Source organism: Pedococcus sp. P2_A3, from assembly GCF_056405035.1.
Window position 1 is genome coordinate 1 of the sequence record NZ_JBFUCW010000009.1, and the last position, 57,097, is coordinate 57,097.

Sequence of the window (57,097 nt, forward strand, 5' to 3'; positions counted from 1 at the left end):
GGATGCGGACCGGGCCGGGGACCCGCCGGCTGGGACCTGCCAGCCCGCCGGCGGGTGGCTCAGCCGACCCCGGTGACGGTCGTGGTGACCGTCGGGGTGGTGGAGGTGGCGGTCAGCGTGATGGTGCTGCTGCCGTTCGACATCGGGATGGAGAAGGTGCCGGAGGTCGCGCTCCCTGTGGCGATCGACACTGGCCTGGTCTGGCCGTTGCTGGCGGTGACGGTGATCGCGATGGCGGCGCCGGGGTTGACCTGTGGGTTGCCCCACTTGTCGACGAGCGTGAACCGGCCGGTCCAGGAGCGGCTGTTGCCGGTGTCGGCGGCCGAGGTCTGGCTGCAGCTGTGGCTCGCCGCGTTGAGGTCCGCGCCGTCCGAGCAGGTGACGGTCACCGCTCCGGCGGTGTTGGCCGGGTTGGTCAGGATGATCGTCCAGGCCGGGGCCGCGGCGACGCCCACCGTGAGGGAGGCGGTCGCTCCGGTCAGGGCGCCCGCCGTGGCGGTGATCGCCGTGGTCTCCGCGCGGTAGAGGGTCACGGAGGCCACGCCCACGCCGTTGGTGAACGTCACGGTGGCGGGGTAGACCGGAGTCTTGCCCGACGTCGAGGTGGAGGGGCCGCTGAAGGTGACGGCCTGGCTGCCGGCGTAGGTGGTGTCGGTCGCCCCCGAGCAGTTCGTGGCCGTGAGGGTCACGGTGAACGCGGTGCCCACGGTCGGTGTCGTGGTCGAGGGGGCCGCGGTGTACTTCGGCGTGACCGGGCACGTGGTGGTGCCGGTCTTGGCCGCGGAGGTGGACCGCCAGGCTCCGAGGGCTGCGACGACGGTGTAGGAGTAGGTCGTCGCGCCGGTCAGCCCCGTGTCGGTGCAGCTGTAGGTGCCGGAGCTCGGCAGCGAACAGCCGAGGGTGGTGGCATCACGCTTGACCGTGTAGGTCACGCCGGGCACCTGGCTGACCGCCGTCGGCAGCGTGCCGCTCACGACGAGGGAGCTGACGGTGGCCGAACCCACCGTGGTCGGGGCCGCAGGGGTGGCGATCGAGCGGGCCGTGCCGCCGGCGCTCGCGGTGGTCGAGGTGGACCAGTACGCCCAGACCGGCGCGGCCCCGAGGGCGGCGACCAGGCCGAGCGAGCCGGCGGTCAGCGCGACCCGGCGCAGCCGTCGGGGCGAGAGGCGGCGGGCGGAAAGGCGGCGGGCGCTCATGCGCTGTGTCCCGTCGCGGACAGGGGGACGGTGAAGGTCGCGCCCTGGCAGTCGGAGGTCGACGAGGTCGACATCGACACGGCGTTGGTCAGCGTGACCGGGGCGCTGCCGCCGGCCGGCACGGTCACCGACACGGCGCCGGGGAGGGTGACGCTGAGGCCGGAGGTCGTGCACCCTGCGCTGGCCGTGACAGCGCCGGTCAGGTTGATGGACGTCACCGTGACGGGCCGGGGGTTCGGGTTGGTCACGGTGACGGTGAGCGACGCCGAGCCACCCGGGTAGAGGCTTGAGCCGAGGGAGGCCACGGCGCCCAGCGGCGCGATGGTGCCCGCGGCGGCGGTGCCGCTGCCCGCGCCGGTCTGGGACCACGCGGCATACGCGATGCCGCCGGCCATGAGCAGGGCGAGGGTGCCGGTGCCCGCGGTGACGAGGCGGCGCGTCCAGCGCCCGCGACTGGTCACGAGTTGCCGCTGCCCTGGCCCTGGGTGGCGAGGCCACCGAAGGCGAGCGGGAAGGACACGTTCTTGCAGGCGTCCTGCGACGTGGCCGTGTTGAGCATCATGACCGTCAGCGGGATGGTGATGCTGGAGTTGCGGGGCACGACATAGGTGACGGCGCCGGGCTTGGTCGCCTCGTAGGCGCTGACCACCAGGTTCGTGGTTCCCGAGCAGGACGGGTTCGCGTCCTTGGGGGTCGCCTTGAGCTCGAGGATCCGGTAGGCGACCTGGTCGGGGTTGGTGATCCTGACCGAGAGGGTCCGCATCTGACCGGGCCGCAGCTGGTCGACGGCGCCCACGGCAGCGAACGGGGCGTGGCCCTCGGCATTCGCCGCGACGGTGGTGCCGTTGCCCAGCACCAGCGTCAGCGCGCCGGCCTGGCGGGGAGCCGGTTCGTCACGGGTCAGCCAGAGGCCGCCCCCGCCCAGGAGGGCGAGGATCACGACGAGGCCGATCCCTGCGGCGAGGATGTGGCGCTGACGTGGCGTGGTGGCCATGGGTCATCTCCCTGGTCGGTCATGCGGTGGTACATGGCAGGTCGTGCGGTGGTGCGGTGCGGTCTATTCGTGCGGTGTCCTTCTGCTGCCTGCCGCCCGGTGGCGTCGGGGGAGGGATGACGCCACCGGGCGGGGATCAGGCTGCCGTGCTCATGCTCAGCTGGAAGACTCAGGTGCTGGTGAAGCCTCAGTTGCTGGTGAAGACGAGGGGAACCGTGACGCCCTTGCAGTTGTCCTGGTTGGTGCCGAGGTTCTTGAGCTGGATGGTCGCGCCGCTCCAGGTGTCGCCGGTGACGATCTGCTTGGCGGTCGCGGTCGGCTGGGTGACGGCGAAGTCGTCGGCGGTGCACGGGAGGGTCGCGCCGACGCTCCAGGCCGGGTCGACCGCGACGGTGACCTGCTGGACGAAGACCGGGCCGACGTTCGGGTTGGTGAAGGTGCCCGAGACGGCGGTCGGGGTGGCGCCCGGGTAGAGACCCGAGACGGCGGTCGAGCTGATGCTGATCGGGCTGGTGTTGCCCGTCGCAGCCGAACCGGTACCCGAACCCGTGGTGGTCCAGTAACCGAAGGCGACGCCGCCCACGAGAAGGGTGAGGGCCGCGCCGGTGGCGACGGCTGCTGCGCGCTTGCGGTTGAACGTCATGGGATGTTTCCTCTTTCGTGGGCTGGTGGACCGGTCTGATGCCGTGCCTCCCTGTGGGACTGCCCAAATACTTGCGGTCGTCACGGGGTCGCCACATCACCTGTCAAGTCACCCAAGAAGGTCATTAGTAGGGCAAGAAACCCCCCGGTTGGTTCTAGATTTGGTAAAAACCCTGCGGTTACAGGCGTGAATGGTGTAAGCGTTCTGTCCGATTTAGAGCGTTAAGGGAGGATTTCCCGAAGACCCTCCCGGTGCCGCGGTTCGTCGCTCCTTGCACGGCTCCCGGGCACGACGAAGCCCGCTCGCCGGGGTGGCGAGCGGGCTTCGAGTGACCTGCGGGGCCCCATCTCCGGGGCGCGGATGGACTAGCTGAGGTCCTTGAGGGGCATGGAGGCCGTGTTGACGCAGCCGGCCGCCTTGCCCACCCTGTTCAGGCCGGTCAGGTCCCCGGTGTAGAAGTACTTGGGCGACGAAGTCCGCAGGACTGGGTACATCTGCTGCCTGGTGTCCGCGACGTGCTGGAGGCCCATCGCGTGGCCGAGCTCGTGGGCGAGGAGGTTGGTGCGGCGCAGCCCGTAACCGGTGCCGCCGACCAGCTGGCTGAGCATCTGGGGGGTGTCGATGACGACGAACCCGCGCTGGGCCGCGACGGTGTACGTCGTCACGCCGTTTACGGTCCGCCCCACCCAGCCGTAGTACATGCCACCCTGGCCGAGAGTCGAGCCGGAGAGGTAGTAGTTCGTCTTCGTCGGCGTCGTGAACGCGATGATCAGCTCGGCCGTCTGCGTGGGCATCGAGCCGACGCGCGGGACCTCTGTGGTGCCGCCCTTGAAGCTGAAGGTGAACTTGGTGGTGAGCGACACCTGCGCGAGCGCGGCCTTCGTCTCGGTCAGGACGGTGGCGCGCAAGGCGGTGGGCACGGCGGAGAGGTTGACCTTGTAGGTGATCGCGGTCTGGCAGCCGTTCCAGCGGACCACCTGCTTGGTGCCGTTGGGGAGCGAGGCGTAGGTCAGCGCGTAGGTCGCGGTGGCGCCGTCGGCAGTCTGCGGCGCCGCGGTGAGCGTGGCCGCCGTCAGTGCTACGGGGACCAGCGCCGCGCCGAGGGCAACGAGGGGCTTGGGCATGGTGGTTCCTCTGGCTGGGGGTGAGCCGGATCGGATTTGGAGGGTATGCCGCGCGTGCGCGCCGTCGTCGCGGGTTTGGCGCGGGACTCATCCCTTCGGGTGATCCGAGGCTGGCCGGGTGGACCTATGGCTGTTTGCCTCCACTTGTGCGTCCTTGGGGCTTCGACCGCAAGACGCCCCGGATCGGGGTCTGCTTACGCCGTGGCCCGCGGGGCAGCGATCGGCTCCCGGGCGCACCGCTCCCCGGGAGCCGATCGGTCGGCTCGGCTCGGCCGACTGTGAGTCCTGGCTAGCCGACCGCGGTCACCACGAAGCTCACGAAGTGGTTGTCGCTGCCGTCTGCACTGCGCACATCGAGCCGCACGCTGCCGTCACCGGTCAGCGGCCCACAGAGGTTCTGGTCGATGATCATCGCGCCACCCGGCACGAGGGCCTGGACCATGGGGATCGGGCAGCCGTTGCCGACGCCAGAACCGGTCGGGAACGTGCCCGCCGGGATGTGGATCTGCCACGACCCGGTGGCCGGGTGCGTCACCGTGAAGGCGGCGGTCCCCGACCAGATGGCGAGGCTCGCGCCCTGGAACTCCCCGGCGAAGGTCTTGGGAGCGTCCTGACCTGCGGGGCCCTGTGGTCCTGCGGGTCCGGCTGGGCCGGTGGCGCCCTGGGGGCCCTGCGGCCCGACCGGTCCGGTCTGGTTCCAGACGAGGGCCTTCTCGTGGGTGCGGCACTTGGTGCCGGCGGCGACCACCCGGGTGTTGCCGTTGGTCGTGTTGTAGCAGGCGTGGATGGTGCCGTCGGCGCTCGGGATGAGGCCGGCGGCATACGCCGTGCCTCCCGAGACTCCGAGACCGATGACGGCGGCGACAGCGATGATGGTGGTGCGTTTGGTAAGGCGCATGGTGAACCCTCTCCGTGACACGACGACAGAAGAAATGACAGGAGTGAGTAAGGGCCCCCTGGACTGGCACCCCCGGCCAGCCAGCCCCGCTCAGAAGGGGGATCGGAGGCGGCGTCCCGCGCGATCCGTCGACGAGGCCCAGCATGATCCCAAGGCTGCGAGTGCGTGGATCATTTGTCGTTTCTTGACGTTCGGGGCCGTCAGCGTGGGCAGTTCGTGTGGAACGTACGATTTGTCAGCGGCTTCGTGGCTCTGGTGCGACCATCCCCGAGGGGCGCGAGGTGGTGAGGGTTTGCGCCGGACGTCGCCCAGCGTCCTGCGCTGAGCACCGCGCGGCATCGAGGACCTGGCCCGCGCTGGTGAACAGTTCGGCCGCCTCGGCGAACAGCGCCGCGGCCCCGTCGGGGTCACCGAGCGCTCTGGCCCGGTGCGCCTTCGCCTCGAGCACGGCGGCCGGCCACGCCGTCCCCTCCCACTTGGCGGCCGAGAGCTCGGCGGCCGCCAGGTGGCGTTCGGCGGCGTCGAGGTCACCCGCGTCCGCGCAGGCGATGCTGGCGGGAACCTCGAAGGTCACGGCGCAGAAGGGGCAGAAGTCGGAGTCACCCATGCTGGCCTCGGCGCGCTCGACCACGATCCGAGCCGCGATGGGGTCTGGGGCAGCGATCACCATCGACCCGTGGATCCGTTGCAGCAGGTGCCTCCCGATCACCGACCACCGCGCCAAGGGCAGTGCCTGGTCGAGGAGCCTGGTGGCCTCGGCGCGGTCGCCCTGGGCGAGGCGGACCTCGGCGAGGCGTTGGAGGGCGTGTGACTCCCCGGCCGGCGCGTCGGCGTCGTGGTGGAGGTCGACTGCCTCCTGCAGCTCGCGTTCGGCGAGGTCGAGGTCGCCCATCAGCAGAGCCGCTTCCCCGATCAGCGCCGTGGAGAAGGCCACCCCGCGCAGGGCGCCGAACTCCTGCGACCGACGGCGCAGCCCGCTGGCCAGCTCGATGACCTCCGCGTAGGGGATGCCGCCGTAGAGGAGGTACTCGGCGACGCACAGGTGGGCGTCGAAGAGCGCCGTGGTGAGGCCGGCGTCGGAGAGCGTGCGCCGCAGCTCGATGCGAAAGCGCTCGAACCACTCGCCCCGCTGGTGGGCGATCAGGCCCTGCAACGCGATCAGGTCGACATAGCGCCACGGGTCCTTGGCCGTGAGGAGCGACTCGCGGGCACCCACGGCCAGGTCCCAGGCGGCGTCGATGTCGCCGGAGAAGTAGGCCAGGTTGCCACGGGCGAGCAGGATCGGCCCGTCTGCGTCGTCATCGAGCAGCTCGAGCCCGGCCAGAGCCTCGCGGGCCGTGTCGAAGTCGCTCGCGAAGCAGGCCGAGCGCGCCAGCCTGGCCCGCACCAGCCGGTGCTCCACCCCGGTCGTCAGGGGCACCGCGGCGCGATAGCTCGCCACCGAGGCGGGGTCGCCCAGCGCCGTGAGCAGGTCACCGCGCCGTGCCATCAGGTGACCGAGTGTCTCGCCGGTCGCAGACTCGCGGACTCCTTCGACCAGGTTGAGCGCATCGCGGTAGGCACCAAGGGCGCCTGCGGTCTCGACGGCCGGGAGCACGTAGGGGATGGCCTGGCGCGGCTGGCCCGCGGCGAGGTACTGGTGGGCGATGCGGGCCGGCGGGGCACCGAGACGGGCCAGCTCGCGGGCGACGTCGACCCGGGCCGCGCTCTGCGCGGCGGGAGTCATGCTGTCGAGCACTGCCTCGCGCACCAACGCGTGCCGGAACTGGTAGCCGGTCTCGGACCACTCGATGACCAGGCTGGCCTGGGCGGTCTCGAGGTGCTGGTAGGCCTCGACCTCGTCGACGCCTGCCACCGCAAGGAACTCGTCGGTGGTGAACGACAGACCCAGCAGGGCAGCACGCTGCAGTGCACGGAGCGCGCCGGGAGGGACGCTGGAGATCGTCGCCGGTTCGCGACCACTCGCCGCGGCTGCGCCGAGCTCGAGGGCCGTGAAGGGGAGACCGCCACTGACGGCCCAGATGTGTTGTTGGGTCGCCTCGTCGAGATCGGGGAAGCGGTCAGCGAGCAGGCGCAGGGTGGCCGACTCGGTGAGGGGGGCGACGTCGATCCGGAACCCTATGCCCCGCGCGACGAGGCTGGTGTGGACCTCCTCCAGGGCGGCGTTGTGGGCGGTCCGGTGCGCCAGCACCAGCAGCACCTGGTCGGCAGCGGCGCACCGCGCGAGGTAGTGGAGCAGTCGCAGCGACGCCTCGTCCGCCTCGTGGATGTCGTCGATGACGAGCAGCAGCCCACGACCCGCAGCACCGAGCCGCAACAGCTCTGCCGCAGCGACGAAGAGCCGCTGGTGGGCGCTCTCCCCGGACCAGCTCACCTGGCGTTCGGACAGGGCGCGGTCGAGCTCCTCGCGGTAACGGTCGTCGAGCCCGTCCAGCAGGGCGGGGTGCCGACGGCAGAGGTCGCCCAGCGCCTCCAGCACCGGGGCGTAGGGCCACGGCCCCTCGACCGCCGACGCCGTGCCGCGACCGGTGCGCCAGCCGGCCCGCGTGGCCAGCACCTCCGCGAGGTCGAGCACGCTGGACTTGCCGACTCCTGGTGGTCCGGCGACCAGGAGGGCTCCCCCGCGCCCCTGTTGGGCCGTGGCCAGCCGTTCGCGGAGCGTGTCCCCCACCGCGCGCCGGCCGACCAGCCGGCGCTGCTCGCCCCGCGCGGCCTCGACAGGGACGACCTCGGCGATGGGCAGGGAGGTCGCGGCGGCGGCCTGCGACGCCATCAGCTCGATGCGCAGCGCCTCGGCCTCGGTGCCCGGCGCGGTGCCGAGCTCGCGACGCAGGGTCAGCTCGAGCCGCTCGAGCTGACGCAGGGCCGCCCTGACGTCGCCCCGGGCCGCGTGCGATCGAGCGAGGGCGAGGTTGGCCTCTTCGTCCGCAGGGTCTGCCGCCACCAGCTCGTCCCAGCGCCCGGTCCGGCGCAGGAGCTCACGACGGAGCTGCTCCAGCGACTCCCGGTGAGCCTCGGCCCACGGCTCGTAGAGGTCGTCGGGGAGCAGCACCCCGGCATACAGGTCGAGGGCCGTCGCGGCAGCCGCGGGCGCGGACTCGGCCAGGGCGGCCTCGGCCGCGGCGCGGAACTCGACGGCGTCGACGGTGACGTCACACCTCGGCAGGAGCTCGACGAAATCGTGGCGGAGGACGACGCCCTGCCCCGGAGCGTCCTTGAGCGCCCGCCGTGCGTAGTGCGCCGCCTGGTGGAGGCGGGGACCGGCGAGGTCGGCCGACAGGTCCGGCCAGAGGAGGTCGATCAGCTGCTCGCGGTGCAGCCGACGTCCCTTGGCCAGCGCCAGCACCTTGACGAGCGCGCTGGCATTGCGGCGGCTCCACTGCTGGTCGGTGACCACGGAGCTGCCGACTGATACCGAGAAACCCCCGAGGAGGCTGATGCGCGCATCCATGGTCGGTGCCGATCTTCGCCGTTCTCCAGAAAGAGTCTTCAACGCTAGCGACCGGCGTTGGGCATGTCAGCCGAGACAAGCCCGCCCATAACCGTTGCAACCGGGCGAAGGGGTCGCGGCGGCAGCGACTGCAGCAGGCTGACCTCGTCGCTCATCGCGGAGCTGACCTGGCGCAGCAGCTGGTGGATCTCGGTGTCCTCCCAGTCGTAGGCGGCGATGCGGTCGCTCACCTCGAACAGCTGTGAGGACAACGCATCCCGCTTGGCCTGGTAGGTGGCGAGCGCGATCTTCTCCGGCTGGTCCCCGGCCCAGGTCGCGAGGAGGGCGTCGGCGAGCAGCTCGGCGTCTCGCAGGGCATCGGTCATGCCGTGGGTGGTGATCGGGTCGCGGAAGTAGCCCGCGTCACCGACCAGGGCCCACCCGGGGCCGTGCGACCGTCGGATGTGCCCGCGTTGCCCCGACCAGCCGCGCAGCCGCCCCACCCTGGAAGCAGACTCCAGTCGACGCCTCAGTCGCGGGGCGGCGGTGGCGAACAGCGCGGCGAAGGCGGCGTCGGCATCGCCGCCGTTGCGCCTCGCCCGCCGCAGGCGCGCGGGGGTGGTCCCGACGAAGACGCAGGTCTGCTCGCCGTTCGTGGGGATGAGCCCGGCTGCGGTGGCGGAGCCGTAGGCCCATTCGTATCCCTCGGTCGGGAAGTCGTCGAAGTAGCCGTAGAGCACGGCACCGCTGGCGGCGGAGGACCGCTCGACCCGCGCGTCCACCGCGGCCGCGACGGTGGACCGGATGCCGTCCGCGCCGATCGTGATCCTCCCGTATGCCGTGAACGGGCCCGTGGTCGCGTCGACGCCGCGCACGCCGGTGACCCGCCCCGCTGGGTCGGTGAGCAGGTCGGTCACGGTGACCCCGTGCCGGACCTCGGCTCCTGCGGCCGCGGCCGCGTCGACGAGGATCCGGTCGAGGACGTGCCGGCGCGGTGCGAACAGCGCCGGCACGCCGTGGCTGGCCCGGATGGAGATGCGGACCGGGCTGGAGCCCGGGTAGTGGAACAGGGTCTTCGTCACTGGCGGCGTGCCGGCTGCGGCGACCTGGTCGAGCAGGCCCCAGCGCGACAGCTGCAACACCCCGGCGCGCATGAGGCCGTGGGTCGACAGCGTGTCGGAGCCGTAGTGCGACCGCTCGAGGAGCAGCACCTTGGCGCCGGCCCGGGCCAGGAGCATCGCGGTCGACGCGCCCGCCACCCGGCCGCCGACGACTACGGCGTCGTAGGTGGTCATGACGCCCTCCCCTCGAGCCGCTCGTCGAGCGGCTGATCGAGGCGCCCGTCGAGGCGCTCGTCGGGGGCCGTGGACTGCTCGTCCTGTCCTGCCGCGCGGGTCGCACCCACCAGGTCGGACACCACCATGGCGGCGTCGTGCCTGGCGCCGTCGACCATCCCCGAGTCGCGACGGTGCTGGAAGCGCTGGCCGACGACGTAGACGCCGGGGGCGTCGGTGCGGCCGCGACGCTGGCGGATCGATCCGTCGGCGGCGGTGATGGGCAGCTTGAGCCACGGATGGCTCGGGCTGTAGCCGGTCGCGAGCAGGACCGTCCTGATCCCCTCGGCCGCGAGGTCGAGGGTCACGCTGCGCTCGCCCAGCACCACCGGGCGCGGACGCTCCGCCGGCCAGACCTCAGACGTCAGCCCGCTCTCCTCGATGTGCCGGTCGACGACGTCGAGGAACCGGTGCATGCGGTGGTCGGCGCTGCCGACCGACACGCCGAGGTCGTCGGCGAAGCTCACCCGCTGCCCGTCGGTTGCCACGACGTGGCCGGTCAGCCGGACACCCCGCGACTGCAGCGTGCCGAGGTCGAGCTCGCGCGCCTGGCCGTGGTGGCTCCGTCGCCCGATCAGCTGCAGCGACGGCTCGCGTCGGGCCGCCGCCGGGTCGGGCACCTCGTCGATGGTGCGGGCCGTGCGCCCGGTGCGCTCCATCCACCAGTAGATGTCCATGCCCCGGTACTCGCGCGGCATGCGGTGGTGACGACCCACGGCCACCACGACCTCACGCCCGGCCGCAGCCAGCTCGTCGGCGATCTGGACGCCGGAGGCCGACGCCCCCACGACGAGCACTCCACCCTCGGCGAGCTGCCGGGGGTTGCGGTAGTCGGCCGAGGTCGTGAGGTGCACATCAGGGGCGAGTCCCTGCACTGCAGCCGGGATGCGCGGTTGCCCGCCCGGTCCGGTCGCCACGACGACGTGACGAGTCAGCCAGGTCGCGCAGTCGGTGACGACGCGGTACTTCTCGCCGACGGCGGTCACCTCCTCCACGCGCACGCCGGACAGGACCGGCGCACCGAAGCTCGCGGCATACCTCTCGAGGTAGTGGACGAACTGGGAGGCGCTCATGAAGCCGTCGGGGTCGGGGCCGGTGTGGCCCCACTCGGGGAGGCGAGCCATCCAGTTCGGGGTGAGCAGGTGCAGGGAGTCCCAGCGGGCGGTGCGCCAGCTCTCGGCGACGCGGCCGCGGTCGAGGACCACGTGGTCGCGTCCTTCGAGGGTGAGCAGCCTGCTGACGGCGAGGCCTGCGTGGCCGGCACCGATGACGACGGTGTCGATGGCGGGCATGGTGGTGCTCCTTCTGGCACGCCCCCGGCCGGGATCGCCGGACGGGGGTCGTGCCGGGTCGTTCGCTCAGCCGGTCACGACGGAGACGGAGACGGGTGTGGGGTTGGTGAGGACGTCGTAGACGGCGGAGCGGCGGCGCGACTGCTCGACGATGCCGCGCAGGGTCTCGTCGTCGGCGTCGCCCTCGATGTGGAACGTGACGCGGATGCCCTCGTAGCCGTTGCGGACCGAGCCGTCGGACAGGCCGAGGATGCCGAGCAGGTCGATGTCGCCCTCCACGGTCGAGGTGACCTTGGTGAGGGCCACTCCCCTGGCGGCGGCAATGTTGCCGATGCCGGCCGTGAGGCAGGCGGCGAGGGCGTGGAGGAGGTACTCGACCGGGGTCGGCGCGTTGTCGGCGCCGGTGAGGACGGCCGGGTGGTCGGCGTCGAGGACCGTCTCATGGGTGTGGGTCAGCTCCTGGCCGGCGCCGTAGAAGCCGTGGATGCGTGACTGGCTGTGGGTGCCGGTCTGCCAGGTGTTCTCGGCGCGGAACTGGAACTTGGCGATCTCGTTCTGGCCCTTGACCGCGTCGAGGGTGGCGAACAGCGTTGCCACGTCGACACCGTTCAGTGGTGCGGGTGCTGCGTATGCCGTGTTGCTCATGGTGGTGCTCCTCCGGATGTGCCGGGTGGTGCCGGCGGGTTTGGTTGATGGGGAGGACCGTAGGAACGGGACCTTCCGTCGACCTTTCGCCGCCGGTGGACCGGGTGGACGGACGGGAAGGTTTCGCTGCCGCGCCCTGACGCGGCGCAAGGTCTCGCGCGTCCGCGCGAAAGGTCTGCGGAAGGTCGGCGTAGCAACCTCCTGGGCACCCAAGGAGGTCGGCTCCTTGGACCCGACCCAGGAGATCGACATGAGTGAGCTCACGACGATGGTGATGGCCGAGCACCGACAGGTGGCGCTCGACTCCCAGCACCCGGCCCGCGCGACGGCCTACGACCTCGCGCTCGAGAAACGGCGCGCGCGCCGGGCCTGGTTGGCGCAGCGCCGACTGTGGCTCCGCGTCTCGGCGCGGCGGCAAGCCGCCATCAGCTCTGGTTGTTGAGATGCGCGCTTTTGGCGGGCGCTTCGTCTGGGGGGACCCGGGCGACGCGCCCGCCTTTGCTATGCCGTGCCCCTCACCGTGGGGCACGCTGGCTTGGGCTCGCGCTGGGCACGCGGGCTGGCGCTGGGGTGCGGCAGCCGTGGGGGCGCAGCGAGGGGCACGCATCTTCACACCGGGGTGGGCGAATGCGGAGGCGGGGCTGGCGGTCGGATACCCTGCCTGACGCAGGATTGGACCACTCAGGGATGTGCCACGGCGTCCCGGCGTCGGCCCGTCAGCCCCCGCCCTCGTAGCTCAGGGGATAGAGCACCGCTCTCCTAAAGCGGGTGTCGGCAGTTCGAATCTGCCCGAGGGCACCACACGTTTTCGCAGGTCAGAGGCTGTTTTCAGCGTCATCGGCCTTCGCTCCCAAGGGGTTCCACCCCTCGATGTGGCACATTTGTGGCACAAGGGCGTCGAGTCGTGATCCCACCTCGGCCAGGTCGTCTGGGAACAGACCGGCGTAGATGTCCAGAGTCATCGCGGCAGAAGCGTGGCCCAACATCCGCTGCACAGCTTTCACGTTCGCACCCACCGACACCGCCAGCGAGGCGGCCGTGTGCCGTAGATCGTGGGGTGTGAAGCCGACGAGCACGGCATCGGCGCAGGCCTTCTCGAAGACTCGTCGCCGCCAGTTGTTCAATCGGATCGGGCCCCCTTGGGCGTCTGGAAACAGCAGATCGTCCGGCTGCTTGCCTTCGCACGCCGCCGCCAGCAGTGGAAGCAGCGACTTCGGAACCGGCACGTATCGACGCGCGTGCGACTTGGGCGTCGACCAGACCATCTGGGAGCGGACCACCGACACGCCCTCGGCAACATAGAGCCGACTCCGAGGGACGTCCACGCGTGAGACCCGTAGCGCGGCAAACTCCCCGAATCGAAGACCCGTCAGGGAGAGCGTGAGGATGGCCAGTCCGTGCGGACCGGCAGCCTCAACCAGGCGTCCCACCTGGTCCGGAGACATGAACCGAGGCTCGCGAGACACCTGTCTCGGAAGCCTCACACCTTTGGCCGGATTGCGCCCGAGCCGCCCGTCGTCCACTGCCGCATCGAGAATCATGGAAGCCACAAGGTGGTACTTCCGCACGGTGCCCGGAGCCAGCCCCTGGTCGCTCAGGTCCCCGATCCAGGAAGCGATGTCCGAGCGCGCGATGCTGGCCAAGGGCCAGTCCCCCCACTTCGGCACAACTATGCCGCGGACGATGTCCCGGTACCGCTCGGCTGTCGACGCCTTCAAGTGTCCAAGGCCGGATAGCCATCGATCCGCGTAGTGACTGAACCGCAGCTTGCCCGCCGACGGATCGATGTACCGACCACGATTCATCTCAGCCTGCAGTTCGATAAGGAACCGCTCGGCGTCCACCCGGCGAGGGAATGACTTCTTGCGCTGCCTGCCAGAGGGGTCCCGCCATCGGGCCAACCAGCGACCATCGCGGGCGTCGCGCGCCACCTTGGCCACGTCAGGCCACCTTGCTCGCTACCCAAGCACGCACCTGGGCAGGGTCGAACCGCAGATGCTTGCCCAGCCGGACACACGGCGGGCCCTCACTGCGATGTCGCCATTGATAGAGCGTCTGGACTGGCACACCGAGGAAGTCTGAGACGTCATCGATGGTCCACAGCCGGTCGCACGTAGACAGCGGTAACGGTTCCAACGTCTGCTTCTCAGTCTTCATGTCGGTTCCCCTCTCGTTTTGCTGAATGACCGTCCACAGCCGTGTCGGGTGGCGACCCGCGTTGGGCAGGAATGGTTTTGGCGTGCTCGTACTGGGTCCGCCATTGCTTGGCTTGGCGGAGAGAGGCGGCGATCATCGCGGGGTAGTCGCGCTGGCCGGGTTGGGTGTCTTCCCAGACGAACCGGGGTTTGCCGTCCTCATGCAGCACGTCGGCGGCGAGCCGGTCCGCGTCCGGTGCGTCGATCCCGGCAGCTTGGAGGACTTGGCGGACGACTTCGGCGCGGTCGGCCTTGTGCTGGGTGAGGGTCTTGCCGGTCCAGTACCGGCTAACGAGGGCACGGCGGCCACCGAGGCCGAGGCATTCACGGTCGTGCGCCTTCGAGGGGCAGTGCCCGGGGTGCAGCCCGGGGCCGGGGTCCTTCGGCTGGATGCCGTACCGGAGCCAGTTCGCGCAGGCCGGGGAGCAAGGCAGCACGCGCACCTGTGCGTGCAGCCGGTCGATGTGGTCCTCATACCGGCGCGCCTTCGCCAAAGCCTCGCGATCGTCGGGGTCGATGAGATCCGGGTCGGGTGCGTAGGTCTCGGCGACAGCCTTGGTGAGGTACTTGCACAGGTAGCGCACGGCACGGTCGGAGTCCTCGGTCCCGCCGAGCAGGCCTTTGATGTCGGTCTGGGGTCCCCACCGGAGCACGTGCATTGGCTTCGCGTCCTCGTCGTGGTCGAGCTGGTCGAGAGCCTGCTCCCACGTCGGCAAGGCCTCTCCCGTGGAGGGGTCGACGTACCCGACCTCCTCGCCTGCCCAGATGGGCCAGTGCTGCGGCTGGTCCTCGGAGAAGACGACCCGGTCGATAGGTGGCCACCAGATCGACACGTAGCTCCCTGCCCAGACCCCTTTGATGACGTGCCGGGGGATGGCGCCACGGGCGGCGAGGTGGAGGTGGGGGGCGAGGCGTTTCTGGGCTTCGACGGCTCCGAAGTACTGGACTTGGTAGCCCGCGCAGCGGCGCAGGTTGCCGATGGTGCGGTCGACAAGCTTGGGGAAGAGGAGCGCGTCGAGGGCGGCGCGGCGGTAGTCGTACCGGGCTGGGTTCCTCGGGACGCCTTCGCCGCGGATTATGAGTCCGTAGGAGGGCAGGGTGCCGGTGATGAACATCGAAGGCCGGAACTCTCGCCCGGTCTTGGGGTCGGTGAAGGTGCGCCCGATGGTGCGGTGTTCGACCGGGATGGTGGGCAGGTCGGGCATCTCGTCGCGACGGCGGGTGGACCGCGTCCGCCGAGGCGGCTCCTCGGACCCCTCGTCCTCGACGTCCGGCTCGTCGTCGTCCTGGTCGAGGTCGTCGGCAGTGCTCACGTCGGCGGGGCGTGGGTCGGTGGCGAGGTGCCAGCCTTCGCGGCACTGGTGCATCCGCAACCGTCGTGCCTTGTCCGCACAGGGCGGACACCTGCTGGAGCGGGTGGATCCACAGGGGATCGGCACCGCCGTGGTGTGTCCGGTGGCGCGGTCGGTCACGGTCCGCAGGATCGGGCGCACGCAGACACCGGCGGATTCGGCGACGGCGACAGCCATGTCCGTGGTGACACCTTCGACGGTCGGACGCAGGGCAGCGACAGCGCGGAGCGGTGACGGGTGTGTCAGGGCGGCGGTCATGCGGCACCCCCGAGCGGCAACACACCCTGCTCGACGTCGTGGAGGACTTCGCGGCCGTGCTTGACGGGGACCCAGGCGGGCTCGGGTGGTTCGGTGTGGTCGGGGTCCCGGTCGCGTCCTGCCCACCATCCGGCGCACACGTCGGTCTGGTCGACGTAGGCCGCGCACTCGGTCAGGACCGGGCACGCGCAGCAGATGGCGCGCATGGTCTCGGCGTCCCACGTGCTCAACTCGTCGGCGGTCCACGGCAGGTCGGCGCGGGCACCGCAGGCCGCGAGGGTCTGCCACGCCAGTGCGCCGAGTGCGTGCCGGGCGGCGGTGTCGGGTGCCTCGTTGAACACTTCGGCCAGGCGGGCGGAACGGTTGAGTGTCATGCCGATTCGCCTGCCTTGGTCGAGGCACGCGGAGCCCGGGGCTTGCGTGGCTTCCGAGCCCGCGACGGCTCAACTTCCAGGGATGGTCCAGCGCCCGGGCGTGGCGGCTCGGGTCGAGCGTTCGGCACCGCGTGCAGGCCGAGGCCGTACGGGTCGGGTGCGGGGGCGAGCGACACGGCAGGGAGGACGTGGCGGGCGGGATAGACCTGGTTGATGTGGTGGATGAGGTCGTCATTGGCGTAGTGGGCCCGGACCTTGGACACCGACCCGTCCTCCGCGACGGCGTACCCGGTGCCGGGGTGGCGCGGGTCGATGCGGTGACACGGCGCGGTTTTGGTCGCGGCCTCGCCGAGGACCATCTCGGCCTCGAATGAGTCCTTGAGCCGGAGGCCGACCATCTGGGGGAACAGGTTCCGCATCGGGACGGTGTCCTTGCGCGGGTCCTGCACCCACGCCCACACGCTCCATCCGGGCGCACGTCCTTGGGTGAGCAGGATCCGCAGGGCAGTGTCGGCGCGCCGGCGCAGCTGCGCGTCGCTGATGTAGGCCGTCAACGCGGCCAGCTCGTCCACCACCACAAGGACGTGCGGGTCCGCCGGGGTCGGCTGGTGGGCCCGGGCCTGCCCGGCCATCCGGTCCGCGCGCTTGGTGAGCAGGTCGGCTTCGCGCTCGAGGACCGCGACGGCCTGCTCCGGGGTGGTGGCGACGGCGGAGAACAAGCCCGGGGCGTGGGTCAGTTCCATACCGGCCTTGAGGTCGACTCCGACGAGCCGCACCGTTCCCGCCTTCACTGCGGGTGCGAGGGCGACGAGCAGTGACCACATCACCGAGCCCTTCCCGGCACCGGTCATCCCCGCCACCAGGGTGTGGATCCGGGCGTCCGCGGTCCAAGGGTTCCCGGAGAGGGCGCGGCCGAGCTCGACCCGCTCCAACGGGTGCCCCGCCCCTGGTTCGGTGGTGGCCTCAGTGGGGAGCGGGGTGGCGGTGGGGTGGGCCAGCAGGTCCCGCAGCGCCACCGTGAGCAGCGCGCCGGAGGGTCCGTCGGGGGTGACCCGGACCGCGTGCGCACCCCACGCCGCCGCCAGTGCGGGTGCGGCCCGGTCGACGTCGTCCAAGGTCTGACCGGACGCGAACCGAAGGCGGATTGTCTCGACCCCGTCTCGGCAGCGGTTCTTCCGCAACCGCGGCACGAGCCGACGAGGACCGCCAGTCGCGGTGTCCGGGCCGGGCACGGATAGCCCGACCGCGACACAGGTGCGGATCCACCGGTCCCGGTGGGAGCGTTGGGTGGCGCGATCGGCCACGTCCAGCCACGAGGACCAGTGCAACTGCGGCCACGCGAACAGCAGCCCCAGGCCGAGCCCAGACCCGACCGCGGGCAGGTGGTGGCCGGCGACCCACAGCCCGACCGTCCCCGTGAGCAGGAGCAGGGCGAGGCGTGGCAGGCACCGGGCCACCCACCACACCTCACGCCCCAGCTCCACGATTCCGGTCAGGAGCCGGATCGCGGGTTTCATCAGCCCCGTCCCCGCAGGTGCGACTCCGCTGCCTGAACAACCGGCAGCAGATACAACAGCGCGTCGGACAGGTGACCGACCGCGACAGCCAGGGCTTGGTCGGCGTTCGGCACCGACCCCTCCAGGTCGAACTTCACCTTCCACACCGCGGCGATGATCCGGTCCAGCTGCTGCTCGATCGGGTGCAACGCCTCCACCACCCCGGCATCGGTCGACACGCCCAACGCGGCCGCGACCACGTCCAAGTCAACCATCGCCGCACTCATCACGCCGCCTTACCCGACGAACCCGACGACGAGCTCGACGACGCCGGTGAGCCGGTACTGGTCGACGCGCTGCCAGCCTTGTCGTCCAGTTCCTCGGCCCGCCACGACTCGGTCAGCCCGCCGGCCTTGTTCACCCGCACCTCCACCGTCAAGCCGCGGAACGACACCGGCTCGAACTCACCCAGCACCGGCTGCACCCCGGACCCGACCCGCACGAAGGCCGTGGTGGACGACTCCCGCCCGAACGCCTGCTGCCGATAGGTCACCTCGACCTCCCACAAGGGCATCCCCGTGTCCTCGTCCCGAGCCTGGGTCTCGGCCGGGCGACGCTTCCCATCCGGGCCGTCGACCCAGTCCCGGACCTCGTTCACGATCCCCGTCGACCGCATCAACTGGCGCTTGCTCTCCACCGCATAGAACGTCATTTCCACTCCTTCACTCGACTAGAGCAGTGTCGCTCTGAAGGAAAGTGAAGCACTTATCTAGATGAGTTGCAAGTGGTGCGTCACCCTGCGGGGAAGCGGTACTCCAGGAGATAGCTGGGGGCGGCCTTCACTGTGTCCGTCATCTCGACTGGAGATCCGTTCGTATCGAACGCGATTCGGCGCACGGTTAGGACGGGAGTTCCGTCGGAAAGTCGAAGTCTGCGGCGCTCCTCTGGCGTGGGCATCCGAGCGCCGACCTCTTCCGTGAACTCAGCCAACGTGTGGCCAAGCCCTTCCAGCCGCGCGTAGATCCCGCCCGGCCCGGTGTGCCGCTCCTCGATTGGCGTTCCCTTCGCAATGGCCGACGGCACATAGGACACGGCCAGCTCCACTGGCTGGCCGTCGATCAAATACCGCCGACGTCGAGCCAGCACCTTTGCCCGGCCAGCAAGGCGCAGACCTTCTCGCACCTCTGGAGTCGCCACTTCATGGCCGACTTCGAGCTCGTCAACGCTCGGCGCCCCAACCCCCTCCGCCTCAGCAATAAAGGCCGCCTGACCAGATTCACGATGGCGACGCGCAAATCGATCGGAGGCGACGCGACGAACAACCGGACGTCCTCTCACGAAAACCCCGCGGCCATGCTCAGCGATGATCAAGCCCTCAGCCTTGAGGCCCGAAAGGGACTGACGTACCGTCATGCGGGCGACGCCATACCGCTCCATCAGTTGGCTCTCAGAGGGCAGCCGATCCCCAGGGGCGAGCGTCCCGGCATCGATCTGTGAGCGGAGGTCGTCTGCGATCTGCTTGAAGACTGGACGATCCGCCGTCTTGTCGACGGTAACTGATTCCACGGCATGCAGCCGGCGCTCTGCGGCGGCATCACTTCGTCCGCTCATGACTCCTCCACACATCTGTACTACCTACACTGTGTCAGAAGGAGGCCTCCACATGGGACAGACACCACGCCATTCGGTCAGCGTCGCAGCTGTGATCCTCGACGACGACGCCAGTCAGGTACTGCTTATCCAGCGCCGCGATAACGGTCGCTGGGAGCCTCCCGGAGGCGTGCTCGAACTAGACGAGTCAATCGAGGACGGCCTACGGCGCGAAGTGCGCGAAGAGACCGGCGTCGAGATTCACATCGAAGCCCTGGGCGGCGTCTACAAGAACATGACTCGTGGCATCGTCGCACTGGTCTATCGATGCAGCGCAGCTTCTGCCCCAGTCACCGAATCCGAGGAAGCCATCGCGGTTGCTTGGCACCCGGTGGCCAGCGTGAACAACCTCATGCCTTCTGCCTACGCCGTCCGCATTCACGATGTGCTTGGGCATGGCCCGGCAACTACCCGCTCTCACGATGGGACAAAACCTCTCGACTGACGGCAGCCCGCGCCCAGCGAGACCATCTGCTTCACCTCTACCTCAAACGAGCTCCGCGGACCCAACACGCTGATGGCGTCAGTTCAGCGCGAGGCGAACCGAAGTTTGCCGTCAAGATCCGGCGGTTCGGGGGCCAGGTCAGGACGAAGTTGATGCGCCAGCCACCACGTGTTCGCTACCAGGATCAAGCCGTCACGCGCCATGGCACACCCGGCTTGGCGGATCTCTGGATCCCCTAGCGCGTCGAGGATGTCGGCCTCATCGTCCGCGTGAACCAAGTCGCTGTACAGCCACTTACGGGCGATTTCGCTGTCCCAGATCGGCTTCAAGGTCATCTCGCCGGTCACTTGGTTGCCAGCCATGATCTGCCACCTTGCGGCCGGGTAGCCCCGCCAGTCTTTGTCGAGGTTGTCCAGGTGCGCCGCGATTCGTGGGTCAGCTGCCCCCGGAAATGACCGCAGCGCTGCTCGCACCTTCGAGTGTGCGAGCGTGTCCTTGGCCAAAGTGAACGGTCGTAAGAGCACCACGACGTGCGCGATCGTCTCCTCGTCGGGGAGGTCGCCGAACGACATCTGAGCTCCGGGCCAACCCTCCGTGATCCGCACCTTGATCTGCGTACCGAGCGCCAAAGCGTCGGGGCGCTTGGCGAATCCCGAGTCGAATATCCGTGCGGCTCGACGGATGAAGAGCTGCGTCGTCTTGTCGTGCTGATCGATACCCACGAGCGGAGTCTGTCGCACGTCCCCATGCGCGCGGTCGCCGCCATGGCCATGGAAGCCGCTTGCAGGCCCTGGGAGCCCCAGACCCGGCGCCGCGTCGTTTGGGTCAAAGGGTTGTCGGCGGTAGATCGAAGCCGTACCCTGTACAGAAGAAATACGGCACTCTTGACAACTCGATACGGAAGAACTATTGACATTAGGTATGCTCGATACGGGATAGTGTCATACACGGCCCCGCAGGATCCGCCACTTGCGCAAGGCCGGCAGGCATACCGGTTACGAGAGAGAGAGGCCGACGATGGCTGTAAAACTAACCGTCAACTTGTCCGAAGAAGTGGTGGACGCGTTGAAGGAGATGGCTGATGAGGACGGAACATCAGTCACAGAACAACTGCGTCGAGCCATCTCGACTCAGAAGTGGCTTCACGACGTCCAGAACAGAGACGCTCGGATCCTCGTCGAGGATCCCAAGCGCGGCACGCGCGAGGTGGAGTTCATCCGCTGAGCGCTGACAGGAGGCAAGCATGCCGCCCCAGCGACAAGAGATCGTTGACCTGGTAGGGGAAGACCCTGCCGCCACCGTCAGCGATGCCTCGGCTCCCCCATGCCTGTGCACCGGGGAGCACAAGAGCCGCCACAAGGTGGAGGGCCGTCACCGGGCCACCACCCAGCTGGACCTGTCCGATGAGGACGAGAGCTCGACGCTCAAGGGCGTCGAGCTCTCGTCGTGTTTGTGTGCTGCGGGATTTGCGTACATGGCCACATGCGGACCGGGGCGCCACCGGCCGAACTCTGGGGCTTACCGGTGCATCACGTCCGCAGAGCTAGCCCACTGCACCTGCGGCGAGTGGCTCCAGCGCATCGCGAACTGTTCAGGCTGCCCGTTGGCCGCGGGCCGCTGTCCCGACGATGGCATCGAGTCCGATGATGAGTGAGCCGCAGGCGGACACGGGGGCGGAGCTAGGTGCCGAGACGGTCCCGCCCGACCCAGAGGCCTCTCAGCGCGGCCTTTCCGCGCCGCGCGACAAGAAGTGGGATCCGATCAGGGCACATGACGAGACCGCGGCAACCATCGCGACCCGACTTGTCCTCCTGTTCTTCATCACCCTGTACCTAATCATCTGTGTCGCCGCAGTCACGGCGTGGTGGCACCCGGGATCATTGAAGGACCTCGTGGCCTTCTTCGCCGTCATCGTCTCAGCGCTCGGCACGTTGCTCGGTGGGATCACGGGGTACTACTACGGCAAGAGTCGGGGACACGGCTAGACACCGGGCCCAGGTGGCCACGTCGATTCTCAGCCTGACCAACCGCCAACGCGGCGATGCATTCACCCAGCGAGTTACCTCAATCGAAGGTCCCAGGCGTCCCTCTCACCCGACCGGCGCATCAGCCACGGAAGCGACACGCCTCGCTGTCATGGCGGTTGCGGCATTGACCTCTAAGTGATCAAGGGCGGCGCTTCGCGCCGCTCGGTCCGGGACCCGCGATGGGGCCCCGCGCTTCGGGCGCTTCGCGCCCTACGCGCACCCCACCGCACCCGGACTAGTCAAGCCAAACGCGATCACACCGACCAACGAATCGGGCATGCTGACCCTCATGGCCAGCGACCAGAACAAGCGACGGCAGCAAAAGGCAGCGCGAAAGCGACACAGGGACACGAGGAAGCCCGTTACCGAGCCGTTCGCCACCGGCCGGGTCTTGGGGGATGGGTGGAGTTCGTTCGACGGCCTCGACCGAGATCCGTTCGACCTCCAGCCGCCGCCCGACTCGCTCCTGGACACTTCCGAATGCCCCGTGGCTTCGCGCTGCGAAGGTTGCGGCGCTCCAGAGCAGCTGACTGCCGTCACCTCAGCCTTCACCGGCAAGGTCGACCAGTGGAACGTCGCATGCGCCACCCTCTGCCAAAGGTGCGATGGTCGCTCGTTCCTGACGCTTCTTGGCCCAGAAGGCCTCCAAGCGGCCATGAGGCGGCACGCACATCACAAGGCCGCATAGCTACCAAATCCAAGGCGGGACGCCCCAGTCAGCACGCTTTTCGCTGACTACCGATCCGACGCGCCATCGTGCGCCACCTCCGGATCGTGTCAAGGACGCTACGCGTCGCTACGCGATGACCTGCGATCACCCTTGACTCGACCACTCCGGCGGCGATCGGCTCCGCTATCGGCTCGGTGGCAGTAGGCCGTCGGTGGTTCGCCTGCGTTCCGGTCGAAGGTCATTGAACCTCTCCCTCGACGACGCGAGTCCCCTTCACTGCCATCCAGGTCACCAGCCGGACTTCGTGCTTCTCGATGTCGGGCAGCGGCTCGCGCGGGGGAGGGGCGGTGATGCCCGCTTCATCGAGGACCTCCCGAACGAGTTCGATGCGCTGCTCATCGGTGGCACCTTGATTAAGCGCCCCGCGCACTTGTCGAGACACTTTGGCCGTAGGGACGCTGCGCAGACGACTTGCAAGGTCGATGCGCTCGTCCTTATCCATGAAGGTGCCCCGCTGCAAGACGAGTGCGTAGGCGTCTCGGAACGACAGGGGGAGGTCGGGTTGGAAGGCGTTGGGGTCCGTCAGGTCTTTCCAGGCCGCGTATGCGCTATCTCGGGCTACCTCCCACGCGTCGAAGGCGCGATCGTAGACATCCTCGGGCAGCCATCGCTCCGCCGTTGTGTTCTGTGGGTCCGAAACTCGGAGCGAGATGAGCGTATCCGGCGAAACAATCGGCGACCCGTCTTCGGTGTAGCGCAGCGACCAGTTGTGATCCACCGGCACATAGCGAAACCACGGCTTCGCGCTGTTTCCGATCCGGACACAGAAGACGTACCCGTTCCCGTTCACGACCGGGTTGACGAAGCCACTGCCCGCGCCGAAGGGAAGGCTCAGCACGCCTTCTTTCAGGACAGACTCCATGTTGAAGGCGCCGAATAGCCTACGGCGGTACTCCTCGCCCGAGAGGGATGCACTGGAACCACCCGCGTCAAGTAGCTTCTCGAACTCGTCCGTGACCTGGTCGTCGGCGAGATTGACCTCGTGACCAGGACCCCGTCCCGGGAGCACTTCGCCGGCACCGACAGCAGCGTCAGCCAGCGCCAATTTCCTCTCCAAGCGAGCTTCCAACTCCAGCAACTCGTCGAGTCGCGCCGCCGGAAAGAAGAGCCCCAGGTAGACGTAATCGTGCTTTGATCCGATGCGGTCCACTCGACCGTGTCGCTGGACGATGCGCATCGGGTTCCACGGTAGATCGTAGTTGATCATCTGGCCGGCCTGCTGAAGGTTTACCCCTTCGGCTAGAACGTCCGTTGTGAACAGGATGTCGAACTCGTCCTTGGCTATGGGCTCCCCCGCAGCGTTGCGAGGTCCAGCCGTTAACGGCGCGAATCCCGCGATTGTGGAGGCGCGTCCGCCTTGGTCGACACCACCGCTAGCGCCGCGCTCATGGGTCTTCGCGTACGACCCCATGACAGGCGGTGCTACTCGGTCCTTGTAGTCCGCAAGCGGAGATCCGGCAGGCGCCTTCTTGATTGCGTCCTCGACGGCATCGTAGATCGGCAGGATCGTGTCCGTGAATGCCGAGAAGATGATGACCTTGCGTCGGTCCGAGTGCGACAACCCGCGGGGGTCCGTACGCTGGGCGTCTCTAGCGATTTGCGTGAGCTCATGAATCAGTTTGTCGACCTTGGGCTCGGTGCCCTTGATGACGGCAGCTGCGAAGTCTCGCAGTTCGCACAGTAGCGCGACGTCTGATTGGACATCTGCAGCCAGTTCGGTCAGGTGGTAGCCGTCGACCGACTCGATCTGGTCGTCCTTGTCGAACTCGAGGACGAACTCGTCAAGGTCATCTGAGTCCGATGAGGCCCACTCGCTGAGGGCTTCGCCTTTTAGGACAAAACCCTTTTCGAGCGCCTCAAGGAAGGCTTCATGGGAGGCGACCATGTTCCGCAGTGACGCATGCAACGCTTGGGGACTCGACTCTAGTCGCTTCAGCAGGCCCGACCGAAGAAGGCCAGCGTTACTGATCTGATACTCCTGCAGGTCGTGGTCGACGGTGTACATGCTCGACAAGTAACGAGCGAGCATAAGGCGCTTAGGATCGCGGCTGCGGTCCTCCCAGGCACGGGGTGCATGCGGGTCCGTGGGATCGTCGAGGGCGTAGACCATTGCGTCGATGAGGGCTAATCCGTCAGCGTCGAGGGCGTACTGGATGCGACGCACCTTCGGCTGCGGGAACTTGATCGTCGTCGGTTTTCCATCCGGGCCCACGATGAGCTCGTTGGCGTAGTGCTCCTTGACGAACTTGCGCGTCCGTCGCACGGCAACCTGGTCCATGAGGTCGAAGAGGTGCTCCGGCGTAAGGTTGGCCGGATCAATGGCCTGTGCTTGCTTGATGTACTCCTTGATGCTCGGAATGCCCAGCGACGCGAACCGGGCATCGTCACGGATGAAGTACTTGACTAGCGTCTCAAGGTCCGTAAGCGAGTTGTTGACCGGTGTCGCGGTCAACAGGACGACCTTCTTCGGGTTGCCAGCCGTGATCACGCGGTCCACCGCGCCCGAGCGCTGCGCTCCGGAGTTGCGGAGGTTGTGTGCCTCGTCGATCACGACGAGCGAGTAATCCTCGATCTCCTTGAGGAATGCGTCGACCGGTCCCTTGTCCGGGTCTAGACGATTGCGGACCTCCTCGTAGGAGTAGACCTTTACCCATCGACTGAAGTCGTGCGTGACCAAGAATGGCTCCCACATCGACGTTTTCAGCGCGGCCGGTGCGACGATGAGAACGCGCTGTCGGTTGATGTTGGCGGTGCGGTAGATGACCTCGCCAGCGAGGAAGGTCTTACCCAAGCCAACCTCGTCCGCGACCAAGACCCCGCCATGCTCGTCGAGCAGCCGCTCCATGCGCGCTACACCGTCGGCCTGGAAGCGCGTGAGATTAAGGCCGGTGCGGACATTCGGGTTCTCATCGACGTCGAGGTGCTCGCCGTACAACTCCCAAAGCATCCGTAGGTAGACGATCCAGGGTGTATGCGGATCCCACAAATGACCGTAGAGCCCAGCAAGGTCGTATTGGTCGCTCATACCCCAGAAGTGCTCGAACCACTCGCGCACTTTGGCCGCCGAGCTGGTGCCCCCGCCAGTGCCGAGGTTCAGCTCAGCGTTGTGGGCCAAGCCCGCGTACGTCATGTTGGACGACCCCGCGATAGCGGCCTGCGCTGCTCCATCCTCCACGAGGTATGCCTTGCCGTGAAGGAACCCGCCGGAGTAGCGCCGGACTTCAACTTTCGCTGTTCCGAGGGGGTCAACGCTCTGCAGCCACTCGACCATTCGCTTCGCCGCCGTCGTGGGCACTCGCGCGAAGCCCATCGTGTCGCGCTCTGCCTCAAGCCACATTTGGTGATGCTCGATTGCTGCGTCCCTACGCGCGTCCTGGTCAGAGTCCCCCGACGTAATCGCGCGAACCGAGTCTCCTTCGGGCTCTGCGCCTAGCAGCAGGCGGACCCGCGGGGCTGTCTCCAACTCGTCAGCCAGCAGCGCGAAGCCTGCTGGGTTGACGTACGCCGTGGCGATGGCGATGGGCGGAGCCGTCACCTTGTTCTGACGAAGAACCCGAAACAGCTCGTTGATCTTGTCCGCGACCGTCGTCGCGGCGTCACTCGGCGCGTGATTAGTCGCGAAGTCAGGAAGCTGGCTCATGCTCCGTCCCTCCACCTTCGGTAGTGCGTTAGCACCGCGTCGAGGCGGGCCTGGTAGTTCCATCCACGGTGAAAGGTCGCGAAAACGTACTCGACTTGATCCTCGGTGAGGCCATAGAGCACGCTCACCAGCGCATCAAGTTCGGCTAGGAGGTCATCCTTCTCTGCCGGGGTCTTGACCGAACCCACCGGAACACCGACCTCAGCCGCCCAATCCGCGTACCGGTCATCAACGGCAGCAAGACGGCCACTGATTGAACGCAATCTCGCTCCTGCCTCTGTTTCAAATCCCCCCCACGGCACGGGCAACCGGCGCAGGACTCCAAAGGTCAGATGCAATTCGACCCAACGGCGGGCGGACCAATCGAACGGGATGCTCCCCATGACTCCCAGAAGGAATGCCTCATCTGGTGGGCCACCGCGGCGGGTGACGACCATATGGGCAGGGTCAACGACAGCACGACCAGGCGGCAGTAGGCAAGCAATCGCAGTCCTGGTATCGGTAGCCCTTGCGATCCCACGGTAGGCGATGCGGGCCTTATCCATCTGCAGTTTGTTTGGATGAATCGGCAAACCAAAGTATGCAGATCGTGAGGTCTTGACCGCCCGAGAGAACTTGTTCGCGAGGTATGGGCGCAACACCGCGGGCTTTGAGTAGGCGTAAGGCAGGCCGGCGTCCGGATTCCAGATGTTGAATCCCGCCCCAGTCGTGACAGCAATTCTCCCTCGGGCCTCCTCGACATCGAATTCAAATACAGACTTGTCCTTGGTCGCGTTCATGTCACCTTGGATCAATGAGAACTCGCGATCATCCTGCAGGTCGCCAAACATCGGGCTGTGCATGAGCTGGCGAAGTACATCGGCTGCACGTGCGTCAGGCACGATTGGGAAGGCCGCCGTGTCTGACCACGACACAAACTCATCGGCAGGGACCTCTGCGAGTCGAGTCGCGTTTTCCCGGAAGTCACGTTCGCTGTTAAATGGGCCTGACCAGCGCACGACCCTCTCTCCGCCCTTTGCTATGACAACAAACGCGATCGTGTACCGGGGCTCCATATCGAATGCCCAGCGCCGAGTGTTCTCGATGAAGCACACGTCTGTGAAGGCACCGCCGGCCAGCACGGTGCTCCGCCACTCGGCAAGGGAAGCACCTGAGACAGCGCCGCGCGGAAGTACTGTTCCCGCACGGCCCCCTTCCCGAAGCAGTTGCCAATTTCGCCAGGCGAACATCTGATACATGTCCAAGTGTGCAGCGCCTACGCCTGGATATGGCCCCGCCGCAATCGCACGCCTGATCTCCTCGACGTGCGAGATCTCTTCTTGATACTGGCGTTCGAGGTCCAGGCGTTGGGCCCGGAACGCCGCGAGCAGTGGGATTCGCCGAGCCTGAGGCGTGCTTCGCAGTCCCGGGAGGCGCAACCCCCACCAGTGATGCTCCGCGATGTGAAGCTCTTCCCATGGCGGGTTGCCAAGCAGCACATCGAATCCGGGGTTTTCGCGCAAGAAGACTTCCGGAAATAGGTAGGGCATATGGGCTGGAGACAAGTCTTCGGCGACCTGGGCAACCGCAGGCAGCTTCAGCACCTGATGGAGAGTCTCTTCATCGAGAATGAGTTGAGGCACTATGTGGCCGAGGCGGGCGGCGACTGCGGCGTCAAAGATGCGCCGAGCCGTATCGGCGGCCGCCCGTGCCTCTGCGAGAAGACGCGCGCCCTCCTCGACCTCTGCCTTGTTGGCCTCGCTGGCGTTGGCCACGTCAATGAGGAGAGTCTTCGATGACGCGAGCTGGTCCGTGAGCATGTCGTCAAAGAGGCTCATCTCGCCAGGACTCCGGTTCGGCTGGAGAGCATCGAGGGCCTCGTCGACGGTGCCGATACCGGTCAGGCTATTTGCATTCACAAGGCCGTGGTCGAGGTTGCTCATCGGCAGGCCAGGCACGAAAGTGTGAATCCAGAGTGCGAGACGAGCCAACTCGACGGCCATCGGGTTTATGTCCATGCCGTAGATGCAGCGGCGCGCCACCTGACGGCGCAGCAGTCCAACCTCGTCGACCTCACTCTTGGCGACATCGTCGGTGCCGAGCGCATCGCGAGCAACGGCCGCGAGCCGCAACAACTCCTCTGTAACACCGGGCAACGAGTGCTCGGTGAGGAAGGTCCGCATCAGCGCTTCGATCTTGTCGACCGCTGCAACAAGAAAGTGCCCAGAGCCCATAGCCAAGTCAGCGACGCGGAAGTCGAAGAACTCCCGCCCAGCGGCCGATGCATCACCCTCCCTCAGGGAGGCGGCGATCTTCTCAAGGTGGGCCGACAGCGTGGGAACGATAGAACGTTCGATGAGGTGGTCGACGACGACTTTCGGTGTGAAGTAGGAACCCGTCGCCTTCCGCTCGCCCGAAGCCGTATGGAAGTAGACAGAACCGGACGGTGCCGCCACTACATCGCCCTTGTTGGCCGGCACCCAGGCGCCACTGCTGTCTACAGTTAAGTCTTCCTCTGCGAGTGAGAGCGAGCTCTCCAGAAGCCCTTCGTAGATCGTGCCGAACTCGCGAACACTCAGCGACCGGAAGTCAACGGGCCCGAGCACACCGTCGTCGGTCACGTCGATGAGGAGGCTCTTCAACGCAGGCCCGAGCACGTTGTCCGGCAGATCTATCTTTTTGATAAGTGCGCCCTCGGGGGCACGGTCCGGATCGGCCGCAAAAAGACCGCCGTTGTAGGGAGGGATTTGCCACTGCGGGTTCCCTTGGTCGATAGCGTTCCAGACCTGGACCAAGTCCAACCAGATGGTCGACGAGTTTCCGAACTCCTGGAGCTCTGAGGCAAGCAGCCGCCTAGCATTCGTCTTCAGACTGTTGGCATCGAAGCCCTCATTCCGCCCTGACGGCAGGAGACCTCGGTCCTCGGCATAGGCCTGAAACAGCAGACGGAAGAGGATGCGAAGGGTGACACGGTAGGCGAGCGCAAGACCATCGGAATCGAGCTTGACCCCAGCGTGCTGGGCGAGCCTTTGCGCGACCTCCACAGCGACCGGAGGAACGATCTCATCGTAGATGCGTTCGCGGAGACGAGCCCCAAGCTCGCTGGCATAGCGAGAGCTGTCGCGCAAAAGCTCGTCGGCGGTTCCGTTGGCTGCGAGCGCGTCCGCCGAGAAGATCAGCGGCAGGAGCGCGGCGTACTCAAGATCGACGGTCGAGAGGTCGACCTCGAAGAACGTCTCGGCCTGCCCCTTGGAGCCAACGCCAACCCCATCGCGACCCGGGTAGAGCCGAATCTGGTCTTTGCGCAGAACCACCAGCCACGGGACCTCCTGTCGTGAAGCGACCGCAAGGCCGAAGGCCACCGGCGAGAGCTGGAAGCGCTGGGTCTTGGCGTCGAAATGCTCGGAATCGTCGAGCAAGACGGCGATCGCCCTAGGGGGGTGTCCGCCGATGGACAAAAGCATTGTTCCGTTCGGACCGGGCTGTGTATCGAACCCGAGGGCCTCGACGAGCTGCTTGCCTCGTTTGGTGAGGAGTGGCCGAGCCTTGCTACCCAGCCCGTCCCAGTCAGAGCGCTTTGGCACGTTGCTCACGATGTGATGAGACGCAAACAGACCGCTGTTGCTGAAGCCCGCAACGCCAGTCGAGTCGTTCGCCTTGCGGAACCCTGCCAACCGCTCTGTCGCGGCCAGCACGTCGGGCTCGGCGAGCACCGACTGGAGTTGCCGTTGCGCCTGTTCCACCGGAAGTTCGATCGGCCGAGCCTGCTGGTCAGGACCGAAGAGGTGAACGCTGCCTTCGTGGATCACAGCGACGACGAGCTGAATTTGCGTCTTGCCCTTCCGCGCGGTGAACAGATCCCGCAGTGCCTGTCGCGACGGCGCGATCACGGCAGTGGCGACTGCCACTTGGAATCCGCCAAGTCCGAACGGGTCAGGGCCCAGGAAGATCCTGTCCGTCGTAAGACTGGCCGGCGCAGACGCATCGGTCCACGGCACAGCCTTGTCGGCGGTCAACCTCACGGTGCTACTCCTCGGCCTTCACTCTGGGCCGCCATGGCGCAACCCCAGACGGAAACCCTATCGACCGGGCTCGCCAGAACCTGGGCATTCGGCGTGAATCGACACCAAGACTCAAGACGTCGGAGGCGTGTAATCCGAAGCAGGGAACTCCGCGCGGCCGTAGGCTCTTCCAGCCGAGGCCTACAAGGCTCGTCTGAGCGCCGTCCCGGCTATGCACTGCGACGGGACGACTACCATCTCAGCGACCCGCAAGAAGTTCATAGGCCGCCTCCTTGTGGCACGGATGTGGCACAAGGACGGGGTAAGAAACACCCAGCGACCGCCAGTAAATGACAAGCATCCACGCTCAAATTCAGATTCGGGACTCGCCCCGCCCGGCCGCCGATGCGACTCCTAAGGCGGGTGTCGGCAGTTCGAATTTGCCCGAGGGACCACCACGTTTTCGCAGTTCAGAGGCTTGGAGGGGCGCAATCGCGGCCAAGTGACACCGGGACGAGCGCCACCCGTTGGTTCCTCTGACTGGTCCTCCAGATGCATCTTCTCCTTCAACCCGCTCAGGAGTACCGTCCACAAACGGACCACCAGACACCTGTTGGAGGACGTCATGCGCGCTCGGGCACGTCTCGGAACGACAGTCATCGCAGTCATCCTGATCGCCGCCGCCAATGCGACCGCCGCGCCAGCATCCGCGCCTGGTGGCGACGTCCGACTCAGCAACGACACAGGCGGGGGCTACACGAGTACGTACACGATGGCGACCGGCCAGCCCTACACCGACGCCACGCTGTCCGAGTGCTCGCGCTCTCGAGGCCGGCAGAACGAACCCTCGGTGGCTATCGACCCCCGTAACCAGCAGGTCTTGGTCGGCAGCTCGAACGACTACTGCGGCGTGTACAACGATGGTGTCGACGGCGACGGTGCTCCGATCCCGTCGGGGCCGATCTGGTTGGGCTACTACCGCTCCACCAACGGTGGCGCGTCGTTCAGCAGCTCCTTGGTACCCGGCTACCCGGGCGACACCAGCCCCTATGGCGCACGAGCGCACATCCGCACCGCCGGCGCCGGTGACCCTGTGCTGGCCTGGGACAACCACGGTCGCCTCTTCGCTGGCTCCGAGAGCTCAGACGACCCCGCAGGGTCGAAGAAGACCTTCGGTGACGTCTGGGTGGCCACCTTCCAGAACCCGCTTGGTCCGTCGAGTACTGACACCCTGCGCGACGGCACCGAGTTCGTGGGATCCGAGATCGTGGCCCGGGGCTCGTCCGCGCCGAACCTGAGGGGCAAGTTCAACGACAAGACCGCGATCGAGGTCGACCGCACCGGCGGCTCGTGTGACGGCAACGTGTACTTCGCCTGGTCGCGCTTCAACAACAACAGCAGCAACATCTACCTGTCCCGCTCGACCGACCACGGGCAGACCTGGTCAGCGCCCAGCCTGCTCACCACCAGCGTCAACGACGTCCAGGCCCCCGAAGTCACCGTCACCGGCAACGGTCACGTCTATGTCACCTGGGTGGCCACCCTGGGCAACAAGAAGACAGAGACGGATGCCGTGCAGTACGCCAAGAGCACGACGTGCGGCGCCACCTTCGCCCCGGCCGAGACGGTGGTGACGTTCGAGGGCTATGCGCACCGGGACAGCGGCTTCCGCGACTGCGGTGACGCCGCCAGCGCCTGCCCCTCCGGCTACACGTTCTTCCGCGCCGACACCACGCCCCGCTCGGCCACCGACCAGAACGACCGCTCGGGCGAGAACGTCCACATCGTCTACGACGCGGCATACGGTCCGGAGGTCCCGACAGGGACTTCGTACGGCATGGTCGCCGACGGCGTGGGGACGCTCTCGGTTGCGTACTACGTCGTGCTGAACGGCGCGACGGGCACCCACACCGCTCCGGTCCTGGTCGACACCCCGACCAAGCAGCACCAGCTCTTCCCGGACGTCGCCGTGAACGCCGGAACCGCCCACGTCATCTGGTGGGACAGCCGCAAGGACTCCAGCTGCGCGACCGCGGCGGAGTGCGCCCGCCAGCCCATCGGCAACACAGCGGACAAGCGGGTCGTCCAGGACGCGCTGGACGTCTACGCGAAGGCCTTCTCCCTGACGGCCGGCCCGGGCGCCGCCTCGGCAGTCCGGGTGACTGACACGTCGAGCAACCCGAACTTCGAGCAGTTCGGCGGAAGGACCGTGCCGTTCGCAGGCGACTACCTGTGGGTGGACAGCGTGGGATCCACGACCTTCACGACCTGGACCGACTGGCGTGACACCGTGTCCGGGTCCGACGCCCGCGAGACCCCCGTCGCCGGAACCCCCGAGCCGGGGGAGGGAGCCGACGTCCTGCAGTGCCGCGCCACCCCGACATCGGGCGATACCTGTCCACGGGACGGCGGCCTGGACCAGAACATCTACGGCGACCTCGCCCCCTAGGGCGACCTCGCCGCGAGACCGACACCGGCGCAATATCGGCGAAGCCTCCACTGGATCGGGCCGGTCGGTCGTCGCAACTCAATCTGTTCTTCGCACCGGCGCGCCCCCTGAGGATGCTTGCACCGGGTCAGAGCCCGCCGCTACCGGCGGTCGCGCGCGGCCCAGCCACGGTGTCCTCCCGTCCCGCGAGCGCCGCACGGGCACGGCGGGGCCCGGGATCGCGAGTGAGGTCCAGCGACAGTCGGGCGAGCCGGGCCGACGCGTCCGGCGCAAGGGCGAGGAGGTGCTCGGCAGCGGTCCGCAGCTGCGCGGGCGTGGCCGCGTTGGGGTCGAGCGCCTCCCCGAGGCCAGCCGCCTCGATCGCGGCCGCCCCGGCGAACTGATCAGTCGACAGGGGCAGGAGAAGCAGCGGCACCCCCGCTGCCATCGCCTCGGTGACGCTGTTGTTGCCACCGTGGGAGATCGCCAACACGGCCTGCCCCAGGATCGTGACCTGGGGAAGCTCGGCGCGGACCAGCCACGACGCGGGGATCGGACCGAGCTCGTCACGAGACGTGGAGCCGGCTGCGAGCGCGACCCGCACGTCGAGGCTGCGCAGCGCCTCCGCGACGCGAGCCAGCACGTCCGACCGCACGGAGAGGAAGCTGCCGAGGCTCACGTAGACGACGGGTGCGCCATCGCGGGCCAGCCAGGCCTCCACCTCCTCATCGGGCTCCTCGGAGCGCACCGAGGATCCGAGGAAGGCGTGCCGGGGCAGGAGCGCGGTTCGATCGGGCGCGTGCAGCTCTTCGGGGTAGTTGAGCAGGAGGACATCGCCGGTCTCGGCGAAGGCGTCGTTGCTGGCGACCGCACCTGGGTCGAGGGTGGCGAGCACGGCATTCCACTGCTCGGTGAACGCATCGCGCACCCCCTCACACTGGCGGCGGAGGGCGCCGAGGGCACCCGGGTCGGGCTGCAGCCGCGTCGGCCAGGCCGGCGGATAGCCGTAGACCTCGTCACCCACCGTCAGGGCGGAGGGGTGCCCGAGGACGACGTCGGCATACGGCACTCGCGCGCTCGTGAGGCCCAACCGGGCGCTGAACGCGAGGTGGTCCACGATGATCTGGTCGGGGCGGACCCGGTCCACGAGGTCCTGCACCTCACGCGCGACCCGCAACGGCTCCCACAGCAGGTCGTCGCCGCGGGCGGCCGCTTGGAACGCGAGGGTCGGCACAGCACCGAGACGAGTCGCCTCGAAGAACCCCCGCAGCGCCTCGTCCTCGCCGCGCGGCTGGTCCTCGGCGCGGATGACTCCCGGGTTGGACCCGCGCCCCAGGGAGAGGTCCTCGCGCTCGAAGCCGAACCTGCGCACGATCGCGTCAGTCGCCGGACCCGTGGCGACGACGACCCGTTCGCCCGCCTCGGCCCACGCGGTGCCGAGCGTCGCGAGTGGAAGCAGGTGTGAGGCGTAGTCAGGACTGATGACGAGCAGCGTCACGGGTGACCTCCGAGTAGACCGCGGCGAGGGACGAAGCCATCGTGGCGATGCTGAACTCATCCTGCACCACGTCCTTGGCGTGCTGGGCGCGGGCAGCGGCCCCCGGGGCAGCCGCCAGGCCCAGCGCCGACACGACTGCACCCGCGAGGACGTCGGTCGAGGTGGTGTCGACCAGCAGGCCCGTCACTCCGTGCTCGACGTAGGTGGCGGGTCCACCCCCTCCCGGGGCGACCACGACGAGCCCCGACGCCATCGCCTCGAGGATGGCGATGCCGAACTCCTCCTTGAGGCTGGCAGACACGTACACCCCACCCGGCGCGCTGAAGCCGGCCCGGCCGAGGCGGACGGCTGCCAACCAGGTGGCGACCACACCGTTCGGGCGGTGGCCCGCCAACAGCAGACCGCGCTCGGCGGCCTCTGAGCGGGGAACCGACGCATGGATGCGGGCAAGCTGCCCGGCCTCGTCGTCGGAAGGGTCGCCGAGGTCGCCCCCGACGACGAGCAGGTTGCACCGCTCGGCGCACCGCGGGTCGGACGCCCACGCCTCGACGAGCGTCGCCATGCCCTTCACCCGGTGCAGCCGCCCGACGGTGATCGCGAGCGGGAGCGTGCGGCGCTCGGGAGGAAGGGTCGAGAGCAGGGCGTCGAGCTCGGCCAGCGCATCTCGAGTCGCAGCGGAGACGTCGACTCCATCGGCGGCCTCGGCCACCTCACGGGCGGCGCGCTCGAGGGGGGCGAGGTCGATGCCCTCGGGCACGACGACAGGACGGTCGCCGGCCTCCGGGTCGAGGTGCAGGAGGTCGCGCAGGTCGCGCTCCAGCTGCGGTCGGGGGAAGACGACAAGGCCCGCGGCGGCGGCGGCGAGGTCGCGCAGCAGCAGCACCCGGAAGACAAGGTGCTCGGCGTGGTCCGCCGAGCCGAACGTGGCGCGGGTGAGCAGGCCCGATGCCTCACGTGCGGCGATGAGCGCGTGCGGGTCAGGCGCGAGGGTCAGCACCATGGGGATCCCCAGCTCGCGCGCCACGTCGGCTGCGGCCCACGACCCGACATCAGCCATCCGCAGGTGGAGCACGTCGACGGGAGCAGCTGCGCGCAGAGCGCGACGCAGCCCCTGCCGCACGGTCACGCGAAGCGGCCAGGTCTCCGCGGCGGGCCGAACGGGCCCGGGTAAGGGGATGCCGAGGTAGTGGTGGCCGGGGGCCAACCAGTCCTCGGGCAACCGACCGCCGTCGTCGTGCCGACGCGAGAGGGTCAGCACCCGGGCGATCCGGGGGTCGTCGACCAGCGAGTCGCCGAGTTGGACGAGCAGGGTCGCGATCCCACCCGTGTCGCCCTTGCCCGCGTGCATGAGGCTTCCGTCGATGTCGGCGTGCAGGAAGAGCTGGGCGACCGTGAGGCCGGACGGGTCGGGATCGAGGTCGTGGTCGGGGTCGTGGTCGGGGTCGTGGTCGGGGTCGTGGTCGGGGTCGTGGTCGGGGTCGTGGTCGGCGGGACGCGCTCGAGGAAGGTCAGCCACGTCATCGTCGTCGGGAGCGAGGAGCCCCCAGGCCTCGAGCGTGGCCTCGGCCAGCATGCCGAGGAAGCCGCCCTCCTCCATCGTCACCCGCAGGGTGCCGATGACATCCGGCAGCACGGGGCACGAGCGCAGGGCCCACACGGCGTGCTCCCGGAGGAACGGCACGGGAGAAGTCAGCAGCGGCACCACGAGCGCGGCGGCGACGGCCACTCCCCCGGCTGCCGCAGCGTGCACGGCGACAATCGCCGTCAGCTGGTCGGTGTCGTCGTCGATGGCGTCGCGCAGCGCGCGCATTGCGGCATCGCCGTCGACGCGCACGGTTTCCGCGAGCGGGTCGATGAGGTCGACCGCCTCGAGGAAGGACGAGGCGGACCGGACCGCATCGAGCCTGCCCAGGGTCGGCGCCGGAAGGGTGGAGGTCACGCACGCATGGTAAGTCGAAACCTTGGACAAACCCTAGACGTCAGGCCAGCGCACCTGCCGTCGAGGCGACGCGGCCCCGGGTCTCAGGCACGCGGCATACGGACAAAGGGGTGGAAAGTCACTGGTAGGGGTCGGTGATGTCACGCAGGTCGGTGAGGGCGTCGCGAAGCTGCTCCATGCGCTTGGCGCCGAGGTGCGCGCGCCACTCCTCCTCGATGCGCTGCTCCTCCGCGCGTGCGTGGGGGATCGCCTGCTTGGCGCGAGCGGTCATGCGCACCAGACGCGCCCGGCCGTCGGTGGGGTCGGGGACGCGCTCGACGTAGCCGGCGTGCTCGAGCTTGTCGACGAGGGCGGTGGCTGTCTGCTTGGCGATCTGGGCACGCTCGGCGAGCACGCTCAACCGGGTGCCCTCGGGGTCTATGCCCATCATCAGCCGGCTCTGCGCGATGGTCACGTCGTCGAAGCCGCGCTCCTGGAGCGCCTCGAAGATGCGGTTGGCAGCCGATCGCGACGCGATGAACATCAGCAGGCTGGCCGGCAACTCGCGCTCCATGTGGCCCCTTCACAAAGTCCTATCATCGAACTATAGTAGTTCGCTGATAGGACTAGTTTAGCCATGGAGGTGTCATGGGCGCTACGAGCGACACGGTGGTCGACTTCTGGTTCGACCCGGTGTGCCCCTACTCGTGGACGGCTTCCCGGTGGCTGCGGGAGGTGGGCCAGCGAAGGCCCCTGACGGTGCGCCACCACGTCATGAGCCTCTACCTCCTGAACCAGGACCGCACCGACGTCCCGCCGGACTACCGCCGCAACGTCGAGGCGAGCCGTGGGCCCGCCAAGGTGGCGACAGCCGTGGCGACCCGGTGCGGGTTGAGCGCCCTCGCCGACTTCTACACCGCGTTCGGGGAGCGGGTCTTCGATGTATGGCGCCGACCCACCGCCGAGGAGTACCACGAGGTGATCGGTGCGGCCCTCGCGGAGGTGGGGCTGCCCGGCGAGCTGGAGGACGCGATGGAGTCAGGGAGGTACGACGACGCCATGCGGGTCAGCCACGACGCCGGGGTCGGCCTCGTGGGTGCGGAGGTCGGGACGCCGATCACCTCCATCGACGGCGTCGCGTTCTTCGGCCCGGTCCTCAACGCGATCCCTCGCGGAGCGAACGCGGACCAGGTGTTCGAAGGTGCGCGGCTGCTCGCGGGCTACCCGCAGTTCTTCGAGCTCAAGCGCACCCGCCTCCAGCCCCCGGTCTTCACCTGACCGAACCGGTGTCCAGCAAAGGAGGACGTGATGGCAACCCTGTCGGCCACCGACACTGACGCCCTGTGGGCCGGGATCGACGACCAGCGAGCCAGGACCGCTGCCCTGCTCGAAGGCCTCACGCCCGAGCAGTGGGAGCACCCGTCGCTCTGTGAGGGCTGGACGGTGCGACACGTCGCCGCACACCTGACCATGCAGCAGCAACGGGTGCGCGATGCGTTGGGCTTCCTCGCCCGTCATCCCCGGATGCTGCGCAGGCTGGCCTTGAACGACTTCATCCACGACGCGGCAGTCGTGCACGCAGAGACGTTGACCAACGGGCAGATCGTTGCCGGCATCCGCAGCGGCATGGGATCGCGCCGACACAACGTGGGACTCACACCCCTGGAGACGCTGACCGACATCCTCGTGCACAGCCAGGACATCGCGATCCCGCTGGGCGCTGACCTGCCGATGCTGCCTTCGCTCAGCGCCCTCACCGCGACCCGTCGGTGGGAGACGCGTGACACCTGGCTCGCCAGCGTCAACCGCCGACTGCCTTGGGCCAGCTGCCGACTCAGCGCCACCGACACCGACTGGACCCGCGGCGAAGGAGCCGAGATCACTGGTCCGATCGGGGCCCTGCTGCTCCTCGTCACCGGACGGACGGCGGCCCTCGACCAGCTCACCGGCGAGGGGGCAGACGCGCTGCGCCTCAGCGAGGCCAAGACCTCCTGATCCTCGCGACCATCCCTGGACGGGTGCGCCACGCAGACGGGGCGCGACGGCGTCGATCTCGCTGGATACTGAGGGATCCGCCACCGTGGCGGGCCGGCGGGAGGCGAGCATGTCCGAGACCGAATGCCAGGTGCTGGTGGTCGGTGCAGGTCCGGCCGGGGTCGTGGCTGCGATGTTGTTGGGCGACTTCGGCGTCGACACCATCCTCATCGACCGACGCACGACGGTCTCCGACCTCCCCCGGGCCCGCGGGATCCACGCGCGCGCCACCGAAGTGCTCCGGCAGCTGGGCATCGAGCCCGACATGGTCGCGGCGGCTCTTCCCACTGATCCGCGCATGGAGGTGCGCACCACGCTGGCCCAGCCGGCCCTGGCCTCGGCGCCTACGGGTGGGGAGACGTTCGCGGAGGTCAGTCCCTGCGAGGGCATCGCCATCGCGCAGGACGCCTTCGAGGGCGTGCTCCGAGCGCACCTGCCGGCCCGCACGACGGTCTCGGTGCGGTGGGGACACAGGCTCACCGGTCTCTCGAGCAGCTCCGAGGGTGTCCTCGCGACCATGGTCGACGAGTCCGGCGAGACGCGAAGCGTGCGCGCGGCATACGTCATCGGGGCTGACGGTTGGCGCAGCGACGTGCGCCGGTTCGCGGGAATTCCTTTCGTGGGCGAGGAGCTCGGCACCCAACGCAGCGTCCGGTTCCGGGCAGACCTGACGCCCTGGCTCGGGTCGCCGCCCCCGACGTTCGTACGCATGCAGACCGCCGACGCCGTCATGCTGCCGACGCACCCAGACCACCGCTGGGTCAGCTTCCACATCGCAGACCCCGGCCCCGAGGACCCCGCCGAGCTCGTGGCCGCGCTGCTCGGCGTCGACGTCGAGGCCCAGGTGCTCGGAGACGTCCGCTGGGAGGCAGGGGTGCAGTGCGCCGAGACCTTCCGGCAGGGGCGGGTCCTGCTCGCCGGCGATGCCGCTCACCGGGTCACCCCCATCGGCGCGACCGGCATCACGTCCGCGATGGCTGACGCGCACAACCTCGCGTGGAAGCTCGCCGGCATACTCCACGGCTGGGCCCCAGACGCAATCCTTGACACGTATGCCGCGGAGCGCCGCGACGTCGCGCAGACTGCGTGCGCGGCGAACCGGGTGCAGTGGGAGGCCGCCCGCAAGGACGAGCAGGCCGGCATCGACCTGAGGATGCTCGACATGGGTTACCGCTACGCCTCGGCGATCGTGACTCCAGACGAGCGGTACGGGCCGGACACCTCGACGACGTACGCCCCATCAGCGGCGCCGGGGGCGCGGGCACCCCATGCCTGGCTCGACCGCAGTGAGCGGTTGTCCACGATCGACCTCTTCGGGCGCGAGTTCGTCCTGCTGGTGGCCGCATCCGACGGTCCGGTGGCCCACGAGCTGCCGAACCACACGAACGTGCCCGTCGCCGTGCACGCCCTCGAGGACCGGGGTGGCCTCGCGGCATACCAGCTCGACCGCGGAGGGGCGGTGCTGGTGCGGCCCGACGGCCATGTCGCGTGGCGCAGCGAACCGGGAGCGGAGCTGACCATCGAGGGACTGACCCGAGCCGTCCTGAGGTCGACTGCCCGAGTGTGACCCCACCGGGCTGGTGCGAGCGGCGAGCACGCGGGTCGCACGACCCCACGTTCGTGCAGGTCACAGGCCTGCACTCGACGCATTTCGGGCTAGTCTCGAGACGACGCCAAACCGCCGGACACCCATGAGGAGAGACCCCTGACCACCGACCTCGACCCGGAGACCCGCAACGCCGACGCACGGCACCGGAAGACGCGGCTCTTGCTCGGCGGCGCCGCACTGGCCGCCGTCGCCGTCCCGTTCGTCCTGCTCCTCGTCCTGGTCGAGGACAAGTGGGAACCACTCGCGGAGGCCGACCAGGGCGCCCGCGACAGTCTGCACCAGTACGCCGTCACCCACGCCGGCTTCGTCACGGTGATGCGGTTCTTCAGCGACTCAGGGTCCAGCCTCGCCTGGCAGATCGCCCTGGGCCTGGTGACCGTGTGGCTGCTCTGGAGACGGCTGTGGCGACTCGCTGCCTTCGTCGCCGTGACCGGCACCGGGTCGTCCTTCCTCAACACCGCGGTGAAGGCTGCGGTGAACCGTCCACGCCCCCTGGTCAACCACCCGCTGGTCCACCTCCCGGGCGCCAGCTTCCCGAGCGGTCACGCCCAGGCCGCAGCCACCGGCTACGGGGTCCTGTTGCTCGTGTTCCTACCGGTGATGGCGCCGCGGTGGCGCAAGGTGGCCATCGGTGTCGCGGCCTTCATGGTGGTGGCGATCTGCTTCTCCCGAGTCGCGCTCGCGGCGCACTTCGTGTCTGACGTGGTGGCCGGGGTGATCCTCGGCGCGGCCTGGACCGCTGCGATGACCGCTCTCTTCAGTGCTTGGCGGGTGCAGCGCGGGCAGCCCAAGGTGCAACCCACCCAGGGGCTGGCCCCCGAGCAGTCGGCGCGGCTCGACCCGACCAAGCGCCCCACCAAACCCAGCCCACGAGAGCGGGACTAGCCACCGCACCAGGCTCACCCGGCATACCGCTGGCACGAGCCGGTGGGCGACCGGCACCGGGCGCGGACCCTTCACCCTGTCGGTCCACCACGTCGTCCGACGCGCGCGCACCCACGAAGGTCAGAACTGACCGCGCAGTCGCTGTAGCGGCGGGCGGCCGTCCGGGTCGTAGAGCGTCCGGTACAACGGCGTCGCCCAGAGGCGGGTCCAGCGGGACAGCGGTGGCTCCTCCAGGGGGCGGAGGCGCCCCGGCGGGCGGGCGCCGACCCGGCCGCCGTCGTGCCACTGCTGGAGACGCCGCGCCGAGTCGGCAAAGGCGTCGAACACCGCGCTCGGCTCGAGCTCCCGGTCGTCGACGCTGTCGAGGTGCTCCCGGGCAAGCGTCGTGCGCAAGGCTCGGGCGTAGTCGATGTCGCAGACCGCAGCCGACACCTCTGAGTCGTGGGTCCACGACCGCCGGTTGAAGTTGTCCGAGCCGACCGTCGCCCAGGTGTCGTCGATGACGCACACCTTCGCGTGCACGTAGACCGGCACCCCGGCGTGGTTCTCCAAGCCGTAGAAGGCGACCCGGTCTCCCCCGGCCTGCCTCAGGATGTCCACGGCATGCTCGCGGCCGATGAGGTTGGGCGGCTGGCTGATCCGGCCATCCTGGTCCGGGTGGTGGGGAAGCACGGCGATCAGCCGCAGCTCGTCGCTGTCGCGCAGCGCCTTCGCGAAGGTCTCTGCGACGTGCTTCGACCACAGGTACTGGTCCTCGAGGTAGATCAACCGCCGAGCCTGCTTGATCGCCTTCGTGTACCCGCGCGCCACGCTGCGTTCGCCGTCCGGGGCGAAGTCATAGCCCGGTCGCCGCTTGGGATAGGTGCGCAGGACCTGCAGCGGGAGCGTGCCGGTCGGCTCGGGATCCGGCAGCTGCGGGGGCAGCGCTCGGGGCCGCTGCGGTTGGTCCTTGCGAAGCCGGTCACCGAGCAGGCGAAGAGGACTGCGGCTGAGTCGCTGCGGGTCGTTCCACCGCTCGCGGAACACCGTCTCGACGTCGCCGACGGCGGGTCCGCTCACCATCAGCTGGATGTCGTGCCACGGGGGCCGCTTGCCGTAGACCGCCGCCATCGGTTGACGCTGGGGGTCGCCGCCGTGGTCGCTGTCGTCGCGACGGCTGTGACACAGGTCGATCCCGCCCACGAAGGCCACGTCGTCCTCGGGCCGTCCGGGATGCCGGAGCACCACGAACTTCTGGTGGTGGGAGCCGCCGGGGCGCACCCGCATGTCCAGCTCGCACTGCCCACCGGCAGCGTTGATGTCCTCGCCCAGGTGTCGGTTCTCAGCGGCGGAGAACTGCAGCCGGTCCAGGTGGGAGCGCCAGACCAGCCCCCGGACGTCCACGCCGCGCTCGGCCGCCCCGGAGAGCAACCGGGAGATCTCGCTGCCCGGCTCCCCGAGGAGTCGTTCGTCGGGGTCGCCGCGCCAGTCGACGAAGAGGAGAAGGTCACCGCCACGCATGGCCGAGACGCGACCGTGCAGCTCGGCGTAGTAGGCGGCTCCGTGCACGAGGGGGACCACGTGGTTGCCCTCGGTCCACGCCTTCCCGTCGGGGTGGCGGCGGTCGAGGGAGGTGTGGCTGTTGCCTCGCTCCGAAGCATCGAGGAACCACTGCGGCGTCGTCACCCGCCATGCATAGCGGGGTTCCCCGCCCAGGAGAAGGGCCATCCGTCATGCGTTGGGGGTGACCGCACGGGCCGCTTCCCCGCAACCTGGGCGCCCTCTGGGGCGCTCAGGTTGCGGGAGCAGGAGGGGGACGAGGAGGCGGGGGACGAGGAGGCGGGGGACGAGGAGAAGGGGGAGGGGCTAGTGGTTCTCGGCCATGCTCCACATGGTCCAGAGCTCGGTGCGCATCCGCCGCGGCTGCTGGAGCGTGTAGACGACGGCCTCCGCGATGTCGCTCGGTTCCATGAACTCGCCCTCCGACGGGTCCCGATCCCCGAAGCGCCCGTCGGCGGCGGCGAACGCCGTGTTCACCCCGGCCGGCGCGAGGACCGTCGTGCGGATGCCCTCGGAGCGGAGCTCACGGTCGAGGGCGTAACCCAGGTTGATCTGCGCGCCCTTCGTCGCGGCATACACAGCCTCCTTGCCGCCACCGATCAGGAGTCCGGCCACCGACCCGATGATGACGATGTCGCCTCCGTCGCCCTGCGCACGGAACTGTCGGACGGCCGCGCGCGCGAGCCACACCGAGCCCTTGACGTTCACGTCGACCATGAGGGCCACCTCGTCGGCGGAGTAGTCGAGCAGCCCTCCGTAGAAGCCGATGGCGGCGTTGGCCACCACGGAGTCCACGCGGCCGAAGGCCTCGACGCCGGCGGCGACGAGGGCGGCTGACGTGGCTTCGTCGCGGACGTCACCGTGGGCCACCGCCAGGCGGTCGCCGCCCCACTCCTCCTGCAGGGGTGCGAGCGACTCGGGGCGCAGATCTCCGGCGACGACGCGACCGCCGTTGGCCAGGACGAGCCGGGCGATCTGGCCGCCGATCCCCCCTCCGGCACCCGTGACCACGACGACGGTGTCCTGCAGGCTGCGCTGTCTGCTCATGCCACGAACGCTAGGAGGCGCTGCTGATGCGCAACAAGCGCGGTCAGCCCATGTTCTTGATACTTTCCTGTTGGTCCTGAAGGGAGGCGAACATGTCGTTCAGACCCGAGTCCAGTCGCTCCCAGCCGACCAGGTCGGGTAGCCGGCTCGCGAGTGAAGGCGCCTTCTCGCCGGCCACCCTCGACCCCACCATGCGGCGAGAGGTCATCCCGCCGCACCCCCACGCGTCGGTGCGGGTGCTGACCCACGACTTCCCCAGCGAGATCTGTGGGTGGGGGTCCCACCCCGAGTACGAGATCCACCTGATCACCAAGACCCGTGGCAGCTTCATCGCGGGCGACCACATCGGCACCTTCGGGCCCGGCCACGTGAGCCTCATGGGCCCGAACCTTCCGCACGACTGGATCAGTGACCTGGCCGAGGGTGAGGTGGCAGTCGACCGGGACGCCGTCATCCACTTCAGCGACGAGTGGATCCGCGGCGCCATGCAGTACCTTCCCGAGCTCACCGCCGTGGACGCCGTGCTGCAGCGATCGACTCGTGGCCTGGTCTTCTCCGGCGCGACTGCCTGGCGGGCGGCCGACACGATCCTGGCGTGCGTCCAGAGCGAGGGGATGGACCAGCTCGCCCACCTCTTCAGGCTGCTGGCGTTGTTCGCGAACGCCCCACGCGAGGACTACGAGGTCGTCGCCAGCGAATGGCTCGGGCACCCCCCGGACGCGACGGCGCGGGAAGCCGGGGAGGCTGGTCTGGCCTACATCTTCGACAACCTCGACGGCGTGGTGCGTCTGTCGACGGCGGCGCAGCACGCGTTCATGTCGGAGCAGACCTTCGCCAAGTACTTCAAGACAGCGACCGGGATGACGTTCTCCAGCATGGTCAAGAAGCTGCGCATCGCCTACGCCCGCCGCCTCCTCGACACGACCGATGAGTCCATCGGCCAGGTCGCGAGCCAGAGTGGCTACAGCAACCTGGCGAATTTCAACCGCCAGTTCCTCGCCGAGGTCGGCATGACGCCCACCGCCTACCGTCGCCTGGAGCTGTCGCAGAAGCCGCCTCACCAGGTCTTCAGCCTCAACACCCGGGCCCAGTCGGACTGACGCTGGCGCAGGGAGGGCGTGCGCGCGAGGCACCTCGGCAACGCGGCATACCCAGCGTGTGGGCGCCGGTTTGCGGACTCTCGTGCCGTCGCTAGCGTGAGGGCCGCACCCATCCCCCATGGTGAAGGACGGCTCCCGTGGCCTCACGACTCACGGTCCCAGGCAACCCGGTGGCGCACACCGACTCGGTCGTGCAGGGCAAGCACTGGCGCATCACCGTCCTCACCCCGGGACTGGTGCGGCTGGAGTGGTCGGACGAGGGCGCCTTCGAGGACCGCGCCAGCACGTTCGCGGTCAACCGCGACCTCCCGGCAGCCGAGTTCGAGGTGCAGCGCGACGGCGAACGCGTCGAGCTCACCACCGCCTGCCTCCACCTGTCCTACGACGGTATGCCGTTCAGCCCCAGTGGCTTGGTCGTCACGGTCATCTCTGCGACACCCGGCGAGCACACCGTCGAGTGGCGGTTCGGCGAACCGGCCGAGGGACTCGGCGGCACGGCCCGCACCCTCGACGACATCGACGGCGCGGTCCCCCTCGGGCCGGGAGTGGTGTCGCGCAACGGGATCGCCGTCATCGACGACTCCGACTCGTTCCTCATCGAAGACGGCGCTGCAGCCCCGCGGAAGAAGGGGACCACTGACCTCTACGTCTTCGCGCGCGGCCAGGACTACCGGGCCGCGATCGCGGACCTCTACGCCGTCTCCGGGCCCGTGCCGTTGCTCCCCCGCTGGGCGCTCGGCAACTGGTGGAGCCGCTACCACCCCTACTCCGCCGACGAGTACCTCGAGCTGCTCGACACCTTCGAGGCCGAGGAGGTGCCGTTGTCGGTCGCGGTGATCGACATGGACTGGCACTGGGTCGACATCGACCCCCGGTTCGGCAAGGGCTGGACCGGCTACTCCTGGAACCGTGACCTCTTCCCCGACCCGGCCGTCTTCCTCGCCGAGCTGCACCGCCGCGGCCTCGCGGTGACCCTCAACGTCCACCCCGCCGACGGCGTGCGCGCCTTCGAGGACGCCTACCCGCAGGTCGCCGAGGACATGGGCGTCGACCCGGCCACCGAGCGCCCGATCCCGTTCGACCCCACCGACGCCCGCTTCATGGAGTCCTACTTCACGCGGCTCCACCACCCGCTCGAGGACGAGGGCGTCGACTTCTGGTGGCTCGACTGGCAGCAGGGGTCGTTCAGCCGCACACCCGGCGTGGACCCGTTGTGGCTGTTGAACATCGAGCACTTCAACGACTCGGCTCGCCGTGGTCAGCTGCCGCTGACCTTCTCCCGGTATGCCGGTCCGGGCAGCCACCGCTACCCAATCGGCTTCTCCGGCGACACCCACATCACCTGGGACTCGCTCGACTTCCAGCCCTACTTCACCGCGAGCGCCTCGAACATCGGCTACGGCTGGTGGAGCCACGACATCGGCGGCCACTGGTACGGCAGCCGCGACGACGACCTCACGGTGCGGTGGGTGCAGCTCGGAGTCTTCTCGCCGATCATGCGGCTGCACTCGTCGCTGCACCCCTTCATCCGCAAGGAGCCGTGGAACTTCCCCGCCGAGCCCCGCGCCACCATCGATGCCTTCCTGCGGCTTCGGCACCGGCTCGTGCCCTACCTCCACACCATGAACGCCAGGGCCGCTCGCGATGGGGCACCACTCGTCGAGCCGATGTACTGGGCGGACCCGGACGCCACTGAGTCCTACGAGGTGCCGAACCAGTTCCGCTTCGGCACCGAGCTCGTCGTGGCCCCCATCACGAGCCCCCAGCAGCGGACCATCGGCCTGGGCAGCGCCCAGGCGTGGCTTCCTGACGGCGAGTGGACCGATCTCTTCACCGGGACGCGCTACCGCGGCGGCCGACAGGTGCGGCTGCACCGGCCGATGGAGACCCTGCCGGTGCTCCTGCGGGCCGGTGGCCTGCTGCCACTGGCAGGCGGGGAGGATGACAGCGTCGGCACCGAGCTGCCTTCGCGGCTGGAGCTGGTGCTGGCTCCCGGTGCGGACGGCCGGTTCGACCTCGTCGAGGACGACGGGAGCATCGACGCGCGAACCGCCTCCACCACGATCACGTGGGACGACGCCACGAGGACGCTCGCGGTTGCGCCAGCGACGGGCGCCACCGACGTGCTGCCCACCTCCCGCCACTGGACGGTGTTGGTGCTCGGCGCGGAAGCCGTTGCGTCAGAGGGTGATTCGGGAGCAGGAGCGGAGTCACCAGGCGACTTCCGGGACACCGCCGTGGGCACCCGGATCATTCTCGGCGACGTCCCCACCGACACCGGCATCAGCCTCACGCTCGGCGACCTCCGGCCGTTCGGCTGGGACCGGACCATCGAACAGCTGCGAGAGGCGCTCGACCGGGCGCGGATCGACCACAACCTCAAGCGCACGGCATACGACCTCGTCGTGGCCGCCGACGGACCCACTGACGCGGCCGCGCGCCTGCGCGGTCTCGAGCTCGACCGTGWGGTCGAGGCGGCCCTGCTGGAGCTCGCGCTGGCCCGCTACTGAGCCGCCGCAGTGGCCACGCGCGTCGGGGTCACTGCCTAGGGTGGGCGGCATGGAGCTGGAGTTCAGCGGGGAGATCTGGCACTGGAAGGGGCCGTCGCCGTTCCACTTCGTCACCGTGCCCGAAGACCTCTGCGACGCCCTCGACGCCACGGCCGGGTTGGTGAGCTACGGCTGGGGCATGATCCCGGTCCGGGTCACGATCGGCGACACCGACTGGAAGACGTCGCTGTGGCCCAAGGACGGGCGCTACCTCGTGCCGCTCAAGGATGCGGTGCGACGAGCGGAGGGACTCGAGATCGGCGCGACCACGACGATCCGCCTCTTCGTCGACGCCTGAGGTCAGCTGGGACGCTGGCGAGCCGCAGCGACCTGCGCGACCCTGGCGGCGCGCTGGCGCTCGAGCCGGCGGTGCGGGTCCTCGGCGTCACCGAGCTGCGCGGGCCCATACAGGTGCATCCCGAGCCACTTGATCCGGTAGCCGATGCGGTACCCCAGCGACAGTCCTTCGCGGTCAGCCTTGCGACTCATCCTGATTCCCGTTCCTTCATGCGCAGCTTGCTGCGACGTATTTACTTCGTGCCCTAACCATCGGTGCACTAACGATAGACCCGACCGGGGTAAACTCGAAATCGTGACCACGACGAAGAGCCAGAGCCGCCGGCCGAGCAGCCCAGAGCCCGACCTGCTCCAGCTCGACCGCCAGGTCTGCTTCGCGCTGGCAGTGGCCTCGCGCAACGTGATCGCCCTCTACCGGCCGCTGCTCGAGCCGATGGGCCTGACCCACCCGCAGTACCTCGTCATGCTCGCCCTGTGGGAGGACTCCCCGCTGCGCGTCACTGAGCTCGCCGCGCGACTCAGCCTGGAGTCGGCGACGCTCTCGCCCCTGCTCAAGCGCCTGGAGGCCAGCGGGATGGTCACCCGCGGGCGCGATCCGCTGGACGACCGGGCGCTCGCCGTCTCGCTGACCCGCAAGGGCGCCGCCGCCCGCAAGCGCGCGGAACGCATCCCGCCGGCGATCATCGACCGGCTGGGCATGGAGCTGACCGAGCTCGAGGCCATGCGCGACGGCCTGACTCGACTCATCGAGGCGGCCGCACCACTGCCCGACTGACCCGGGTTGCCGTTTGCGCGGCGACGGCGGGGGTATGGGGTGGACGCCGGCCCGGGAGGCTGGGTCCGGGGGGACACGGACTTCCCGGGCCGCGCCAGACTGGGCGGCCAACTCGGGTGAACGGCCATGAACGCTGTGAAACAGGGTCGAAAAGCCCCCATGAGGCCCCGAGGAGGGCTACCTTCGGCCCCACCCCCAGTCACACCCGTCCCACGGTCCCCAGCAGGGGACAGTCCAGCAAGGGCTCGCCATGACCTCACGCGCACGTTCCCTCGTGGCCGCCACCGCCGCCGCGGCCGCCCTCGCGGTCACGGCCCTGGTGGCGCCGACTGCCGCCAGCGCACGCCCTCTGGACCCCTACGTGAAGAGCTCCGCCGACACCCGGCTCGCCAGCGCTCTCACCGCTCGGGCGACGACGGCGAGGTTCGGCACCCTGTTCTCCGGGGCCGTCATGGACGCCCGGTCGGGCACCTTGCTGTGGAGCAAGAACGGCAGCACCGCACTCATGCCGGCCTCGACGCTCAAGTTCGTCGCGGCGACCAACGCCCTGCGACTCTACGGACCCACCCACCGGTTCACGACCGTGGTGCGACGCGGTGGAGCAGCCGACCAGGTGGTGCTCATCGGCTCGGGCGACCCAGCACTCTCCTCCACCCAGGTCACCTCGCTGGCCCATCAGACAGCCTCGGCGATGAAGTACGCCGGCCAGCTGCGCGTGCGGGTGTATGCCGACGACCACCTCTTCGCCGCCCCCAGCCTCGCGACGGGCTGGCCCTCGAGCTACATCCCCGCCGAGACCACCTGGCTGCGCTCGCTCGTCGTCGATGGACGCCAGGTCGCGGACACCACCATCGACGCGGCCAACATCTTCGCTGCCAAGCTCGCGACCTACGGCATCACCGTCACGAGCGTGGCCCGGGGCTACTCGTCGACCGCCAACCCGGTGCTTGCGACGTCAGCCGGGCAGACCATGGAGCAGACCGTCAGCCAGATGATGATGGAGTCGGACAACGAGGACGCCGAGGCCCTGAACCGGCTCGTCGCGGTGGGCACCGGCGTCGGCGGCACGTGGTCGGCCGGTCGCGTCGCCGCGGTGCGCGGTCTCACCTCCGAGGGTCTGTCGGCGACCGCGATCTACGACGGCTCGGGGTTGTCGCGCAGCGACCGGCTCACCAGCGTGCAGCTGGCCCGCCTGGTGACCAACACGTTCGAGCGGGCCAACCAGACCCAGTTCCAGATCCTGCGCTCCAGCCCCGGGCTGCCGACGGCTGGGCTGACCGGCACGTTGCGGGCGTCGTACGGCAGGTTCACCGCGACCACGTCGAAGTGCGCGGTGGGCAAGGTCTACGCCAAGACGGGCACCCTCAAGGACGCCGTCGCCCTGGCCGGCTGGACGATCGGGACGGACGGTCGCAGCAAGGCGTTCGCGTTCATCATCAACGGCAACCCGACGTCGATGACGCTCATGCGCCAGAACATCGACATGCTCGCCGCCACGGTCAACGGCTGCTACTAGCCGGCTCAGAGGGCGCCGGTGCCACCATCGACGTCTCCGCCGATGCCGGGGGTGACCTTGAACGTGCCCGGAGCCATGTCGCCGTGCTCGTCGGCACGGCGCTCGTCCGGCGTGCGCTTGTCACGGAGACGACGCGTGATGCCCACGGCGATCACCGTCACGAGGGCTACCGCCCCGAGGACGAACGTCCCGATGAGCAGCACCGCGAAGATCGACACGCTTCCCATGACTCCCCCTTGATCGGTGTGTTGATGGTCCGACATCCAGCCGTCGAGGTCAAGGACCCCCAGAACTGACCACGTTCACAGGTTGACGTTCGAACACCTGTTCGAATATGCTGGGGTATGGCCATCGCACCCCTGCACCCGTCGCCGCCGCTCGCGGCAGCCGATGGGGTGCGTCAGGTGCACACCGTGCTCGACCGGTGYGCGTCGGTGGCCGAGCTGTCCGGGTATGCCGCGTCGAGCCTGATCGCGGAGGTGGACCGGGCGGTGACCCGGTTGCAGGCGCTGAAGCTGGCCCTGGTGTCGGTGGTCGACAAGTCCGACGTCGCCGCCGAYGCGGGGATGACCGGCACCGCCGCGTGGCTCGCGAGTCGTTCGCGGCGCGACGGCGCGTCSGCGGCCCGYGAGGTGCGGTTGGCGACYGCCCTCGACGCCGGRCTGGYCGCCACCCGGGACGCGCTCGGCGCCGGCGAGCTGTCGACCGAGCACGCCCTGGTGATCGCSACCGCGGCGCAGCAGCTGCCSGCCGGGCTCGACGCGACCGAACGGGCCGCGATCGAGCAGTCSCTGGTGKCGGTCGCCAAGCACCTCGACCCGCCCGCGCTGCGCCGCAAGGCSCGSCGGGCCCTGGCGTCCGCGCASCGGTCCCAGGCGCAGGTCGACGCCCACGAGGACGCGGTGCTGCGCAGCGAGGAAGACCGCGCCCTGGCCGCGACCAGGCTGACCCTGCACGACAACCACGACGGCACCACCACCGGGCACTTCACCGTGCCCACCCTCGCCGGGCAGATCCTCACCAAGGTGATCCAGCAGATCGCCTCACCCCGCCGGTTCGCCCAGCAGGCAGCCAAGGACGCCAAGCTCAAGGCAGCGGCGGCCGGCGCGGACCTGACCGCCGAGCAGGTGGCCGAGGCGACCTGGGACGCGTTCCGGGCCGAGGACCTCGACTGGTCCCAGAAGTACGGCCGGGCCTTCGTCGAGCTGCTCGAACACCTCCCCACCGACCACCTCTCCGGCAAGGTCAACGCCACCGTCATCGTCACCCTCGACCACGACACCCTCAAGGCCTCCCTCGGTGCCGCGCAGCTGGACACCGGCCACGACCTGTCCGCCTCCGAAGCCCGACGACTGGCCTGCGGCGCAGGCCTGGTGCCCGCCGTCCTCGACGGCCAGTCCCAGCTGCTCGACCTCGGCCGCACCCAACGCTTCTTCACCGAGGCCCAACGGGTGGCCCTGTCCATGACCTACGACTCCTGCGCCGCCGACGACTGCGACCGCCCCTACGCCTGGACCGAGCAACACCACGAAGACCCCTGGGCCACCGGCGGACACACCGACCTCGACAAAGCAGTACCCCTCTGCGGGTTCCACCACCGCCGCATCCACCACTCCGGATTCCACCACCGAATCACCCGAGAACCCGACGGACGAAAACGAGTCACCATCAGCCGGCGGACATGACCGAGCCACAGTTGCGGAGCCAGACCGAACGAGACCGACCCCACCCGGCGCGACGCGCCACTGTGGCCCGGACCCGCGGCATACCCCGCGGCATACCCCGCCTCACTCGACGGGAGCCATCCGCTCCGCGCGGTTGACCGCTGACAGCACCGCCGTGAGGGACGCCTTGACGATGGAGCTGTGCAGGCCGACGCCCCAGAGCACGCGGTCACCCACGGCACACTCGACGTAGGCCGCCGCCTTCGCGTCGCCACCCGCGGACAGTGCGTGCTCGGCGTAGTCGAGGACCCGGACGTCAACACCCAGGGTCGACAGCGCGTCGATGAAGGCCGCGATGGGTCCGTTGCCGGTGCCTTCGACGACGACCTCCGTGCCGCGGTCGAGCATGGTGGCGCTGATCTTGTCGACACCGCCCTGCTCGCTGATGAGCGAGTGGCTGACCGGCGTGAACCGGCCCCACGTGTTCACCGCGCCGTCGACCGCGGGCAGGTACTCGTCCTGGAAGATCGACCACAGCTCCGCGGCGCTGACCTCGCCGCCCTCGCTGTCGGTCTTGGCCTGGACGACGCCACTGAACTCGATCTGGAGCCGGCGCGGCAGGTCGAGCTGGTGCTCCGCCTTGAGCAGGTAGGCCACACCCCCCTTGCCGGACTGGCTGTTGACGCGGACCACCGCTTCGTAGCTGCGGCCCACGTCGTGCGGGTCGATCGGCAGGTACGGCACGCCCCAGACCAGCTCGTTGATGGACTTGCCGGTGGACGCCACCTGGCGCTCCATGTCCTCGAAGCCCTTCTTGATGGCGTCCTGGTGCGAACCGGAGAACGCGGTGAAGACGAGGTCGCCACCCCACGGGTGCCGCTCGCCGACCGGGAGCTGGTTGCAGTGCTCCACGGTGCGCCGGATCTCGTCGAGGTTCGAGAAGTCGATCTGCGGGTCAATGCCCTGGCTGAAGAGGTTCATCCCGAGCGTGACGAGGTCGACGTTGCCGGTGCGCTCGCCGTTCCCGAACAGGCAACCCTCGATGCGGTCGGCGCCGGCGAGGTAGCCGAGCTCGGCGGCGGCGACGCCGGTGCCCCGGTCGTTGTGCGGGTGGAGGCTGACCACGATCGACTCGCGTCGCTCGAGGTGGCGGATCATCCACTCGATCGAGTCGGCGTAGACGTTGGGGGTCGCCATCTCCACCGTGGCCGGGAGGTTGATGATCATCTTGTGGTCGGGCGTCGGGTCGATGACGTCGGCCACCTCGTTGCAGATCCGTACCGCGAACTCCAGCTCGGTCCCGGTGTAGGACTCGGGGCTGTACTCGTAGTAGACGGTCGTGTCGGGGATGGTCTCCTCGAGCTTGCGGCACAGGCGGGCGGCTTGCAGCGCGATGTCGACGATGCCGTCCTGGTCGAGCCCGAAGACCACGCGGCGCTGCAGGATCGACGTCGAGTTGTAGAAGTGCACGATGGCCTGCTTGGCGCCGCGGATCGAGTCGAACGTGCGCTCGACGAGGTGGTCGCGGCACTGGGTCAGCACCTGGATCGTCACGTCGTCGGGGATCATGTCGTCCTCGATGAGCATCCGCACGAAGTCGAAGTCGGTCTGGCTCGCCGACGGGAAGCCGACCTCGATCTCCTTGTAACCCATCCGCACGAGCAGCTCGAACATCCGCTTCTTGCGGTCGGGGCTCATCGGGTCGATCAGGGCCTGGTTGCCGTCCCGGAGGTCGACCGCGCACCAGCGGGGGGCCTGCTCGATGACGCGGGTGGGCCAGGTGCGGTCAGGCAGGGTGAAGGGGATCTGGTCCTGGAAGGGGACGTACTTCGCGACCGGCATACCCGACGGCTGCTGGGGGTGGATCATGGTCTCTCGCCTCACGATTCGCTGCAGTTGGCTCTACTCAGGGTCTCAGCCGGCAACGCGAACTCCGCGACGAGGGGCGGCTGATCGGTCAGGCCCCGCCGCGGCGGCGAAGGAGGAGGCGCAGTGAACGCACGGCACGAGGGTATGCCGCGTGCCCGGCATACGTCCAACGTCCGAGCCGCGTCGCCCACCATCCGGACTCAGCCGGTCGGGCGGGTGAGCGCGCGACGTGGTCCGTGCTGACACACCCGGCTCGAGTAGGTTGCGGCCATGATGATCCGTCCGGACACCCTCGCGGCCATCAGGGCCGGTGACGTCGACCTCGCCTTCCGGCGCTGGGACCGGCCGCGGGTCGTCGTCGGGACGAAGCTGCGCACGCGGGTGGGGCTGCTCGAGGTGACCTCGGTCGACAAGGTGGCCCCCTCGCGCATCACGGCCGAGGACGCCAGACGAGCCGGCGCGACGTCGATCACCGAGCTGCGCAGGATGCTGGAGGCCAAGGCGGATCGGCCGGTCTGGCGGGTCGGGCTGCGCCACGCGGGAGCCGACCCGCGCGAACAGCTGCGCGCCACCGTTCCGGGTGCCGACGAAGTGGCCACCATCCGCGAGCGCCTCGACCGGCTCGACCGCGCCTCGGGCATCGGGCCGTGGACCAGGGCGACCCTGGCGATCATCGACCGCTCCCCCACGGTCCGCGCGCCGGAGCTCGCGGCCGAGCTGGGCCGCGACACCCCGAGCTTCAAGCGAGACGTCCGCAAGCTCAAGGAGCTCGGGCTCACCGAGTCGCTCGACATCGGCTACCGGCTGTCGCCGCGGGGCACGGCTGTCGTCGACGCCGAGTCCGGCACCCCGCGGGCCGACCGGCCCAGCGCACCCGAGGGCACTCCCCTGCCTCGCATCGGGGCCCCCGCCACGCGCGCCCTGCGCGCCGAGGGGGTCTGGACCCTCGAGCAGGTCAGGGAGCGCAGCGAGGAAGGGCTCTCCGCCCTGCACGGCGTGGGCCCGATCGCCCTGCGCTTCCTGCGCGAAGCCCTGGCCGAGCACGGGTGGACGTTCGCCGAGAGTGGTCAGTCGAAGATCCCCGAGTAGGCGTTGAGGGCGGGCTGGCCGCCGAGGTGGGCGTAGAGGACCGTGGAGTCGGCCGGGATCTCGCGCGACGTGACCAGGTCGACCAGCCCGGCCATCGACTTCCCCTCGTAGACGGGGTCGATGATCATGCCCTCGAGCCGGCCACTGAGCCGGATGGCGTCGACGGTCGACTCGACGGGGATGCCGTAGAGGTCGCCGGCCCAGCCCTCGAGCACGGTCACCTCGTCGTCGCGCAGCTGTCGCCCCAGGCCGATGAGGTCGGCGGTGTGCTGGGCGATGCGGCGCACCTGGTCGCGGGTCTTGTCGATGGTGGCCGAGGCGTCGATGCCCACCACCCGACGAGGACGACCACCGGCGTCCTCGAGGGCCGCGAACCCGGCGATCATCCCGGCATGGGTCGAGCCGGTCACCGTGCAGACGATGACCGTGTCGAAGAAGACCCCGAGCTCCTTCTCCTGATCGGCCACCTCGTAGGCCCAGTTCGCGAAGCCGAGCCCGCCCAGGCGGTGCTCCGAAGCGCCGGCCGGGATGCCGTAGGGCTTGCCCCCAGCCTCTTCGACCTCGCGCAGCGCGTCCTCCCAGGAGGACCGGATGCCGATGTCGAACCCGTGCGGGTCGAGTCGGGCGTCGGCGCCCATGATGCGCGAGAGCAGGATGTTGCCGACCTTGTCGTTGACCGGGTCGTCCCAGTCCACCCACTTCTCCTGCACGAGGCGGCACTTGAGCCCGAGGTGTGCCGCGACGGCGGCCACCTGGCGGGTGTGGTTCGACTGGTAGCCGCCGATGGAGACGAGCGTGTCGACGCCCTGGGCGAGGGCGTCGGGCACGATGTACTCGAGCTTGCGGGTCTTGTTGCCCCCGAAGGCCAGACCGCTGTTGCAGTCCTCGCGCTTGGCCCAGACCTGCGCTCCCCCGAGGTGCTCGGTGAGCCGCGCGAGGCGGTGCACCGGGCTCGGGCCGAAGGTGAGTGGGTAACGCTCGAAGTCGTGGATCGACATGGGTCTCCTCGGGTCGGGTCAGGTGTCGAGCAGGGGTGCGAGGGTCTGCCAGGTCTCGTGGGAGACCGTCGCGGCGGCCTCGCGGTCCCCCGCCTCGCACAGGTCGATGAGCCGGGTGTGGAGCGCGACCGAGCCGCGCCCCGACAGCGAGCTGAACCGCAACCGCTCCACCCGACGCAGGACGGGGGTGAACTGCTCGAGGACCGCCGCCAGTGCGGCGTTGCCCGCCGCCGCCACCGGTATGCCGTGCAGCTCGTCGTCGGCGTCGAGCGCTGCGTCCGCGTCGCCGGCCTCCAGAGCGGCGCGGAACCGCGCGTTCGCGTCGCGCATCCGCGCGAGGTCGTCGGCCGTGAGCTGCCCCACGGCGTCGTGCACGGCCAACCGGTGCATCTGCGCCACGACCGCCTGGGCGTCACGGGCAGCCCGGGTGTCGAGCGAGGCCACCGTCGTCGAACGGCCGGGCAGCGAAGCGACGAGCGCGGCCTGCTGGAGTCGGAGCAGGGCCTCGCGTACCGGCGTGCGGCTCACCCCGAGCCAGGCCGCGAGCTCCTGGTCGCGCAGCTGCTCGCCCGGGGCCAGCGTGCCGTCGACGATCGCGTCGCGCAGCCGGCGGTAGACGTCGTCGCGAAGGAGCGCCCGGGAGACCGGGAGCTGCGGCGAGGGGACGGGCACGCGATATATTGCATATCAGACGCTGGCCCGCGTCAAGCGCGGCCCAGCTCGCGGACCGCGTCGAGCTCCTCGATGGAGGCGGTCGAGAAGACCGGCGACCAGAGCAGGAACAGGATCGACAACGAGCCGCCCACCGCCGCGACCACCATGGTCGGCGCGAGTCCGATCCACTCCCCGACCAGGCCACCGAGCACCGCGCCCAGCGGGCGGATGCCGTAGTTCACCGTCGAGAAGGCGCCGGTCACGCGACTGCGCACGCCGTCAGGGGTCACCGCCGTCATCAGGGCGTTGAGCGGGATGTCGAGGCACATCACCCCCACCGCAGAGATGAACTCGACGAGGGCCAGGACACCGGCCCGCGACCACGTCGGACCCTCGGCCAGCGGGAGCAGGGCAAAGGGCGCCGAGAACACCACGGCCCCGAAGGCGACCGTGCGCCCGAGCCCGATCCGCCGGGCCATCGGTCCGGCCAGCGCCGTGCCGAGCAGGCCGCCCGTCGCACCGATGCCGAGCGCGAGGCCGATGACCCCGGCGGACAGGCCCAGCTCGCGGCTGGCGAAGAGGATCAGGATCGCGCCGGCCATCAGGTTGAACAGGTTGATGGTCGTCGCGCAGGCCAGCGACGCTCGCAGGTAGCGGTCCTTGAGGACCAGTCCCATGCCGTCGCGGGAGCGACGGAGCAGACCGGCCTCGTTCGACGTGTCCACCGGCAGGTCGGGCACCCGGACCCTCCCGATCAGCAGGGCCGACACGGCGAACGTGACCGCGTCCACCAGCATCGCCACCGGCGCCGTCACCGCCTGGATCAGCCCACCGGCGACCGCCGGGCCGGCGACGAACGACGCCGACCGGGTGCCGCTCAACAGGCTGTTGGCCTCGACGAACTGGTCTCGTCGCACCAGCCCGACGAAGAAGCTCGGGTAGGACGTCTGGTAGAGCACCTGGCCGGCACCCGCGATCAGGGCGACCGCGAAGAGCTGGGCCGTCGTGATCGCCCCGAGGAAGTGCGCCACCGGCAGGCTCAGCAGCACCACGCAGCGCAGCAGGTCGGCCACGATGAGCAACCGGCGCTTGCGCACCTGGTGGTCGACCCACGTCCCCACGAACAGTGACAGCAGGTTGGGCGCCCACACCGCCGCCGTCAGCAGGCCGACCGTGGGGGCGCTCGCGTGCAGCGCGGTGACCGCGATGAGGGGTAGCGCCAGCTCGGTGATCCGGTCGCCGAACTGCGAGATGCCCTGACCCGCCCAGTAGGTCGCGAACCGGCGGTCCCGCCACAGCGGGGTCTTCGCCGCCGAGGGTGCTGTGGGGTCAGTCATCGCGTCAGGTCCGCCTCGGGGAGGACGTAGCGCAGCATCCGCACGGTGCGCCCGCCGGGTACGGGTTGGCGGTTGGCGCGGCGCAGCACGAACGGTGCGAGCAGCGCCTCGATGGCCGACTCCACTTCGGCCAGCTCCTCGGCAGTGACGACGACCGTGGTGTTGGACAGACCCGCCGAACGGCGCCACTCGTCCTCGAGGAGGGGCTCGGCCTCACGGCCCCACTTGCGAGGGAGGGGCGCGGCCTGGTCGAACAGCACGGTGGACAGCAGGCTCGCGGCGTCCCGACCCTCGTCGTCGGAGGTCGGGGTGAAGCGGAAGCCGGTCCCGACAGCTTCCCACCACCGTTGGCGGCCGTCTGACTCCACCTCGGCATCGCGGACCAGCCCGTGCTCGGCGAGGTGACGCAGGTGCCAGCTGGTCACGGATGGGCTGGCTCCGACGAGGGGCGCGAGCGCGGTCGCCGTGCTCGGCCCGTCGCCCTGGAGCCGGCTGAGGATGGCCAGCCGCACGGGGTGGGCCAGCGCCCGCATGGCCCGCGGGGTGAGCTCGACGTCGCCGTAAGGGTTGGTGGACACGAGGTTGCTC

General features: G+C 69.0%; 49 protein-coding genes and 1 tRNA gene. 17 read left to right on the plus strand and 33 right to left on the minus strand.

Annotated elements, in window-relative coordinates:
- Positions 1-59: 59 nt before the first annotated feature.
- The 10 genes from AC1DX8_RS09195 to AC1DX8_RS09240 form a co-directional block, all read right to left on the minus strand.
- Positions 60-1,196 carry a hypothetical protein gene (locus tag AC1DX8_RS09195; protein WP_477629618.1) on the minus strand — a complete coding sequence of 379 codons (1,137 nt, stop codon included), beginning with the start codon at positions 1,194-1,196 and terminating at the stop codon, positions 60-62.
- A complete protein-coding gene (locus tag AC1DX8_RS09200) occupies positions 1,193-1,657 on the minus strand; it encodes a hypothetical protein (protein ID WP_477629619.1) in 465 nt (154 codons plus the stop codon). Before AC1DX8_RS09200 ends, AC1DX8_RS09195 begins: the two co-directional genes overlap by 4 nt.
- Complete coding sequence (locus AC1DX8_RS09205) at positions 1,654-2,190, minus strand: hypothetical protein (RefSeq protein ID WP_477629620.1); 537 nt, start codon at positions 2,188-2,190, stop codon at positions 1,654-1,656. Before AC1DX8_RS09205 ends, AC1DX8_RS09200 begins: the two co-directional genes overlap by 4 nt.
- 187 nt (positions 2,191-2,377) lie before the next feature.
- On the minus strand, positions 2,378-2,833 hold the full coding sequence (locus tag AC1DX8_RS09210) for a hypothetical protein (RefSeq protein WP_477629621.1): 456 nt from the start codon (positions 2,831-2,833) through the stop codon (positions 2,378-2,380).
- Between the two features lie 365 nt (positions 2,834-3,198).
- The gene (locus AC1DX8_RS09215) at positions 3,199-3,957 is read right to left on the minus strand and encodes a matrixin family metalloprotease (protein WP_477629622.1); all 759 of its coding nucleotides are present in this window, start codon (positions 3,955-3,957) and stop codon (positions 3,199-3,201) included.
- Between the two features lie 289 nt (positions 3,958-4,246).
- Positions 4,247-4,855: a hypothetical protein gene (locus tag AC1DX8_RS09220; protein ID WP_477629623.1), complete on the minus strand. Its 609-nt coding sequence runs from the start codon at positions 4,853-4,855 to the stop codon at positions 4,247-4,249.
- A 235-nt stretch (positions 4,856-5,090) separates the two neighbouring features.
- On the minus strand, positions 5,091-8,306 hold the full coding sequence (locus AC1DX8_RS09225; protein WP_477629624.1) for an AAA family ATPase: 3,216 nt from the start codon (positions 8,304-8,306) through the stop codon (positions 5,091-5,093).
- Between the two features lie 44 nt (positions 8,307-8,350).
- Positions 8,351-9,580 (minus strand): NAD(P)/FAD-dependent oxidoreductase, encoded by a 1,230-nt coding sequence (locus AC1DX8_RS09230; protein WP_477629625.1) that lies wholly within the window; start codon positions 9,578-9,580, stop codon positions 8,351-8,353.
- Entirely contained in the window at positions 9,577-10,911 is a 1,335-nt protein-coding gene (locus tag AC1DX8_RS09235) for an NAD(P)-binding domain-containing protein (protein WP_477629626.1), read from the minus strand. The genes AC1DX8_RS09230 and AC1DX8_RS09235 overlap by 4 nt, the downstream gene beginning before the upstream one ends.
- A gap of 66 nt (positions 10,912-10,977) precedes the next feature.
- Positions 10,978-11,556 (minus strand): OsmC family protein, encoded by a 579-nt coding sequence (locus tag AC1DX8_RS09240; RefSeq protein ID WP_477629627.1) that lies wholly within the window; start codon positions 11,554-11,556, stop codon positions 10,978-10,980.
- A 250-nt stretch (positions 11,557-11,806) separates the two neighbouring features.
- Between AC1DX8_RS09240 and AC1DX8_RS09245 the strand changes: the two genes are divergently transcribed.
- On the plus strand, positions 11,807-11,998 hold the full coding sequence (locus AC1DX8_RS09245; protein WP_477629628.1) for a hypothetical protein: 192 nt from the start codon (positions 11,807-11,809) through the stop codon (positions 11,996-11,998).
- 283 nt (positions 11,999-12,281) lie between these two features.
- Positions 12,282-12,357 (plus strand) — tRNA-Arg (locus AC1DX8_RS09250).
- A 14-nt stretch (positions 12,358-12,371) separates the two neighbouring features.
- On the opposite strand, the gene AC1DX8_RS09255 is transcribed toward AC1DX8_RS09250, so the two are convergent.
- From AC1DX8_RS09255 to AC1DX8_RS09290, 8 genes are all read right to left on the minus strand, one after another.
- Entirely contained in the window at positions 12,372-13,496 is a 1,125-nt protein-coding gene (locus AC1DX8_RS09255; protein WP_477629629.1) for a tyrosine-type recombinase/integrase, read from the minus strand.
- A 1-nt stretch (position 13,497) separates the two neighbouring features.
- Complete coding sequence (locus AC1DX8_RS09260; RefSeq protein ID WP_477629630.1) at positions 13,498-13,713, minus strand: helix-turn-helix transcriptional regulator; 216 nt, start codon at positions 13,711-13,713, stop codon at positions 13,498-13,500.
- Positions 13,703-15,361 carry a replication initiator gene (locus tag AC1DX8_RS09265; RefSeq protein WP_477629631.1) on the minus strand — a complete coding sequence of 553 codons (1,659 nt, stop codon included), beginning with the start codon at positions 15,359-15,361 and terminating at the stop codon, positions 13,703-13,705. Before AC1DX8_RS09265 ends, AC1DX8_RS09260 begins: the two co-directional genes overlap by 11 nt.
- Complete coding sequence (locus tag AC1DX8_RS09270; protein ID WP_477629632.1) at positions 15,358-15,735, minus strand: WhiB family transcriptional regulator; 378 nt, start codon at positions 15,733-15,735, stop codon at positions 15,358-15,360. Before AC1DX8_RS09270 ends, AC1DX8_RS09265 begins: the two co-directional genes overlap by 4 nt.
- Entirely contained in the window at positions 15,732-17,252 is a 1,521-nt protein-coding gene (locus tag AC1DX8_RS09275) for an FtsK/SpoIIIE domain-containing protein (protein ID WP_477629633.1), read from the minus strand. The genes AC1DX8_RS09270 and AC1DX8_RS09275 overlap by 4 nt, the downstream gene beginning before the upstream one ends.
- On the minus strand, positions 17,252-17,506 hold the full coding sequence (locus AC1DX8_RS09280) for a hypothetical protein (protein ID WP_477629634.1): 255 nt from the start codon (positions 17,504-17,506) through the stop codon (positions 17,252-17,254). Before AC1DX8_RS09280 ends, AC1DX8_RS09275 begins: the two co-directional genes overlap by 1 nt.
- A gap of 11 nt (positions 17,507-17,517) precedes the next feature.
- Complete coding sequence (locus tag AC1DX8_RS09285; protein ID WP_477629635.1) at positions 17,518-17,943, minus strand: hypothetical protein; 426 nt, start codon at positions 17,941-17,943, stop codon at positions 17,518-17,520.
- Positions 17,944-18,023: 80 nt separating this feature from the next.
- Positions 18,024-18,842, minus strand: coding sequence for a GntR family transcriptional regulator (locus tag AC1DX8_RS09290; RefSeq protein ID WP_477629636.1), 819 nt, complete (start codon positions 18,840-18,842; stop codon positions 18,024-18,026).
- A gap of 52 nt (positions 18,843-18,894) precedes the next feature.
- On the opposite strand from AC1DX8_RS09290, the gene AC1DX8_RS09295 reads away from it, so the two are divergent.
- Positions 18,895-19,326, plus strand: coding sequence for an NUDIX hydrolase (locus AC1DX8_RS09295; RefSeq protein WP_477629637.1), 432 nt, complete (start codon positions 18,895-18,897; stop codon positions 19,324-19,326).
- An 83-nt stretch (positions 19,327-19,409) separates the two neighbouring features.
- On the opposite strand, the gene AC1DX8_RS09300 is transcribed toward AC1DX8_RS09295, so the two are convergent.
- Positions 19,410-20,048 carry a hypothetical protein gene (locus tag AC1DX8_RS09300; protein ID WP_477629638.1) on the minus strand — a complete coding sequence of 213 codons (639 nt, stop codon included), beginning with the start codon at positions 20,046-20,048 and terminating at the stop codon, positions 19,410-19,412.
- A 247-nt stretch (positions 20,049-20,295) separates the two neighbouring features.
- On the opposite strand from AC1DX8_RS09300, the gene AC1DX8_RS09305 reads away from it, so the two are divergent.
- Both AC1DX8_RS09305 and AC1DX8_RS09310 read left to right on the plus strand, forming a co-directional pair.
- Positions 20,296-20,550: a ribbon-helix-helix protein, CopG family gene (locus AC1DX8_RS09305; RefSeq protein WP_477629639.1), complete on the plus strand. Its 255-nt coding sequence runs from the start codon at positions 20,296-20,298 to the stop codon at positions 20,548-20,550.
- Positions 20,551-20,972: 422 nt separating this feature from the next.
- Positions 20,973-21,311, plus strand: coding sequence for a hypothetical protein (locus AC1DX8_RS09310; RefSeq protein ID WP_477629640.1), 339 nt, complete (start codon positions 20,973-20,975; stop codon positions 21,309-21,311).
- A gap of 950 nt (positions 21,312-22,261) precedes the next feature.
- Here AC1DX8_RS09310 and AC1DX8_RS09315 read toward each other — a convergent pair.
- Both AC1DX8_RS09315 and AC1DX8_RS09320 read right to left on the minus strand, forming a co-directional pair.
- A complete protein-coding gene (locus tag AC1DX8_RS09315) occupies positions 22,262-25,723 on the minus strand; it encodes a helicase-related protein (protein ID WP_477629641.1) in 3,462 nt (1,153 codons plus the stop codon).
- Complete coding sequence (locus AC1DX8_RS09320; protein WP_477629642.1) at positions 25,720-29,724, minus strand: Eco57I restriction-modification methylase domain-containing protein; 4,005 nt, start codon at positions 29,722-29,724, stop codon at positions 25,720-25,722. Before AC1DX8_RS09320 ends, AC1DX8_RS09315 begins: the two co-directional genes overlap by 4 nt.
- A gap of 829 nt (positions 29,725-30,553) precedes the next feature.
- Between AC1DX8_RS09320 and AC1DX8_RS09325 the strand changes: the two genes are divergently transcribed.
- The gene (locus tag AC1DX8_RS09325) at positions 30,554-32,152 is read left to right on the plus strand and encodes a sialidase family protein (RefSeq protein ID WP_477629643.1); all 1,599 of its coding nucleotides are present in this window, start codon (positions 30,554-30,556) and stop codon (positions 32,150-32,152) included.
- A 127-nt stretch (positions 32,153-32,279) separates the two neighbouring features.
- On the opposite strand, the gene AC1DX8_RS09330 is transcribed toward AC1DX8_RS09325, so the two are convergent.
- The 3 genes from AC1DX8_RS09330 to AC1DX8_RS09340 form a co-directional block, all read right to left on the minus strand.
- Positions 32,280-33,629, minus strand: coding sequence for a nucleotide disphospho-sugar-binding domain-containing protein (locus AC1DX8_RS09330; protein WP_477629644.1), 1,350 nt, complete (start codon positions 33,627-33,629; stop codon positions 32,280-32,282).
- The gene (locus tag AC1DX8_RS09335) at positions 33,604-35,568 is read right to left on the minus strand and encodes a glycosyltransferase (RefSeq protein ID WP_477629645.1); all 1,965 of its coding nucleotides are present in this window, start codon (positions 35,566-35,568) and stop codon (positions 33,604-33,606) included. Before AC1DX8_RS09335 ends, AC1DX8_RS09330 begins: the two co-directional genes overlap by 26 nt.
- Positions 35,569-35,686: 118 nt before the next feature.
- Entirely contained in the window at positions 35,687-36,121 is a 435-nt protein-coding gene (locus tag AC1DX8_RS09340; protein WP_477629646.1) for a MarR family winged helix-turn-helix transcriptional regulator, read from the minus strand.
- Positions 36,122-36,195: 74 nt separating this feature from the next.
- On the opposite strand from AC1DX8_RS09340, the gene AC1DX8_RS09345 reads away from it, so the two are divergent.
- From AC1DX8_RS09345 to AC1DX8_RS09360, 4 genes are all read left to right on the plus strand, one after another.
- Positions 36,196-36,825, plus strand: a complete 630-nt coding sequence (locus tag AC1DX8_RS09345) for a mycothiol-dependent nitroreductase Rv2466c family protein (RefSeq protein ID WP_477629647.1) — start codon at positions 36,196-36,198, stop codon at positions 36,823-36,825.
- A gap of 30 nt (positions 36,826-36,855) precedes the next feature.
- On the plus strand, positions 36,856-37,542 hold the full coding sequence (locus tag AC1DX8_RS09350) for a maleylpyruvate isomerase family mycothiol-dependent enzyme (protein ID WP_477629648.1): 687 nt from the start codon (positions 36,856-36,858) through the stop codon (positions 37,540-37,542).
- 109 nt (positions 37,543-37,651) lie between these two features.
- Positions 37,652-39,148: an FAD-dependent monooxygenase gene (locus AC1DX8_RS09355; protein ID WP_477629649.1), complete on the plus strand. Its 1,497-nt coding sequence runs from the start codon at positions 37,652-37,654 to the stop codon at positions 39,146-39,148.
- A 201-nt stretch (positions 39,149-39,349) separates the two neighbouring features.
- Complete coding sequence (locus tag AC1DX8_RS09360; protein WP_477629650.1) at positions 39,350-40,075, plus strand: phosphatase PAP2 family protein; 726 nt, start codon at positions 39,350-39,352, stop codon at positions 40,073-40,075.
- A gap of 120 nt (positions 40,076-40,195) precedes the next feature.
- Here AC1DX8_RS09360 and AC1DX8_RS09365 read toward each other — a convergent pair whose 3' ends face one another.
- Together AC1DX8_RS09365 and AC1DX8_RS09370 are read right to left on the minus strand one after the other, a co-directional pair.
- Positions 40,196-41,740 (minus strand): phospholipase D-like domain-containing protein, encoded by a 1,545-nt coding sequence (locus AC1DX8_RS09365; RefSeq protein WP_477629651.1) that lies wholly within the window; start codon positions 41,738-41,740, stop codon positions 40,196-40,198.
- A 180-nt stretch (positions 41,741-41,920) separates the two neighbouring features.
- A complete protein-coding gene (locus tag AC1DX8_RS09370; protein WP_477629652.1) occupies positions 41,921-42,661 on the minus strand; it encodes an SDR family oxidoreductase in 741 nt (246 codons plus the stop codon).
- A gap of 92 nt (positions 42,662-42,753) precedes the next feature.
- Between AC1DX8_RS09370 and AC1DX8_RS09375 the strand changes: the two genes are divergently transcribed.
- The 3 genes from AC1DX8_RS09375 to AC1DX8_RS09385 all read left to right on the plus strand — a co-directional run bounded on the left by AC1DX8_RS09375 (position 42,754) and on the right by AC1DX8_RS09385 (position 46,608).
- The gene (locus AC1DX8_RS09375; protein ID WP_477629653.1) at positions 42,754-43,761 is read left to right on the plus strand and encodes an AraC family transcriptional regulator; all 1,008 of its coding nucleotides are present in this window, start codon (positions 42,754-42,756) and stop codon (positions 43,759-43,761) included.
- Between the two features lie 137 nt (positions 43,762-43,898).
- Entirely contained in the window at positions 43,899-46,271 is a 2,373-nt protein-coding gene (locus AC1DX8_RS09380) for a glycoside hydrolase family 31 protein (RefSeq protein ID WP_477629654.1), read from the plus strand.
- A gap of 49 nt (positions 46,272-46,320) precedes the next feature.
- The gene (locus tag AC1DX8_RS09385) at positions 46,321-46,608 is read left to right on the plus strand and encodes a DUF1905 domain-containing protein (RefSeq protein ID WP_477629655.1); all 288 of its coding nucleotides are present in this window, start codon (positions 46,321-46,323) and stop codon (positions 46,606-46,608) included.
- A gap of 2 nt (positions 46,609-46,610) precedes the next feature.
- On the opposite strand, the gene AC1DX8_RS09390 is transcribed toward AC1DX8_RS09385, so the two are convergent.
- A complete protein-coding gene (locus AC1DX8_RS09390; protein ID WP_477629656.1) occupies positions 46,611-46,799 on the minus strand; it encodes a hypothetical protein in 189 nt (62 codons plus the stop codon).
- Positions 46,800-46,902: 103 nt separating this feature from the next.
- On the opposite strand from AC1DX8_RS09390, the gene AC1DX8_RS09395 reads away from it, so the two are divergent.
- Together AC1DX8_RS09395 and AC1DX8_RS09400 are read left to right on the plus strand one after the other, a co-directional pair.
- Entirely contained in the window at positions 46,903-47,382 is a 480-nt protein-coding gene (locus AC1DX8_RS09395; RefSeq protein WP_477629657.1) for a MarR family winged helix-turn-helix transcriptional regulator, read from the plus strand.
- 250 nt (positions 47,383-47,632) lie between these two features.
- Positions 47,633-48,898, plus strand: a complete 1,266-nt coding sequence (locus tag AC1DX8_RS09400) for a D-alanyl-D-alanine carboxypeptidase (RefSeq protein WP_477629658.1) — start codon at positions 47,633-47,635, stop codon at positions 48,896-48,898.
- Positions 48,899-48,903: 5 nt separating this feature from the next.
- Here the strand turns inward: AC1DX8_RS09400 and AC1DX8_RS09405 are convergent, their stop codons facing one another.
- Positions 48,904-49,125, minus strand: a complete 222-nt coding sequence (locus AC1DX8_RS09405) for a hypothetical protein (protein ID WP_477629659.1) — start codon at positions 49,123-49,125, stop codon at positions 48,904-48,906.
- A 117-nt stretch (positions 49,126-49,242) separates the two neighbouring features.
- On the opposite strand from AC1DX8_RS09405, the gene AC1DX8_RS09410 reads away from it, so the two are divergent.
- On the plus strand, positions 49,243-50,583 hold the full coding sequence (locus AC1DX8_RS09410) for an HNH endonuclease signature motif containing protein (RefSeq protein ID WP_477629660.1): 1,341 nt from the start codon (positions 49,243-49,245) through the stop codon (positions 50,581-50,583).
- Positions 50,584-50,685: 102 nt separating this feature from the next.
- Here AC1DX8_RS09410 and leuA read toward each other — a convergent pair whose 3' ends face one another.
- Positions 50,686-52,431, minus strand: a complete 1,746-nt coding sequence (leuA, locus tag AC1DX8_RS09415; RefSeq protein ID WP_477629661.1) for a 2-isopropylmalate synthase — start codon at positions 52,429-52,431, stop codon at positions 50,686-50,688.
- Positions 52,432-52,701: 270 nt separating this feature from the next.
- Here leuA and AC1DX8_RS09420 point away from each other — a divergent pair, with 270 nt between their 5' ends.
- On the plus strand, positions 52,702-53,520 hold the full coding sequence (locus tag AC1DX8_RS09420; protein ID WP_477629662.1) for a hypothetical protein: 819 nt from the start codon (positions 52,702-52,704) through the stop codon (positions 53,518-53,520).
- Here AC1DX8_RS09420 and AC1DX8_RS09425 read toward each other — a convergent pair.
- Genes AC1DX8_RS09425 through AC1DX8_RS09440 form a run of 4 tightly spaced genes read right to left on the minus strand, consistent with a single transcriptional unit; the run spans position 53,499 to position 57,087 of the window.
- The gene (locus AC1DX8_RS09425; protein WP_477629663.1) at positions 53,499-54,518 is read right to left on the minus strand and encodes a 1-aminocyclopropane-1-carboxylate deaminase; all 1,020 of its coding nucleotides are present in this window, start codon (positions 54,516-54,518) and stop codon (positions 53,499-53,501) included. The genes AC1DX8_RS09420 and AC1DX8_RS09425 overlap by 22 nt on opposite strands.
- Positions 54,519-54,536: 18 nt before the next feature.
- Positions 54,537-55,190, minus strand: coding sequence for a GntR family transcriptional regulator (locus AC1DX8_RS09430; RefSeq protein ID WP_477629664.1), 654 nt, complete (start codon positions 55,188-55,190; stop codon positions 54,537-54,539).
- A gap of 32 nt (positions 55,191-55,222) precedes the next feature.
- Complete coding sequence (locus AC1DX8_RS09435; protein ID WP_477629665.1) at positions 55,223-56,509, minus strand: MFS transporter; 1,287 nt, start codon at positions 56,507-56,509, stop codon at positions 55,223-55,225.
- Positions 56,506-57,087 carry a helix-turn-helix domain-containing protein gene (locus AC1DX8_RS09440; protein ID WP_477629666.1) on the minus strand — a complete coding sequence of 194 codons (582 nt, stop codon included), beginning with the start codon at positions 57,085-57,087 and terminating at the stop codon, positions 56,506-56,508. Before AC1DX8_RS09440 ends, AC1DX8_RS09435 begins: the two co-directional genes overlap by 4 nt.
- Between the last annotated feature and the right edge of the window lie 10 nt (positions 57,088-57,097).

Excerpts from the sequence above, each read along its gene's own strand:
- AC1DX8_RS09195 (WP_477629618.1), bottom strand. The coding sequence starts at position 1,196 with ATGAGCGCCCGCCGCCTTTCCGCCCGCCGCCTCTCGCCCCGACGGCTG.
- AC1DX8_RS09205 (WP_477629620.1), bottom strand. The coding sequence starts at position 2,190 with ATGGCCACCACGCCACGTCAGCGCCACATCCTCGCCGCAGGGATCGGC.
- AC1DX8_RS09210 (WP_477629621.1), bottom strand. The coding sequence starts at position 2,833 with ATGACGTTCAACCGCAAGCGCGCAGCAGCCGTCGCCACCGGCGCGGCC.
- AC1DX8_RS09215 (WP_477629622.1), bottom strand. The coding sequence starts at position 3,957 with ATGCCCAAGCCCCTCGTTGCCCTCGGCGCGGCGCTGGTCCCCGTAGCA.
- AC1DX8_RS09220 (WP_477629623.1), bottom strand. The coding sequence starts at position 4,855 with ATGCGCCTTACCAAACGCACCACCATCATCGCTGTCGCCGCCGTCATC.
- AC1DX8_RS09225 (WP_477629624.1), bottom strand. The coding sequence starts at position 8,306 with ATGGATGCGCGCATCAGCCTCCTCGGGGGTTTCTCGGTATCAGTCGGC.
- AC1DX8_RS09230 (WP_477629625.1), bottom strand. The coding sequence starts at position 9,580 with ATGACCACCTACGACGCCGTAGTCGTCGGCGGCCGGGTGGCGGGCGCG.
- AC1DX8_RS09235 (WP_477629626.1), bottom strand. The coding sequence starts at position 10,911 with ATGCCCGCCATCGACACCGTCGTCATCGGTGCCGGCCACGCAGGCCTC.
- AC1DX8_RS09240 (WP_477629627.1), bottom strand. The coding sequence starts at position 11,556 with ATGAGCAACACGGCATACGCAGCACCCGCACCACTGAACGGTGTCGAC.
- AC1DX8_RS09245 (WP_477629628.1), top strand. The coding sequence starts at position 11,807 with ATGAGTGAGCTCACGACGATGGTGATGGCCGAGCACCGACAGGTGGCG.
- AC1DX8_RS09260 (WP_477629630.1), bottom strand. The coding sequence starts at position 13,713 with ATGAAGACTGAGAAGCAGACGTTGGAACCGTTACCGCTGTCTACGTGC.
- AC1DX8_RS09265 (WP_477629631.1), bottom strand. The coding sequence starts at position 15,361 with ATGACCGCCGCCCTGACACACCCGTCACCGCTCCGCGCTGTCGCTGCC.
- AC1DX8_RS09270 (WP_477629632.1), bottom strand. The coding sequence starts at position 15,735 with ATGACACTCAACCGTTCCGCCCGCCTGGCCGAAGTGTTCAACGAGGCA.
- AC1DX8_RS09275 (WP_477629633.1), bottom strand. The coding sequence starts at position 17,252 with ATGAAACCCGCGATCCGGCTCCTGACCGGAATCGTGGAGCTGGGGCGT.
- AC1DX8_RS09280 (WP_477629634.1), bottom strand. The coding sequence starts at position 17,506 with ATGGTTGACTTGGACGTGGTCGCGGCCGCGTTGGGCGTGTCGACCGAT.
- AC1DX8_RS09285 (WP_477629635.1), bottom strand. The coding sequence starts at position 17,943 with ATGACGTTCTATGCGGTGGAGAGCAAGCGCCAGTTGATGCGGTCGACG.
- AC1DX8_RS09290 (WP_477629636.1), bottom strand. The coding sequence starts at position 18,842 with ATGAGCGGACGAAGTGATGCCGCCGCAGAGCGCCGGCTGCATGCCGTG.
- AC1DX8_RS09295 (WP_477629637.1), top strand. The coding sequence starts at position 18,895 with ATGGGACAGACACCACGCCATTCGGTCAGCGTCGCAGCTGTGATCCTC.
- AC1DX8_RS09310 (WP_477629640.1), top strand. The coding sequence starts at position 20,973 with ATGAGTGAGCCGCAGGCGGACACGGGGGCGGAGCTAGGTGCCGAGACG.
- AC1DX8_RS09315 (WP_477629641.1), bottom strand. The coding sequence starts at position 25,723 with ATGAGCCAGCTTCCTGACTTCGCGACTAATCACGCGCCGAGTGACGCC.
- AC1DX8_RS09340 (WP_477629646.1), bottom strand. The coding sequence starts at position 36,121 with ATGGAGCGCGAGTTGCCGGCCAGCCTGCTGATGTTCATCGCGTCGCGA.
- AC1DX8_RS09345 (WP_477629647.1), top strand. The coding sequence starts at position 36,196 with ATGGGCGCTACGAGCGACACGGTGGTCGACTTCTGGTTCGACCCGGTG.
- AC1DX8_RS09350 (WP_477629648.1), top strand. The coding sequence starts at position 36,856 with ATGGCAACCCTGTCGGCCACCGACACTGACGCCCTGTGGGCCGGGATC.
- AC1DX8_RS09355 (WP_477629649.1), top strand. The coding sequence starts at position 37,652 with ATGTCCGAGACCGAATGCCAGGTGCTGGTGGTCGGTGCAGGTCCGGCC.
- AC1DX8_RS09370 (WP_477629652.1), bottom strand. The coding sequence starts at position 42,661 with ATGAGCAGACAGCGCAGCCTGCAGGACACCGTCGTCGTGGTCACGGGT.
- AC1DX8_RS09375 (WP_477629653.1), top strand. The coding sequence starts at position 42,754 with ATGTCGTTCAGACCCGAGTCCAGTCGCTCCCAGCCGACCAGGTCGGGT.
- AC1DX8_RS09385 (WP_477629655.1), top strand. The coding sequence starts at position 46,321 with ATGGAGCTGGAGTTCAGCGGGGAGATCTGGCACTGGAAGGGGCCGTCG.
- AC1DX8_RS09390 (WP_477629656.1), bottom strand. The coding sequence starts at position 46,799 with ATGAGTCGCAAGGCTGACCGCGAAGGACTGTCGCTGGGGTACCGCATC.
- AC1DX8_RS09400 (WP_477629658.1), top strand. The coding sequence starts at position 47,633 with ATGACCTCACGCGCACGTTCCCTCGTGGCCGCCACCGCCGCCGCGGCC.
- AC1DX8_RS09405 (WP_477629659.1), bottom strand. The coding sequence starts at position 49,125 with ATGGGAAGCGTGTCGATCTTCGCGGTGCTGCTCATCGGGACGTTCGTC.
- leuA (WP_477629661.1), bottom strand. The coding sequence starts at position 52,431 with ATGATCCACCCCCAGCAGCCGTCGGGTATGCCGGTCGCGAAGTACGTC.
- AC1DX8_RS09420 (WP_477629662.1), top strand. The coding sequence starts at position 52,702 with ATGATGATCCGTCCGGACACCCTCGCGGCCATCAGGGCCGGTGACGTC.
- AC1DX8_RS09425 (WP_477629663.1), bottom strand. The coding sequence starts at position 54,518 with ATGTCGATCCACGACTTCGAGCGTTACCCACTCACCTTCGGCCCGAGC.
- AC1DX8_RS09435 (WP_477629665.1), bottom strand. The coding sequence starts at position 56,509 with ATGACTGACCCCACAGCACCCTCGGCGGCGAAGACCCCGCTGTGGCGG.